The sequence below is a fragment of the Oceanobacillus polygoni genome, from assembly GCF_008304605.1.
Taxonomy (GTDB): Bacteria; Bacillota; Bacilli; order Bacillales; family Amphibacillaceae; genus Oceanobacillus; species Oceanobacillus polygoni.
The window spans coordinates 115,044-157,989 of the sequence record NZ_PIJY01000041.1; the positions used below are offsets into that span (position 1 = coordinate 115,044).

The window sequence follows — 42,946 nt, forward strand, 5'->3', positions numbered from 1 at the left end:
TATTTGACTAGTTAGGTTTAAGTTCCACTGGAATTTATAATCACTAATGTTTGTAATCACTTCGTTTAATATCTTTACCCAATTTATAGAGAGTTCTCTCAACAAATCAGCCAAGAAAAGTATATTTGTGAGATTAATTAAATGCGGGTTCTGGAAGTCTATGCGCTACGTACACAGCCTCACCATCACTCTCACCAGAGAAGTTAACAACTGTACCTGGATTGATTATTACAACGTCTCCTTCTGTTGCTACAAAACTGTTTCCATAATTATCACTTAAGACAAATTTCCCACGGACCACCGTTTTTAGTTCTAAAAAGTCATACTCAAATTCAAAACCTTTGGATGCTTTTTGCATGGAAAAGAATCCTAATGTCACCGCATCATTATTAGTAGTAAGTGGTGCCTCTATAATTTGACTTCTTACTTCAGGAATACCTAATTCTGCATTTAATTCTTTCTTTTCATAAGATCCATCTTTAATTAGTTGTAAACCTGGTTTTTGACTCAAGTAAGTGTAATTGTCCTTTGTTGCAGTACGGCTGCTCATTTTCTTCACTCCATTTATTTTTAATTGTTAAACGTACAACTTTCAATAAATACTTAATAAATAAGGTTTAGAGTGTAAATCACGTAATGATCTTTCTTTTTCTATTACAACATGGAATCTTCAGGTGCGCGATGCGCAGAATAAATAGCTTTTCCATCACTTTCCGCATCAAAGACGACTGTTGTATGAGGTGTGAAAATAAAAACGTCCCCCTCTGTTGCAACATACTTTTTACCTTGATCATCACGAACAACAATCTTTCCTTCAATAACTGTTTTAATTTCCAAAAACTCATAAACGAATTCAAATTCCTCTCCTGGTTGCATATTGAAATAACCAAGTTGAACTTGATTTTCATTTGAACTAACAGGGACATCTATAATCTGACTCTTATTCGTTAATCGTTTTGGCTCATAAGTTCCTGCTTTAATTAATTGTACACCTGGATTTTGGCTTAAATAATTGTATTTTGTTTGTGATGCTGTTTTTTCACTCATCTTATTCACTCCTATATTCTTTAATTTTGTTTACGCTTACATAATTAATATTAGAATTTGTTTATTTTTGGTAATAATCTGTTAATTCATTGCACAATTTACTACTGGTTAAAATAACAATAGAAAGGAGATTTTTATACGGTTGCTTCTTGTTTCATCAAACGCTGTATTGCAGCAGCTGCACCTTTTTTATCCTCTTTATTAGCAATACCTCCACCAACGATAACTAGGTCAGGTTGTGACTTCAATACTTCTGGTAGCGTTTCCAATTTAATGCCACCTGCAATAGCTGTTTTTGCATTCTTTACTACACGCTTAATTGTTTCTAGATCTTTAAAAGAGTTTTTACCTTCTGCCTGTAAGTCATAACCAGTGTGTACACAAATGTAGTCTACACCAAATGCATCCAGCTCTTTTGCTCTTTTCTTAATATCCTTTACCGCAATTAAATCTACAAGGATTTTCTTTCCTTGTTTTTTCGCTTCTTCAACAGCACCTTTGATTGATGCGTCTTCAGCTACCCCTAAAATAGTAACAATATCAGCACCAGCCTCAGATGCTTTCAATACCTCGTACCCTGCTGCATCCATCGTTTTTGTGTCTGCCAGTACTTGTAAATGAGGAAAAGCTTCTTTAATTTCTTTTACAGCTCTTAATCCTTCAATTTTAACAACTGGCGTACCAATTTCTACAATGTCAATATGATCCTGCACCTCTGCAACTATTGCCTTCGCTTCCTCCGTGTTAACTAAATCCAATGCTAATTGTAATTCCATGAATTCTCCTCCTCTTAGGATTATTACTAGATATGGTGTAATGCTTACTATGATTATAGGGTAGAACTTTTAGTAATAAAAGTACGCACTTTAAATTCATATAGTGTATATAAACATACTGTCCCTTTTTAAGACGATATAAGGAGGAGTAAAGCGTATATAAAAATGTACCTATCCTATCTGATGAGATTATTTGATTAGAGATTTATCTATTTTCATGACATTCTCCATATAGTCATTCCCCCACTTATACATAGATTCAAGAATCGGCATCAAGCTCTCTCCTTTTTCCGTTATTGAATATTCTACCTTTGGTGGAACAACTGGGTAAACTTTACGTTGAATAATAAGGTCTTCTTCTAGTTCTCTTAATTGACTAACAAGCATTCGTTGCGTAATTCCTGGGATTAAAGTTTTAAGTTCACCAAATCGCTTGGTTCCATCTTTTCCTAGGTGCCACATGATCAGCATTTTCCATTTACCACCGATAATTGCAAGTGTAAGCTCTTTTCCACAATTAAACGTCCTGTTATTCAGAAGCCTCATTACCTCATCTCCTATTCATTGTAATAGCATAAAAAATAACACTATTTTAAAAATGGTGTTATTTTTAATACTATATAACAAAAAAGTGCGTACTTACAAATGAAAGGTATTGGGATTATAATTATTATTGAAAGAATATATTTATAAATCACATAATTACAACACTAAGATAAAAAGTTAGGAGGAAATTAGATGGACGGTGTAGCTGTTAAACGTAATATTAACTTAGAAGATAATAACCCGAGTATATCAGAGTCATTAGAATTAGATTCTGTAACATTGGTTTTATTTGGATCAACAGGAGATTTAGCCAAAAGGAAAGTATTTCCTGCACTTTATAATTTATTCCTAGATGGGAAAATCCCTGACTCGTTCTCTGTTATAGGCCTGGGTAGAAGAGAGTGGTCGAATAATGTCTTTCAAACACATGTAAAGGAATCACTAACTACTTTTTCTAGACGTCTGCCTACGGATCATTCAAAAATGGAACGATTTATCCAAGCATTTCAATACAGTACTTTAGATGTAAATAATGATAAGGAATATGAAAAATTATTAGAGATGATTCGAAAAAACGAGGAAGAATTAAATATCCCGGAAAATCGTTTGTTTTATTTATCAGTTGCCCCACAACTTTTCGATGCCATTACAATGAACATCAAAAAAAGTGGGTTAAGTTCTACAAAAGGCTGGAAACGTCTAATTATTGAAAAACCGTTTGGAGAAGACTTAAAATCAGCTCAGCAGCTAAATAAGAAACTAAGTGTGGCTTTTGAAGAAGACGAAATTTATCGTATAGACCACTACCTCGGTAAATCTATGATACAAAACCTCGAAGCTCTGAAATTTGCCAATCCTGTTATTAAAGCATTATGGAACAATCAACATATTGCTAATGTACAAATCACCGCTAGTGAAACAGTTGGGATAGAAAACAGGGCGGATTTTTATGAACAATCTGGTGCGATTCGCGATATGGTTCAAAACCACATGTTACAAATGTTAATGATGACTGCTGTACATCTGCCGAAACACAATAGTGTAAAAAGTATCCGTAAAGAGAAAAGAAAGATCATGGAATCTCTTCAAGCATTTCAGATAGAAGAAATAAATTCACATGTAGTCCGTGGTCAATATGATTCTGGAGAAATACTCGGTGAATCCGTCGTCGGATATACGGAAGAGCAGGAGGTAGATGAAACCTCAAAAACGGATACATTTTTTGCCGCACGCGTTCAGATAGAAGACCCTTTTTGGAGTGGCGTTCCATTTTATATCCGTACAGGAAAAAGAATGAAAGAAAAATCTACACGTATTGTGATTGAATTTAAAAAACCATTGAAATGTGCCTATATTGCTCAACGTGAGGAGTTGTCTCCAAATATTTTAATTATAGAAGTCAGTCCTAACGAAGGAGTTTTCTTTCAATTAAATAGTAGAAACCCACTAAAAGGTGGAGAAATCGAACCAATCATTGTAGAATTTTCCACTAGCCAAAAAGAAATACCAGAGGCCTATGAACTGCTATTATTCGATGCTTTGCAAGGTGATCAAACTTTCTTTGCGCATTGGAGTGAACTCGAACTATCTTGGAAATGGATACAACCTATTTTGGAAGCGTTTAAGGAAGATATACTACCTCTACACCTATATCCTTCAGGTTCAACGGGACCGAAGGCTGCTGATCAACTTCTGGAAAAAGATGGATTTACATGGTGGTAGATAACTTACTTCTTTATGTTTTAAATCATAAAGTGAAACTTCATTTTAGACCTAAATAAATAAGACAAACAAATTGAAAGGATTGATCCATGATGAAATTCGGTGTTATCGGTTTAGCAGTAATGGGGAAAAACTTAGCTTTAAATATTGAAAGCAGAGGATACTCTGTAGCGGTATTTAACCGTTCTTATGAGAAAACAGAGGATTTCCTGGCAAATGAAGCACAAGGAAAGAACTTTGTTGGAGCGAAGGCCATTGAAGAGTTTGTAAATTCACTAGAAAGACCACGCCAAATTTTATTGATGGTAAAAGCTGGGGCGGCAACGGATGCGACAATCGAATCTTTACAACCCTACCTAGAAAAAGGCGATATTCTAATCGACGGTGGAAACACATTATTTGAAGATACGATGCGTCGTAATAAAATGCTTGATGAAACAGGTATCCATTTTATTGGAACAGGAGTATCTGGTGGAGAAGAAGGTGCCCTAAATGGCCCATCGATGATGCCTGGTGGACAGAAAGAAGCTTATGAGCTTGTTGCACCTATCTTTGAAGCTATTTCTGCAAAAGTGGATGGCGATCCATGTGTGACATATATCGGACCAAATGGTGCTGGACACTTCGTAAAAATGGTCCACAATGGCATTGAATACGGGGATATGCAGTTAATTGCTGAAGCATACGATATTTTAAAAAATGTGCTCGGCATGGATGCTAACGAGCTGCATGAAGTATTTACGGAGTGGAATAAAGGTGAGCTTGACAGCTATCTCATCGAGATTACTGCAGATATCTTTACGAAAACAGATGACGAAACAGGAAAACCTTTAGTAGATGTCATTATGGATAAAGCAGGCCAAAAAGGAACTGGTAAATGGACCAGTAAAAATGCATTGGATCTCGGCGTTCCACTGCCACTTATAACGGAATCAGTATTTGCCCGCTTCATTTCATCTTTGAAAGACGAGCGTGTGAAAGCAAGCGATGAACTATCTGGTCCAAGCGCGCAAAAACACGAAGGTAATCGTCAAGAATTAATTGAAGCGGTTCGAAAAGCATTGTATATGAGTAAGATTGTTTCTTACGCGCAAGGATTTGCACAAATGCGTGCAGCTTCAGAGGAGAACGGCTGGGATCTTCAATATGGTGAAATTGCGATGATCTGGCGCGGTGGCTGTATTATCCGTGCAAACTTCCTGCAAAAAATTAAAGATGCTTATGATCGTGAACCGCAATTAGCTAACTTAATGCTGGATCCTTATTTTAAAGAGGTTGTGGAGAACTATCAATCTGCATTACGTGAAGTTGTAGCGTTGGCAGTACAAAACGGAATTGCTGCACCAACATTCTCTAGTGCAATTGCTTACTATGACAGCTATCGTACAGCTGATCTGCCAGCAAACTTAATTCAAGCACAACGTGATTACTTTGGTGCACACACGTATGAACGCAAAGACAAAGAAGGTACGTTCCATACAGAGTGGTTTCAAAGAAGATAAATTCCTCTAAGAAGGCAACACACTGTTTTTTAAAATTCATATAAGCCTTTTTCTGTGTGATAATTCATTAAGTTTACAGTATCTATCGTAGAAATAATATGGTAACAGGAGTGAGATGATGAATTGCTTTTCAATCGATTTAGATGGGACCTTATTAAATTCTCAACATGAAATATCCGAGGGAAATAGTATAGCTTTAAGAGAATTACAAAAAAATGGATATGAAGTTATTGTTAATACAGGGCGAGCTTATAAGGATGTAATCAAATTTAAAAGCTTACGGGATATGAATATTCCAATATTTTGTATGAATGGTTCTATTTTATATTCCAAATCAAGAGAGGTTTTCTTTGAAGCTACTATACCCATTTCTGTTTATGAAGTGATATTTTCTGTACTAAAAAAAATTGGAGTAGGAATTCTTGTATACACGAATTACGGAAACTTCCCTTCTTCTTTACCAGATTTGCGTCAAAAAAGTAAAGAAGAACAGGATATTTTGTTTCGCGAATATAATTACGATTCTATTTTGAATAGGGAAAATCTAAAAGTTTATAAACTTATTGCTTTGGTAGACTATAGTCAATTAAAAAAGATCGAAGAGGTAAAAAAAGCCCTAATTTCTATGCTTGATATTTCAATAGCTTCTTCTTTTCCTAATAATTTGGAAATCACTTCAAATGAAGCGCAAAAAGGGAAGGCTCTATTGCGTTATCAGCAAAAAATGAATCTAACCTTTGATAAGATTTATGCTATTGGAGATGGAGATAACGATCTTTCTCAATTTGATGTAGCAACTACTTCAATAGCTATGGGGAATGCCCCTTCTCATATTCAACGAGTAGCAGATTTTGTAACAAAAAACAATGATGAAGATGGGTTTTCCTATGCTGTGGAATACCTTTTGCAATTATCCAGTATGAATTTAAATTATAATCCCTTATAGAAACTTGCTATAACTGAAAATTGAAAAGTTAATTTAAAACAATTGAGACTAACTTTTAAACTTGTACCCTATGGTTGGTATAACGATTGCAGATTAGATATTACTATAATGGAGGAAATGAAAATGAAGAAGATTGCTGTATTAACTAGTGGTGGCGATGCTCCAGGCATGAATACCGCCATTCGAGCGGTTGTTCGTAGAGTCCTTTTCAAAGGGCTGGATGTTTATGGTGTTCAAAATGGTATGAAGGGATTAATACGAGGAGATTTTATTCCCATGGATCTTGGAAGTGTCGGTGATATTATTCATCGAGGCGGAACTATGTTACAAAGTACACGCTGTGAGGAGTTCAAGACAGTTGAAGGACAACAGCAAGCTTTAAATCAATTAAAAGAAAATGATATTGATGGTCTAATCATTATTGGTGGAGACGGTTCCTTTAAGGCTGCCAAGATATTAAATGATCGAGGTTTACCGACAATTGGCATACCTGGAACCATTGATAATGATATTGCTGGAACGGAATATTCGATCGGATTTGATACTGCAGTAAACACAGCGGTTGAAGCCATTGATAAGATTCGTGATACAGCCGTTTCCCATGAACGTACTTACGTTATTGAAGTTATGGGACGCGACGCGGGAGATATTGCCCTGTGGGCCGGGATGTGTACGGGGGCAGAATCAATTATTATCCCTGAGGTTGGTTACGATCCGACGGATGTGATTGATCGAGTTAAACAAGGAGCCAAGCGTGGCAAGATGCATAGTATCATTGTCGTTGCTGAAGGTGTCGGCAAAGGAATCGAAATAGGAGAAATGATTAAACAAGAAACAGAGTATGACACAAAGGTTTCGATTCTCGGGCACCTTCAACGGGGTGGTGCTCCAAGTGCCTTTGACAGAATGATAAGCAGTCAGATGGGGGCAAAAGCTGTAGATTTATTAGTAGAGGGCAAAAAAGGTTTAATGGTAGGATTCAAAAACGGAAAACTCATTCATACGTCTTTTGAAGAGGCATCTGAGGAAAAACATAATATTGATTTATCTATCTACCATTTAGCAAGAAGTCTATCCATATAAAATGAAGAAGCTTGTATGAATGAGGCATATCCCGAGGAGCCGGTTTCCAAGATGAAAAGGAAGTCGGTTCTTTTCTACAAATGGTATTTCGATTTTTATTAATAGTATCCATTTCGACACTATATGTTATTAAAGTGCATACTTATAAGTTCGGATCGTACAGGTTATAATTAATATTGTACAGAAATGACGAAATAAAAAGCATAGGAGGATTCTAATGAGTGAATTAAAAACCAATGTAATTAGTAAACAAGATGTTAAAATGTTGGCCATGGATTTTCTCGATGTAGTGCAGCAAGCTGCTATTGCTTCTTTTCCGTGGAAAGGGAAAGGAGATAAAATCCAAGCAGATGACGCCGGAACAGAAGCGATGCGTAATCGATTAAACCTTATTAACATGAGAGCCTCAATTGTTATTGGTGAAGGTGAGATGGACGAAGCCCCGATGCTTTACATCGGCGAAAGACTCGGGACAGGATCAGGACCTGAAATAGATATTGCAGTTGACCCCGTAGACGGGACTACCGCTCTATCAAAGGGTAAAAATAATTCAATCGCCGTTATTGCCGCTGCTATTGGAGGAAGTTTGCTACACGCTCCAGACATGTATATGAAAAAGTTAGCTGTCGGACCAAATGCAAAAGGTGCGATAAATATTGAAGCATCCTTAACGGAAAATATGTATTCTGTCGCTCGCGCTCTCGGAAAAGACGTAAGGGAATTAACAGTAATGATACAGGATAGACCGCGTCACGATCATTTCATTAAAGAAGTACTCGACATAGGAGCTAGCGTTAAGTTGTTTACGGATGGAGATATTACCAGTGCAATAACTACAGCCATTGAAGGCATTGATGTAGATATCCTTATCGGTACAGGTGGAGCACCAGAGGGCGTAATCGCTGCGACTGCATTAAAATGTCTAGGCGGGGATTTTCAAGGGAAGCTAGCTCCTCAGAATCAAGCGGAAATTGATCGTTGTATAAAAATGGGATTACCTGATCCTGAAAAAGTTTTAACATTAGATGAAATTGTTAAATCAGATCAATGTCTTTTTGTCGCAACAGCAATTTCTGATGAACATATTTTAAAAGGTGTTCAAAAGCAAGAAAATGGTTTAATCAAGACCCAGTCTTTCCTAGCAACTGGAGAAGGAAATCGTAAACTGCAATTCATTGAGTCTTATCATAAACAGTAACTAGAATCTCTCACGTGTTATAAATCGATTCATTATTTTATCAACATAAAAGACCGAATATTATTTTTATAAAATCCATTTAGACTGGTCTGAATATTAGGTAAACAGAGTGTGTTTATTTGATTTACCAGATATCATAACTAATAATATACCGTTAAGATATTTCAATCGATGGTTGGATAGTTATGTTTATAGAGAACAGTCGGTTAGAAGTAAAAGGATGATAAAAATGATTTTTTCTACAATAGGAACTAGCTGGATTACACAAAAATTTATTGAAGCAGCGAATGCATCTGGTAAAGCGTATCTTCATTCTATCTATTCGAGATCGCCCCAAAAAGCACAACAGTTCGCAGAAAATAACGGGGCAATGAAGCGGTTCACAGATATTGATGAAATGCTGCAAGAACCAATTGATTTTATCTATATAGCATCCCCAAACACTTTACATTATGAGCATATACGGAAAAGCATTGCTCAAGGAAAGCATGTGTTTTGTGAGAAGCCATTAGTTTATACTGAACAACAATGGAAAACACTAAAAGAGGAAGCACATAAAAAAGGAGTCTTTCTTTTTGAAGGACTTCGTCATTTATTTACCCCAAATTACTATACACTAAAAGCGGCATTATCAAAAGCAGGGCAAATTAGAAGTGCGATATTACAGTATGTGCAATACTCTTCACGATACGATGAGTTCAAGAAGGGTACAATTCCAAATATCTTTTCAAAAGAGTTTGCCGGTGGAGCATTAATGGATTTGGGTATATATCCGTTAAGTATGGCAATTGATTTATTTGGAGAACCATTTGATATTGCTTACTTCCCAGTCAAGTTATCAAATGGAATAGATGGAAGCGGAACTTTAATTGCTATGTACCCTGATTTTAACGTTACCATTATGTGTTCAAAAATAGCACAGGCCACCATTCCATCAGAAATTCATGGAGAAGATGGTACGTTAACAATCGACCATCTTGCTCCAATCAATACAGTTCATTTTTATGACCGGAAAACAAAGAAAACAGAGATCCTTACAGATTCAAGCACTGAATTGGATATGGTATATGAAGTTGAAAGTTTCGTTAAAATCATTGAAGAAAACGATAAAAGATACCATGATGAATTATTGGAGCGAAGCGGACTTGTAGTTAAATTTTTAGAAATAGCCAGAAAAAAAGAGCGAATATTTTTCACCGATGAAAATTAGCGTAGTTTTAGGAGCCACAAGATAGTTATGAACCTAGATTGCGAGATTGCAAAAACAAGTGTTAATGAAGATTAAAACAGCCTCCTTCTTGATAAATTATAGGAAGGAGACTGTTTTAATTTTTATAATTACTTCAGTTGTATAAACCACACTCGAAAACCATTTGTTATTTTTTATAAAAGAATGATAATGTAATTCTATCAAGTTTATGAATCAAGTGTTCACTTCATATGCTTTTATTTTATTCACACGATTTTCATGTCTTCCATACTCAAAATCTGTGCTTAACCACACTTTCACAATATCGCGAGCTAGTCCTGGACCAATCACTCTTTCTCCCATTGCTAATATATTCGTATCATTATGCTCTCTGGTTACTCTAGCACTAAATGTATCATGTACGAGTGCACAACGGACTCCATTTACTTTATTTGCCGCAATGCTCATTCCAATACCTGTACCGCAAATTAAAATACCGCGGTCCACTTCCCCACTGGATACTTTCCTAGCTACTGGGAATGCGTAGTCTGGATAGTCAACAGAGTTCGTACATTCACACCCTAAATCCTCAAATTCAATATTCATTTCTTCCAATAATAAGATTATCTCTTTACGAATGTTAATACCACCATGATCAGATGCGATTGCAACTTTCATACTCATCCTCCTTCTAAGTCAATATAAATGTAGGTAGTTTCAATAGTTGAAATCTACCTACATTTTTTTGGTCTTAACGACCCCTTTGTTATTCGTTCCGTTTCTTAAAGCAGCTTTTTAAATTGGGAAACTACATTTTCAACAGTAAATCCATACTCTTCAAGTACTTTACCGCCCGGTGCAGATGCCCCAAATGTATCAACGCTCAGTACATCACCTTTTTCGTGAATGTATTTACCCCATCCTAGGGAAGAGCCCATTTCAATTCCAAGACGAACTTTTACCTTGCTAGGCAATACACTCTCTTTATAGGCATCCGATTGTTTTTCAAAACGGTCCCAACTTGGCATACTGACAACTGAAACAAAAACTCCCTCTTCTTCAAGTTTCTTTTGCGCTTCTACGGCTAAAGATACTTCGGATCCAGAAGCTAATAATAAACCAGTAATATCACCTTTTGCTTCCGAAATTACGTATGCCCCTTTACGAACACCCTCATATGCTCTGTTTGAATCAATAAGTGTTGGTAGACCTTGACGCGTCAATACAAGAGCAGTTGGTTCATCTTTACTTTCTAATGCCAATTTCCAGGCTGATAAAGTCTCATTTGCGTCAGCCGGACGGATGGTTGAAATCCCTGGCATTGCACGCAATGCTGCCAAATGCTCAACTGGTTCATGCGTTGGACCATCTTCACCGACAGCTATACTATCATGCGTAAACACATAAGTTACAGGTACTTGCATTAATGCTGATAAACGAATTGCTGGGCGTAAATAGTCAGAGAAAACAAAGAATGTAGCTCCAAATACTTTTAATCCACCATGAAGAGCCATTCCGTTGAGAGCAGTACCCATTCCAAATTCACGAACTCCAAACCAGATATTTCGTCCGGAATAATCTTCAGAACTAAAATCTGCCTCTCCAGCTAAAAATGTATTATTAGAAGAGGATAAATCAGCCGAGCCACCAATTAACTGTGGTACGTTTTTCGCCAAAGCATTTAATGCTTTCCCACTAGAGGCACGGGTAGCTAAAGTATCTTTACCTACTTCAAAAGGAGGTATATCTTTATCCCATCCTTCTGGAAGCTTGCCATCAATGGATTGAGCTAATTCTTTTGCCAATGTTGGATACGCTTTTTGGTATTGTTCAAATAATTCATTCCAGATTTGTTCTTTTTGTTCTCCTGCTTCTTTCAGCTCCGAAAAATGTGCTTTTACTTCATTTGGAATATAAAATGCGTCTTCATATTCCCATCCATAATTTTGTTTTACTAGTTTTATTTCGTCTTTCCCAAGTGGTGCACCATGTGAAGCAGATTTACCACCTTTGTTTGGAGAACCATAACCTATTACTGTCTTCACTTCAATTAATGTTGGTTGGTCTTTGTTTTCTCTCGCTTCTGCTAGCGCCTGTTCAACGGCTTTGATATCATTACCATCTTCCACACGTAAAACTTGCCATCCATACGATTCAAATCGACCAGCGGTATTATCACTAAATGACTTATCAAGATCCCCATCAAGTGAGATATCGTTTGAATCATATAATACAATTAAGCGACCTAGTTTAAGGTGTCCAGCAAATGAAGCGGCTTCTGCTGATACGCCTTCCATTAGATCCCCATCACCACAAAGACTATATGTGTAGTGATCAATAATATTAAAATCCTCTCGATTATAAGTGGAAGCTAAGTGCCTTTCAGCCATTGCCATTCCAACTGCCATACCGATTCCCTGTCCCAGTGGGCCCGTTGTAGCCTCAACACCTGGTGTATGTCCATACTCTGGATGCCCAGGTGTTTTACTCCCCCATTGCCGGAAGTTTTTTAGATCTTCTAATGATAGATCGTAGCCAGTTAAATGTAATAAGCTGTATAATAACATAGACCCATGACCTGCAGACAAAGTGAATCGATCCCGGTTAAACCAATTTGGATTACTTGGATTATGATTCATTAATTTTGTCCAAAGTGTATAAGCCATTGGGGCAGCCCCCATTGGAAGTCCTGGATGTCCAGACCCAACATTTTCAATAGCATCAATTGACAACGTTCTAATCGTATTAATGGAAAGCTGTTCAACGTTTACTTTCTGTTCAATCATAATACGCTCACCTTTTCTTTAATTTTACTAGCTTTATTGGATGATCCGAACTCACGCATTTTACCTTTAACTGTTTCTTTAATCGCTTCACGTGCAGGTCCAAGATATTTACGTGGATCATATAGGTTTGGTTTGCTTTCTAACACTTCACGAACAGCATTTGTCGTAGCTATTTGATTTTCTGTATTAACATTAATCTTTGCTGATCCAAATGAAATAGCCTTTTGAATGTCATCCGTTGGGATACCTGTACCACCATGAAGAACAAGAGGTACACCAGTTAGTTCTAATACTTGAGACATCCGATCAAAATCAAGATTCGGTTTTCCTTTATATGGTCCGTGAACAGATCCCAGTGCAGGAGCAAAACAATCTACACCTGTTTCTCTTACAAGCTGTTCACATTCAGCAGGGATTGCATAGGCTTCTTCCGGATTCGTAATGACACCACTATCTTGAGCGCCTACACGACCAAGTTCCGCTTCTACTGAAATACCGACAGCATGTGCTACTTCAACTACACGTTTGGTGAGCTCAATATTTTCTTCAAGTGGAAGATGAGAACCATCAATCATTACAGACGTAAATCCAGCATGAATTGCTTGCACACATTCTTCCAGGCTTGCCCCATGGTCAAGATGAATAGCAACCGGTACAGTGATGTCTAGTTCTTCGATTAATGCTCGAACCATTTTTCCTATAAATTTAAAACCACTCATATACTTACCTGCTCCTGCAGAAACGCCAAGAATTACAGGAGACTTTTCCTCTTCAGCAGCTTGTAAAATTGCCTGTGTAAATTCAAGATTATTAATATTAAATTGACCTACTGCATACCCATTTTCCTTCGCATCGATTAACATTTCTTTCATTGAAACTAATGCCATAATTATCTCTCCTTTTTATTTATAAAATATATTTAAAGACAATAAACATTTGACCTTTAACGCATAATTAAAAATATGTCATCTAGTTAAAATATTCAGAAATAGAAAGCTGTAAATAGTTACTAATTTATCATGCACTATTCCTAAACAAGACAATAAAAAATAAGTTTTAAGAATTTAAAGCGAGGCCAAGGAAAGCGTTTTTTCATTTACTGCTTGAGCTAAATCAGCAACTCTGCATGCATAGGCCCATTCATTATCATACCAAGCTAATATTTTAATCTGATTTGCCGCTGTCATTACCGAAAGTCCATCTACAACTGCTGATTTTTCAGAACCGATATAGTCGACAGATACTAATGGTTCTTCCGTATAGCCAACGTATTTCGATAATGCTCCTGACTGTATTCCTCTAAACAGCGATTTCACATCTTCCAGCGTTACTTCTTGTTGTACTTGAACGGTGAGATCAATTAACGAAACATCTTGTGTTGGTACACGGATTGATATCCCTTCGATACTAGAAGAGAGATGCGGGAGTACATCCGTAAGTGCCTTCCCTACCCCCGTTGTAGTCGGAACGATAGATTGTGTACAAGAACGAGCTCTTCGTAAATCTTTATGCGGATTATCTAGATGCTTTTGGTCTGAAGTATAAGCATGAATTGTTGTCATCCATCCTCTTTGAACTTGGAAAGCTTGATCCAGTACACTTAAGACGGGAGCAACACAATTCGTAGTACATGAAGCTGCTGATAAAATGGTGTGTTTTGAAATATCTAAAAGATGATCATTTACTCCCATAACTACTGTTAAATCCATCTCTTTTCCAGGCGCCGTAACAATAACATAGGATGCTCCAGCTGCTTTATGTTTTTCTGCACCTTCACGATTATTAAATTTTCCAGTAGCGTCTATCACAATACCAACATCCATCTGCTTCCAAGGGATATTTCCTGGGTCACGTTCATTTACTACCTGAATGTGATCTCCATTAATGATAAGTTCTTCTCCCTGTACTGATATATCGGCGTCCCATGTCCCATGAACAGTGTCATATTTTAATAAATGAGCTACTGTTTCTATAGGGTAAATAGAATTAATAGCTGTTAAATTGAGTTGATTATAGTTACTGGATACTATTTTTCGAATTAACAGCCGACCAATTCTTCCTGTACCACTTATCCCCAATCCTTTTGCCTCTTTGAAATCTTCCATTTACACAACCCCTTCCATATCCAAAATTAGTGATATACCCAAATTTGACTACCGATACTAATATTATTATCAATATATTAATTAATAACAAGTACGGTCTTTAATATTACATAGTACCTAAAAGTATACTAAAGAAGATTACTGTCATTATTGCAAACACAAATTAATAATCGCTTTCACTTCCAAATTAAAGTAAATTACATATTTTTAACGAGGGGCCTTCCCGTGAAACATATCAAATATAAAATCACCAGACTCTTCTATTGCTTGGTCTGAAACATCTACTACCGGACATCCGATACGCTTTACAACATCTTCAAAATAATGCAGTTCCTTTTCTATCCTTTCCAAACTTGCATAAGTTCCATCAGGGCTAAGACCCATTGATTTAAGTCTTTCCTTTCGAAACTTAATCAGGGTTTCAGGTCTGATAGCTAAACCGAAGCATTTTTTTGCTGCTACTAAAAAAAGTTCTTTTGGTGGGTCTACTTCTGGTAAGATAGGAACATTAACCACCTTGAGCCCCCGATAAGCCAAATATTGAGACAGAGGGGTTTTTGACGTTCTGGAAACTCCTATAAGAACGATATCCGCTTCCAAGATCCCCTTCGGATCTTTTCCATCATCATAATGAATAGTAAAGTTTATTGCTTTAATCTTACGGTAGTATTCATCACTCATTTGATTAGGACCAGGTGCTTGGCGTAATAGTTGTTGTATTTTTATAAATAATGGACCGATTAAATCTATAGCTATTACATTTTTCTCTGTGGCAATTTGTATTAAATGTTCTCTTATCTTTGAGGCAACAAGGGTAAATGCGATTATTCCCTGCTGCTGTTTCGCCTCAGAAATAACTTCTATAATTGTTTTGTGATTCCCCCTAAACGCCACCTTTCTTATTTCTACTGAGTTTATGTTTAACTGACTCGTTACCGATTTGACGATGTTTTCAGCCATATCTCCAAACATATCAGAGACTACATAAATCACAGGGTTCTTTGAAGTAAGGAAAGCGCTCTCTTCCAGGTTCGAAACATTCATATAATCCCTCCTACAATCAGTTTATAAATTAGTATACTGTGTAAAACTTTCTTTTGTAAGTATGCACTTTTTTTTCAGATAGTGTATTAAAAGATACTATTAAAACGAAAGGGCATGACGAATGTAAAACCAACCCGTCTAATCCATGGTAAAAAAGTTAAGTATTTCATTTCTGATTCTGACAATAGAAAAACTGCACTGTTTTATCCTCTCTACCAATTTTATTCTCGGTTCTTTTTTAAATTTTGTGATAGTTCCGTTTTATACAATAACAATAAAAATTATTAAGCTAATATTAATTTAAATTGTAATTGACTTAAGATTACTCAAAATTGCAATTATGTTTATTTTTAAACATTTAACTTTGCGCCTGTTAATATAACGGGAGCCGATCTTCAGGATTAACATATACGTTTTGGCAGACTTGCTGAAAATATGAAGATTACTTCCAAAACAAAGCTTAGTTGGTAATCAAAAACTATACGAGATAGAAAAAACATCCATAAAGTCATTGTTAGTCTACTATTATAGTTAAAATTATCAACTTAAAGAGTAACTCATCTAAAAGTGCAGGCGCATACTAAAGGGAGTGGTGAAAAGATATTTTAAACTCAACCATTTATATTATCGAACCGAAAATATTTAGTTTGACATTTTGGTAATGATTACATTATTTTCATAAGTTTCGCAGATTGTATCCATGTATTGTTAAGCAGGACAAGCTGATAAATGTTTTGATAATATTTTTGAATTTTATAATAAAAGGGGAGTATAAATATGGCGATGCAAGAATCAGTAATAACGAAAGTAGACCATCCACTTGAACCACTAAGAGAAGAAGAAATTTTGAAAGCGGTTGCGATTCTAAAAGAAAAAAAGAGTTTAACACCAGCTTCAAGATTCGAACAACTTGGCTTACATGAGCCTCCTAAAAAAGCTGTATTAAACTTTAAAAAAGGTGACCCAATTCAACGTGAAGCCTTTGCTATCGTCGTAGACACTACGGATAGTAAAACGTATGAAGCAGTGATCTCCATTACAAATGAAGAAGTTTTATCTTGGCAGCATATTCCAGGTGTTCAACCGTCATTCCTTTTTGAAGAATATACAGAACTTGAAGAAACGGTGAAAAAGAGCCCTGAATTTCATGCAGCCCTTAAAAAACGAGGTATCGATAATCCAGAATTAGTAATGGTTGATCCATGGTCTGTCGGTGACACCGGAATACCAGAGGACAAAGGAAAAAGACTTGCTAAAGCACTATGCTTTGTAAGAAAGTTCCCTGATGATAACGCTTACGCTTACCCACTTACAGGATTATTACCTGTAGTTGATTTAGCAAAGATGGAGATTGTACGAATTGAAGATCACGGAGTAAAGCCGATTGCACCTACAGCAGCAGCATATAAACCTGAACAAGATGAAAACATCGAAGTGCGAACAGATTTAAAGCCTTTAGTTATTACGCAACCAGAAGGACCTAGCTTTGAGATTAACGGTCACAACATTAAATGGCAAAAATGGGACATTCGGGTTGGTTATACAGCTAGAGAAGGATTAGTACTAAATACAGTCGATTATTATGACAAAGGTAAAAAGAGACCAGTACTCTATCGTGCTGCAATGTCAGAAATGACTGTTCCTTATGGGGATACAAATCCAGCTCATAACTGGCAATGTGCTTTTGATGCAGGTGAATATGGTATCGGACAATTAGCAAACTCGTTAACTCGAGGATGTGACTGCCTAGGTGAGATTCAATACTTAGATGCTGTAATGGCAACTAGTCAAGGCGGAATCCACAAAATACCAAACGCAATCTGTATTCATGAGGAAGATGTTGGAATCGCATGGAAACATACGGATTGGAGAACAGATGAAGTGGAAGTACGTCGTTCACGTCGACTTGTAGTTTCTTTCTTCACTACAGTAGCAAACTATGATTATGGTTTCTTCTGGTATTTCTATACAGATGGAAAGATTGAACACGAAGCTAAATTGACAGGTGTATTAAACGTTGGCGCTATTGAAGAAGGTCAAACAACGAGATATGCAGCAGAGGTCGCACCGCAAATTGCCGCACCAATTCATCAGCACATCTTTAACTATCGTATTGATATGAACGTAGATGGTCAAAAGAACTCTGTGGAAGAATGGAACACAGTTGCGTCGAAGCCTGATCCAGAAAACAATCCAAGATTAAATGCTTTCTATCATGAAACGACGACATTCCAGACAGAATTAGAAGCGAAACGAAACATGAACCTAGAAACAGGGAGATCTTGGAGAATTATTAATCCGAACTCTAAAAACTATGTTGGTCAGCCAGTAGGTTATTCCCTTATACCAGGGGAAAACGCTCTTCCATTCCTTAACGAGGAATCGAGTGTAATGAAACGTGTAGGTTATATTAAAAATCACTTGCATGTTACAAAATATGATCGGGATCAAATATATGCTTCTGGTAAGTATCCGAACCAAAGTACAGGTGAAGAAAAAGGTTCCCTAGAACATTGGGTGAAAGCTAACCGCAATATTGAAAATGAGGATATTGTCGTTTGGTATAATATGAGCGTGCATCATATTGTACGTCCAGAAGACTGGCCAGTAATGCCAGTACACCACATCGGGTTCCAATTAAAACCACATGGTTTCTTTGACGGTAACCCGGCATTGGATTTACCTCGTCCTACAGAGGAGACTGGTGCAAGCTGCCATCATAAGTAAATAACTAAAGGAATTGCTTGGGCTGCTACGAACTCTAGCAGCCCTTTCTAATTAGCTCTTCAATAGACTCTGAGCTTTTCAGTAACATACAATACTTTGACTTTGCACTATCTAATAAAAGAAAACAATATATTTTTAGCATACGTTTATGTTTAGGAGGGGTTTATTTTGAAACGTTTATTTATAGCAGCAGCCGGGTTTTTGTTAGCATTATCTATTTCTAGTAATGTATTGGCCCACTCTCATTTTGAAGGATCGAATCCTGCAGACGGTGACCTTGTAACAGAGCCTTTAAATGAAATTGTCCTTACATTTGATGGACAAATTGAACAAGGTAGCCTTATTGACATTACAACAACAGATAATGAGAAAGTCGAGCTACAAGACATCATTATTAATGAATCTACATTAACAGGTACGATCGCTGAACCACTCCCAAATAACGATTATCAGGCAAATTGGAGTATTGTTAGTGCGGACGGTCACCCATTAGAAGGAGAATTCTCATTTACAGTCAATGTGCCTGTTTCTGAATCCGAAGAGGAGGTAACAGAAGAACCGTCAGAAGCTGCAGATTCGCCTGAAGAATCAACAGTTGATGAAGAGGAAGTTGTATCAGAAGATAATGAATTAGAGACAGAATCATCCTCTATGTCAATTATTCTAATTGTTATTTTAGTTATTCTTGTGGCAGGCGGTTTCTTCTTACTTACAAAAAGGAAAAAGTAATATATGGCTGTTATCTTCATTGTTATTAGTCAAATATTGTTATATTTATGCTTTTCCATTTTAGCAGGGATTTTTATTCTTTTACTTGTCCCAAGTAAATATCGTCCTGATATAAAAATCCCTATGCATACCCTACCAATATTCATCATTATGATACCTGTATTGACATTTTTTCCTGTACTTGATATTGCGTTATTTCTTGCTCCCCGCATGGGAAAAGATATATTTGAATCATTACAAATTGTTTTAACAGCGTATACGATTGGGATTGCATGGAGCTTTACCCTTCTTGTATCTAGTTTGTTATTGCTTTTAATTACTTTAGAGAAATCTATCAGGAAAAATATTTCCGCTAGTTTAGGATTATTATTTACATTCGGGTTAATTTTAACTGTTGCTTGGACAAGCCACGCAAGCTCAATGGATCCTGTTAGAGGTATTATTGGCGATTTTATCCATTTGACAGCTGTTAGTGTCTGGGTAGGAATTATACTTATTGTTGGCTGGTGCTCATTAAATCATAAAAATTGGCTAGAATTTTTAAACTGGTTTTCAAAGCTTGCTATTGGCTGTTTAGTTGCCACAGCTCTTAGCGGTTTATTCTTAATGGATGTCATAGTGGATAGTTATATCGATTCCTGGATAGTTTCTTATGGACAGGGATTAATATTAAAACACTTATTCATACTGCCACTTCTATTTTACGCATTAGTGAACGGGTTAATTGTGAAATTTAACATAACAAAAGATCCTACATTTAATCCCACCTTTTGGATTCGTGTTGAAGGTGTTATTTTATTTGTGATTTTTACGATTACAGCACATTTTTCGCAACAACCACCACCTCATGGCAATTATTTAACAAGTGCTGAGGTGTCCCCTTTATTCCAGCTATTTCATAATAACAGCATTGATTCAGGCAGCACAATTACCTTTGCTATGAGCTTAAATACGCTATGCTTCTTTTTATTATCCATTTTATTTATAGTATTAATGGTATTATCATTTTTCAATAAAGCTTCAATCATGGTGTCCGTACTATTTAGTTGTTTATTTGTAACGAGCATATATCTAATGATAATGGTCACTACGGTATTACTGTAAAAATGGAACTTCAGTCAGAGGGGGGGCTCCCCTCCCCCGGCTAAACTTAACATCGCAATGGTGACTCACAGGTTCTTCGAGAGAATCACGAATTCACAAGCAGTTTATCTCTGCCCCCCTGTTTAGAAGCAAGTACTACACCAGCCCGTTAATGCGTAATGAAGCAAGGAACGGCTTTCATAATCGTCCCATACAACAAATTATAGTATAATAGTCTATGATACGATTTATGAAGGAGAAGAAAGAAATGAAGAAGATTTTAACAGCTTTGATTACCGCAACACTTCTATTTTCACCAATTGGGAACGTTATTTTTCAAGATCACACCATTACGGTTGAAGCAAAATCCTATAAATCTGGAAAGAAAGGCTTCAATTTCAATTCGAACACGAACAAAAGCAACACAAATAACAACAACTCCCTTTTCCAAAACAATAAGAACAATTCTAGTAAATCAACTGCCACGACAAATAAAAGCGGTGGGTTTATGTCAGGTGGTCTTATGAAAGGACTTATGCTAGGTGGACTTGCTGGGCTGCTATTCGGTGGTTTATTAGGCAACTTGGGCATGTTAGGTTCTTTATTAGGACTAGCTGTGAACATTCTAGCAATTGTAATTCTCTTTGCGATTGTCCGTAAGATTTTCACTTTCTTTACGAAGAAAAAAGATGAGGAAAGAAACCCATGGAGAAGCTAGTTCTTTCAGAGCAAGATATTATTAATGCAATTTGCGTGTACACCGCCCGCAAAAAGCAAGTCGACCCTGAGGAAGTGGAAGTTGAGCTTATGTATGACGATGATACAGGCTTCTCTGCTGAAGCATTTGTCGCAAGGCGGAAGCAAGTTTTAGTTACAGGAAATATCATCGAAGCATTACGTCTATGGCTTGATGAGTTTTTAAACGAAGATCCATTTGCTGGCATTAAGCTCGAACTTGATGATGAAGCTGGAATTATTGCAAGAATCCGATAGGAAGTAAGACGATGGGTTGCAACCATCGTCTTTTTGGTTGGTAAAACTTCTACCTCGGAGCTTGGTAGTAATTAAACTCGCTGACCGTTCCTAACCGAAATCCTAATACCCTATCCTCCCCCAATCAAATAAAGCCCCCGGGTCATTTTTTCTATCTGGAGCATATTCATCATGTCCGATAACGTGCTCCCTATCTCTTTTGACCTCTTGGTATCGTTCATGAATGGTATGTAATAAGCTATTTAACGACTCATATTGTGCATCTGTATATCCAATAAAAGAAGGGTCAAGCGTATTGTATGTATCTTCTGTAATAAAGGTGGACATTTCTTCCTTCGTTCCAATTGCTAGCAACTCAATTCCAATCGAATAAGCATTCAATTTATTTTCATATGCTGGAAAACGTGACAAGCTACCCGCACCTGCATGATAAGCCATTCGATCCTCTTGCACAAGCCTATATATGGTTCCTGATCGGTCAATTAAATAATGTGCCGAAACACCGTATTCCTTAAAAATCTTATAGATATCCTCTACATGGTATGGAGCGTGTGGCTTTTCGGTCACATTACTACTAAAATGAAGCATCACGTGACTAATTGGCGTTGTACGTATTTCTGAGTTTTCTAGAGGTAGCAAGTAATCACTTATTTCCACTTCCTCATGAGTAATATCTGACTTATCTCTTTGATCGTTTTCTGCAACTGCTTCTTCTCTGTTCTCCCGCAGATAAAGCACAGTTAAAATAAGGATTAGACTAACCCCAACGACTGTCATAGCTATTTTTAAATATGCATGAATCATTCCCACCCCCTCTGCCTTTTTATTCATCCCAGTTATTTGGACTCATTCTTGAATCTTTCATGGGTTTTTTTACCCATATAACAATATAGCATAATTTTACTAATTTCCGTTTATCGATAATATTTTTCTAACAAAAGTAGTTTTTTTCAAACTAAAAGACATATTTTAGTGGTATTTTTCTTTGTCAAAACACGATACGTCCGGAAATTTTGCTTTTCACTCCAAAAAATGTTATAATGTTCATTAGCTGCTTTTTTTATACAAGGCATTAATTTCACGAATACAACTTGTGAAATCATTCACAAAAGAATAGGAGATGATATGTATGAGATCTGTTACTACTACAGATCACAAAGTCGAGGATAATAAAAGTGATGATTACTCATTAGACCGAGTACCTCGTGAGAAAAGAAATATGGGATGGTTTAGTATTACAAATATCACCTTTGGGATTGCAACAGCAATCTTTTATTTCCAAATGGGAAGTGTCATGGCACTTCAATTTGGTGCAGTTAACGCAATTATATCCGCAATTTATGCAATCATTGTCGCTGGAATTTTGGGGACGTTCATTGCTTACTTATCCGCTAAATCGGGAATGAACGTGAATTTATTATCCAGAGGTGGTGGGTTTGGCTATATCGGTGCATCTTTAACCTCATTAATTTACGCCACTAATTTTATTATGTACTGTGCGCTAGAAGGCCTAATCTTAGTCGCTGCAGTCCACGAATTTTTACCCGCTATCCCAAAATGGGTATTAATCGTATTCTTCGGTTCCATTGTTATCCCCCTAAACTGGTTTGGAATCAAGCAATTAGATAAGCTGCAAAAATGGTCACTACCGCTCTTCTTTATTTTCCTAGCTGCAGCAATTGTGATGGCTGTACGCACACCTTCCTTGTACGAAGGAACTTTCTGGTCCTATATGCCAGAGGGCGTTCAAGTTGGTGGAACAGCATTATTACTTTGTATTGGGATGCAACACGGTATTATGGGATTAACACCGTTACTTGCTTCTGACTATGCACGTTTCTTAAAGCCAAAGGACTTGAAAATTGGAATATTTGCTATTGGATTTATCCCGCAGATTTTCTGTTTTGGCGTAATGGGTGGTCTTGGAATCTGGTTTGGTGTTCGCCTAGGTGAACCAAATCCAGGTGTCTATATCGTATTACTTCTCGGAATTTGGGGTGCGTTATTTACAATCCTAACCCAAGTGCGAATTAACATAACAAATATCTATAGCGGATCACTATCACTCTCGAACTTCTTTGAAAACATTTTCAAATTTACGCCAGGACGTCGTTTCTGGGTTGTCGTAACAGGAGTATCTGCAATGGTACTAATGCTTGGAGGAATTGTAAATCACCTGGAAACAGTAATGACCTTCCAAGGTGTCTTCCTCTTAACATGGGCTGCTATTTTAGTTACAGATGCAGTTATTGTAAAGCGCATCTTGAAAATTGGGCCAGGCTATTACGAGGCAAGACAAGAGAACTTGCATAAATGGAACCCAGTTGGTGTAGGCTCATTGATTATCGCTAGCGGATTAGGAACAATCGCTGCCTTAGGATTCTTAGGTACGTTCCTGCAAAGCACCGCTGCATTCTTTGCCGCAATTCTCGCTTCTATCCTAACCGTAGTAATCGCAATTGCTACAAAAGGTCGCTATTATGTTAAACAAGAAGACACAAATATTGAACGAGAAGATTATATTGCTTAACCTATTAAACCCTTCATTGCACACGCAGTGAAGGGTTTTTTCTTCTTATGATTTAAAGGCCATCACTCGTTTGGTAGCAACACGTGTTTCTAGTGGTGCAAATTTGCGAACTTCAGGATTTTTCGTATGAACTTCAGCAATTTCAAGTATAATTTCAGTATTTTTACTGTGGACTTCAGCATTTCTGGTTTACAAATGTTAGGGTGCATAAGTTGCTCCACAATTAATTTACTGAAAATTCACTTGTGTTTTTTCATTTCATGCTTTATTATATATATCTAAAAGATATATAACTTTTAGATAGGATGAACAAACTTGAAAAAATACAACCATACCACATACACAATTCTAGGCATCTTAACAACCGATTGCAGGTCTGGTTATGCGATTAAACAGTTCATTGACCGGAGTCTTCGTCATTTCTGGAAAATAAGCTATGGTCAAATTTACCCGACACTACGACTTATTGCCGACGAAGGATTAGCAACCGTTCAAACCACTTCACAGGATGGAAAGCCAGATCGAAATGAGTATTTCCTGACCCCAAAAGGAAAAAGTGTCTTAACAGATTGGCTGGAAAAGCCAATCGAAGAAATCCCAGTAGAACGCAATGAGGTTTTGCTGAAATTATTCTTTGGACGACATCAATCAAAGAAACATACATTACAGATACTGCAAAATTATCAACAGAAGTTAGAAGAACGTTACCTGCTTTATAGCAGTATTGAAAAAGGAATCTCTACGAATAGCTCAGAACAACAGGATGCCCAATATTGGCTGTTCACGTTAGACTATGGCAAACGAATCACACGCGCTTCTATTGATTGGTGCAAGTCCACCATCAATCAAATTTCATAGGAGGAGGCTTTACGAATGGCTCAACATATTTACGAAGGTAGTTATACGACGGAAAACAGCGATACGCTAGTTGTATTCTTAATCGGTATGCGAATTAATAAACGACTCGCTGTGAACAAATGGCTCCCAGTATTTAATGCCATGCCAGGAATGATAAAGGAACTCTATACAAATAAAGAAGAGCTTGGTTTTTTATCAATGGAAAGCTACTTCGGCCTCCGAACGACAGTTATGATTCAATACTGGCGTTCGACTGAAGACTTACTAGCATATGCAAAAGGTAAAAAACATTTGAAAGCATGGAAGAACTTCAATAATAAGGTTAAAAATAATCAAGCAGTTGGCATTTATCACGAAACCTATGAGGTAATGGAAACGAATTATGAATCGATCTACAGAAACATGCCAGTCTATGGACTTGGTAAAGCAATGAAGCACATTCCAATTACGCGTGAACACCTTTCAGCCAGGCAACGGATGAAAAGCGATTCAAAAGCATTTAATAGCTAAAAATAGTAAAAATCTGTTCCGCCAGAAATAGCAGAACAGATTTTTTTACCCATTACTCCAGAAATTCGTGTCCAGCAAGCATCGTTGCAATCTCATTCTCGATTGCCTGCATATTTCCACTTGAACCTAAGTAGTTGTTAATCAGGATAGAAAAAATCAGTTCCTCCCCATCCAGACTAGTTACATAGCCAGACAATGTGGACACACCTGTTATCGACCCTGTTTTTGCTGTTACATTTCCTTTCGTCGGTTCTGTCGTCATCCGATTACGTAACGTACCGCCAACGAGCCTTTCTGATATCCCTGCGACTGGAAGAGAATGATGAAATGCTGGAAACCAGCTTTTATTCTGAGCTTCAAATAAGAGTTCTGTTAGATCATTGGATGGGATGAGGTTTTTATGCGACATTCCCGAGCCGTCACGAAGCAGAATTGTATCTTGATTTACACCGAGTTCTGCCACCACATCCCCCATCACCTCAAGTCCCTTATCCCAGCTTCCTTCTCCATGGACAACCTTCCCCATCTCTTTCGTCAAAACCTCACCATGCCCATTATTACTTAATTTCATAAATGGGATAAGCAATTCAGATAGCGGCATCGAATCCTTTGTAACGAGGACTTGTGCATGCTCAGGGGCAGCTTCAAACTTTTCTTCCGATTTGCCAATAAATTTGATTCCTTGTTCATTTAAAGCTGAACGAAACACCTCTAACGCATACCCCGTTGGCTCCCAAACCGATGCCCAAGAACGTGACAGCGTTCCATCTACAGGCATATTGCCCTCCACAATAATTCGATTTGACCCATGCTCGCGTTCAATCGTAATCTGCTTCGTTTCCCCCGCTGACACCATCTTCGTTCGATTCACTATTTTTACATAGTCGGTTTTCGGGCTGACGCTCACCAATGCCTTCCCTTTCGCTTTCTTGGCAGGAGTAACCTCGACAATCACGGTACCTGCATCATAATCTTCATTCGGAGAAAGCGTTAATGCAGAGACTTGAGCTCCCGTATAAAAAGGTTCGTCCGACCAATTTAAATCCTGTGAAAGTCGAACATCATCATACCAGGTATCATCCCCAACCAGATTACCTTTAATATTACGAATTCCTTGCACTTTTAGATCCTTGGCAAATTGATCTAAATCCGCTTTCAGTAATGTTGGGTCTCCCTTCCCTTTCAAGTACAAATTTCCTTGCAGCACCGCTCCCGTCTTCCTGCCATCTGTTAACACTTCCGTTCGGAATCGGTAATCCGCTCCCAGCGTTTCCAGTGCCGCAGCGGCAGTAAGTAGCTTCATGTTGGATGCTGGGTGGAGGCGAGTATCTCCATTCTCGGCAAATAAGATCTCTCCCGTTTCAGCATGTCTCACCGTAACCCCCGTAACCGCTCCATCCAGGCGTTCGTTTGCTAAAATCACTTCCATTTTTTCCGCCAATGACATGTCTCCAACATATGCCGTTTCTGTTCGCTCATCGGATGCTTGTATAAACAAAGGCTCTTCTTGATTTACAAATGGAATCATAGCAACAATAGCAATCAAAAAGAAAAGCAACGACCTTCTCAAAAAGGCTTTTGACTTCATCAATTCATCCACATCCTTTTATTTTGAATATTTTAATTATACAGTAAGAAATAAAATAGAATAGCTTTCTTCTCTAAAAAGCTACTTTATCCCTAACAGATTCGTAAAACAGGTCTGTAAGCCTAGTCAATCATTTTCATTCTAGCCTTTAACTAGTATCTCTAAGAACAGAATGATAAATAACAGTTCTTTAAACACTTTATTTCTCATAAAGATAATGATGAGATGGTATGAACGTTTAGCGAAGAAAATGATTTAGCGTTTTTGTGAATTTGGATGGTTCGAAAATGGTCCGAGCGGGTGTGAGTTAGCGGGACAAGCCCTCCTTACTCTCCAAAACAAAGAAGACGCAAAGGGGGAATTATTCTTTGGAACTATTGGAGCCAATGTTAAAAATCCTACTCATTAATATTCTACTAAGCGGTGATAATGCGATCGTTATTGCGATGGCAAGCAGGAATCTGCCAGAGCATTTGCAAAAAAGGGCTATTAGATGGGGAACATTCGGTGCGATTGCCTTACGGATTTTATTTGTTTTTCTCATGATTAGCCTTCTGCAATTGCCCTTCATCCAGTTAATTGGTGGTATTTTACTTCTAATCGTGGCTTACAAATTGCTAGTAGACAAGCATGAAAATGATAAGATTAAGAGTGGCGAGTCATTAAGAGAAGCCGTGACAATCATTATCTTCGCAGACGTTATTATGAGCTTGGATAATGTACTAGCTGTTGCAGCGGTTGCCGAAAGTGACCTAATTCTTGTTATCGCTGGTATTATTCTTAGTATCCCCATTATCCTAACTGCCAGTGAATTTATCCTAAAGCTGATACAGAAATATCCGATTATCATTTATATCGGTGCTGCACTCTTAGCCTGGACTGCAGGGGAAATGATGCTAAAGGAAAAACGTGTCAGCACTTTCGTTGAATTACATGATCAGTCAGAATTGCTTCTCTTAACCGGGATCACGGCACTTACCCTTATTATCGGCGGACTTAAACGAAGGCAGAATTTAAGCACTTAATGATGGCAAATCAAAAAACACAGGACCTCATTCATAGATCCTGTGTTTTATATTTCCTTGAAGAAGCGTGAATGCTTCCTAATGATTGTTCCCGCTATCGTTTTCAATGCGGTTCATGAAATCCTCTGCAGCACTATAGCCTTGCTGTTTCAAATACCAATTATTTGCCGCAGCCTCGATTAATCCTGCCACATCTCTTCCTGGCTGAAGCTGAATTTGAATATGTGGAATTGGAACACCCATATAATCCGTAAATTTCGTTTCCAACTCCAACTCATTATTGAGCGTATTTTCCTTCCATTTGGTTAGTTCGATATCTAAAGCAATCCTTGTTTCCTCTTGAAAGGATTTTCTCCCGTACACACGAACAACATTTAATAAGCCCACACTTCTTAACGCAAGGAACTCTTTGTTTTTCTGGTCATGCGTCCCAAGGATCGTCTTATGACTAAGCTTCTTCAATACGACAATATCATCTGCGACCAGTCGATGCCCTCTGCCAATCAGCGTATGTGCTGTTTCGCTTTTTCCAACACCTGATTCGCCGCGAAGTAAAATTCCAATCCCAAATACGTTCAAACAAACACCGTGCAAGGCAATTTCTGGTGCCAAGGCCTTCGTTAAATAGGCATCCATCTTTGCAATGAAATCAGTAGTGGACTCTTGCGTTCGTAATAAAGGAATCTTTTCTTTCGCGCAATATTGTTTTAAATAGGTCAGCCCATCCTGCCCAGCAGTAACGATAAAGCATGGCGGATGATAATTAACCACATTCCCGATCCGCAATTGTCGCTCTGAATCAGTTAATTGGTGTAAATATGTAATCTCTTTTTGACCTAGTATTTGAACACGTTCCATTGGAAAAAAATCAAAATAACCAATGAATTCCAGCCCAGGCCTGTGGGTTCTCAACCTTGTTATCGACCTATCCAATTCATTTTCCCCAGCCAGTACCTCCAATGAAAATTCACGCACTAGTTGCTCAACCATAATTGATTTCATTTGCTTACACCCCCATCCTCGAAAGTATTCTTTTTCAATTATACTGTAAAATGGAAAGGGCTGCGAAAGAATACACTTCATTCTTTGTGTATTTTTGTTAGATTCGTGTGTTAACTCTATTTCCTAAGCTGATAAAAGCCCCTCTAAAGAAACATAGAGAGGCAAACAGCTATTTTTCCTCCGATTAAGACAGTGCTTTTAACCCCGTAACACCAATCACAATAGCAATTAAGCTCATAATTCGTGGTATGCTTTTTGATTCTCCAAAAAACAGCATATTTAATATAACAGCTCCAGCAGTTCCAATTCCTATAAAAACAGAGTAGGCTACACTCACAAGTAAATACTCAAAAGATGCATATAATAGGAAAAAACTCATTCCTAATCCACCTAAATACATCAAACCATTTCGGAATCGCTTCTTTTCACTGTATAATCGCAATCCCAACACACCAATCATCTCAAATACAGATGCTCCTGCTATCAATAACCAGCCCATTCGTTAGCCGCTCCCTTCTCTTCTGTAGTTGACGGATTATCAAACAATTTTAATCCAATGACACCAGCAACAAGTAATGCCATAAATGCGACTTTCCCAAAGCTTAAACTTCCATCAAATAGATAGACGTCCATCAGCGCAGTTCCTACTGTTCCAGCAGCAGCAAAAATCGCATATACAGTTCCAGTTGGTAGTCCTTCGCATGCTTTGGATAAGAAATGCAAATCTAATAAAATAGCTGTGATTATTAGCATCCAATGCCACCATACTGTAGCTGTATTAAAGCCATAAATCCAAATCAGTTCAAACAAGCTTGTTAGCACGACATAAATCCATGCTTTATTCATCGTAAAACCTCCAAATTGATTATGAATGACTGTCAGTCATTATTGACCATAAAAACCTCTGAAGTTGAGGTTTTTATGTTTTTTTGTACAGTGCATGCCTCATAAACTCCAATACTTCTTGTTTCTTCGTAACAGCCTCTTCTTTACTTAGCTGATCGTATAAATAAACTTGCTCTGCAGCAGATTCAATTAAACCAATTACTAGCTTTACACTTGGCTCAATAGATAAATCCTCTCGCAGGACTTCTTTTGCCTTTGGCTGTTTAAAGAAGGTACCCATCCACTCATAGTATGGTTGATAAATCTTTTCCCACTGTTGCAAGTACTCACTAGAAGCGAGACCCGCATATACCATGGCGAATATGGAACGATAGGAATTCGTAATATCAAAAACAACATCAACAACCTGCTCAAGCTGTTTATCAAATGGGCGTTTTTCATTTACATGCTCCTTCATTTCCTCCATCATTTTTTCTACCATAACTTGCGCTATTGCAGGCATGACCGAAAGCTTTGAGGAAAAGTACAAATAAAACGTCCCTTGCGCAATTCCAGCACCTTTTACAATATCGGATACTTTTGTTTTCTCAATTCCCTTTTCTTGAAAAACATCAATTGCAGCATGTATAATCTTTTCTTTTTTATTATCCACGTAACAACCTCCTTACAAGCTACATAACAAATTCACCCATGACTGACTATCAGTCATTTTATCTTAGGTAAGTATTTTTGTCAATATGGACGGGAGATTTATTGCTTTTGAGTCGCTGCAATTATTTAAAAAAAGAACGACCAAGCTCAGCCGTTCTTTTCTCATTTAACAAAGTTCCTTTCATGCTCAAGCAGCCATTCTTTTCTCCATAACCCACCTGCATAGCCGGTTAACTTTCCATTTGAGCCGATAATTCGGTGGCAAGGAATAACGATACTCAGCTTATTCTTCCCGTTTGCGCTTCCGACAGCTCGAATTGCCTTTTCATTCCCAATAGAGACGGCAATATCCTTATAAGAGCCTGTTTTAGCGTATGGAATGCTTGTTAATGCGCTCCAAACGGATTTTTGAAATGCTGTACCTTCTACAAAGTAAGGGAATGTAAATTCATGACCTACCCCTTTAAAATACGCATCGAGTTGGTCGAAACAGTCAAGTAACACCTTAGGAACATCATCATGCTTCTTATTTTCTATTTTTTCTCGTTCAACAAACAAGATGGAATAAATAGCATCCGCTGTTCCTGCAATTTCGATAATCCCAATTGGTGATTCATAATCTAATTGATAGTGCTTACTCATATAAAGACCTCCATAAATAAAAAGTAGCATATGCTTGCCATCCTTGCCAATTCAACGCGATTTCTTCCATTTCCTCGACAGTTGGCTTTCGCTCCAGCCTTAATTGTTCCTTTAACGCATTTTGAAGACCAACATCAGCAATTGGAAATGCCGCTAAATCATGTAAACATTTCATCATCACATAATCTGCAGTCCACGCTCCAACACCTTTTAGAGCTAGCAAAGATTTCCGGATTTGCTCTCTATCTCGTTTCTGTAGCAAAGCTTCCTTCGTTAATTCACCAGCCGCCATAGCTCTTGCAATTCCAATAATATATTCAGCTTTTCGAGTTGAAAACTGCAGCTTTCTTAAATCATCAATAGCAATGGCTGCGATTTTTTCAAAAGTAGGGAACAACCAGTAGGTTTGTCCTTCGAAAGTAAGCGACTCGCCAAATTGCTCCACAAAACGTTTCTTTAATGTGTAGGCAAAACTTAAATTTATTTGTTGTCCGATAATTGCCCACGTTAACGCCTCAAACAAATCAGGAATACGTATGATTCGTAAGCCATCATATTTCTGCGTAATTTCCTGTAAAACCTTGTCCTGATTCGCCATTTCATAAAACCCAGCCAAATCTTGATCCAAGTCAAACCAGTACCTCACATAGGCTGCAGCCTTTTCAAAGGAGTTTATCGACAGGTTATTTGTCGGGCATTCGACTTGAATGCAATGCTCATTGCTTCCTATCTTTAATAATATTAGCTCTCCATTCCATTTTACCAGTTTATATACAAAGCCATCTCTTATTTGATGTAGTATTTCTTGATCAGAACGCTCTAAGAAGGCTAGACATTCCTTAAAACAAAAGGGGGTGGGAGGATAGATCTCAGTCGTTGATCCTTTAACATTCCACTTCATTGTTATAGCTCCTTACTGAATCATCATTCGATATTCGCTTGGTGAACAATTTTTCAATCGACGAAACACTTTATAAAAATTGGAAGGGCTTCGGAATCCAACTGCATAACAAATTTCAAGGTTCGAGCGTGATGAATTCATTAAAAGATGTACCGCTTTATCAATTCGGATTTTTTCTAAATAGGTGCGCGGGGTTTCTGAAGTTTCTTGTTTAAATATCCGCTCAAGGTAATAAGAACTGACACCAACATGTTTTGCAATATCGTTTAATTCTAGCTTTTCATTAAAATGATTTACTAAGAAAGTAATCGTATTTCGGGCAAGCTCCATGTGTGGGGAAAGATCCGATTCTGGCTGACATCTTTTGCAAGCACGGAAACCCGCCCGTTTAACTTCATCGATGTCATGATAGAATTCGACATTCATTTTTTTGGGCTTTCTAGATCGACAAGATGGGCGACAGAATATCTTAGTTGTTTTCACAGCCGTAAAAAATAACCCATCGTATTTACTATCACAAGCAATAATTTTTTCCCACATTTCTTCAAATGATAGATTAATTTTGGCTCCCACGAGACTCCCTCCTATCTAGATTACTCTACCTTAATTGACGAAAATAATATTTTTTAATGCCAAAACAGGATTTGGCCTTTCTGTCATCACTCATTATATCAAAGCGAAGTACTGTATTTCATCCTCATTCTTGCTCTTATGGTCTTGAATTAGAGAGGGGAAAAGATGAGTTATCCTAACCGATCACATGCCAAATATTCCATGATGTCGTATAATAGTGTTATCAGTAGAAGAATGGAGAATCAACATTGTATAAATTAATCGCGATCGATATGGACGGAACTCTTTTAAATGACCGTCATGAAGTACCAGAAGATGTAAAATTTGCATTAGATGAAGCAAAAAAGCAAGGGATTAAAATCGTCCTCTGTTCTGGCCGACCGATTGGTGGCATGCGAAGCTATATTAAAGAACTGAACTTAGATCAAGATGGTGACTTTGCCATCGCGTATAATGGTGCATTTGTGCAAGATACGCACACAAACGAGGTAGTAGCTCAAATTTCACTTGGACATGATGATTTAGTGCGGTTGTACGACCTCAGTACCGAATTGGAAACGCCAATGCATTTCTTTGATGTAAAAGGCGTTTATACGCCAAACACCGATATTAGTGAATATACGGTTTTAGAATCGTATCTAAATAAAATTCCATTAGGTTATCGCCAGGTGAGCGATGTACCAACAGATTTATCGATACCGAAAATCATGTTTATTGATAAACCGGCTAACCTAACACAAACCATTCAAAAGCTTCCAGCGAACCTAAATGAACAATATACGATTGTTCAAAGTGCACCGTACTTCCTTGAGTTTGTTCATCCTAGCGCAAGCAAAGGAAACGCAGTGAAAAAGCTTGCAGAACAACTTGGTATCAAACAAGAGGAAGTCATGAGTATCGGTGATAATGGAAATGATTTATCCATGATTACGTACGCAGGGTGTGGCGTGGCAATGGATAACGCTATTCCGGAAGTCAAAGCTGCAGCTGATTTCCAAACGAGGAGCAATAATGAAGGCGGAGTAGCGTATGCAATTGAAAAACTTGTTTTAGAGCCTTTACGTGAAAGTGTCAACTAGTACACCTGTTATTTTGATTGGAAACTACCCTTTACCATACGGCGGTGAAGGGTAGTTTTCTTTGGTTTAAGGAGATTTTTTGGAAATGATATGTAAAGTAGATTCTAAACGAAAGTAAAAAACAAGCAGGTGGATCACCTTATTTACCAAACCCAACCTACTTCTTTTCACTCTCCTTCCTGCAACATCAAAATCTCCCGAATATCTTCCTCCGTAAGAGATATCACTGCTCTATTCTGCGGATCAATCATTTCTTCAATAAGGTGTTTCTTTTGCTCCTGCAGTTCATTCATTTTCTCTTCAATCGTTCCACGTGCAACAATCTTGATGACTTGCACCTCATGCTCCTGCCCTATCCGATGGGCTCGGTCTGCCGCTTGCTCCTCGACTGCTGGATTCCACCATAAATCGTATAAGATTACAGTATCTGCACCTGTAAGATTGAGCCCTGTGCCACCTGCTTTTAGGGAAATCAGGAATAAATTTCGTTCACCTTGGTTAAATCGTTCCACTCGTTTTACTCGTTCAGCGGATGGGGTTTGTCCATCGAGATAAAAATAATCAACACGTTGCTCCGTCAACTCCCGCCCAATTAGCTCAAGCATTTTTGTGAATTGGGAAAAAATGAGCACCCTTCTGCCCGCAAGCCGGGACTCTTCTAGTAGCTGTTTTAACTTTTCAAATTTAGCTGATTTCCCTTCATAGCCTTCTACAAACAAGGCGGGATGACAACAAATCTGGCGCAATCGCGTTAAGCCTGCTAAAATACGAATCCGGTTCTTTCGTATTGTATCTTTGTCCAGATGCTTCAATGTTTCATGACGCAGTTTCGCCAGATAAGCACCATATAGCTTCTTTTGCTCAGGAAGCAATTCTACCGTTTCGAGCCATTCCACTTTTGCTGGCAGCTCTGAGAGAACATCCTCTTTTACTCGGCGAAGAAGAAATGGCCGGATTCGACGTGCGATTTGTTTTCGATTCAGATTGCTATATTCCTTTAGACCTCGGAATAATTCTGGAAAAACAACATGAAAAATCGACCACAGCTCCTCTAATGCATTTTCAATTGGCGTACCAGTGAGTGCAAAACGATAATCTGCCTGTAGTTTCTTCACTGCTCTAGCTGTTTGCGTCATCGGGTTCTTAAATGCTTGGGCTTCATCAAAGAATACGGTATGGAAGGCTTGTTTCTCAAACCACTGAATTTCACTCCGTAATAGCGGGTACGAAGCAATGACAACATCACAACCCATTACCCATTTTTTTATTTTCTGACGTTCTTTCTTCGCTCCATCTAGAATCGTTGCTTGGATGTTTGGTGTAAATTTTTCTAGCTCATTCAGCCAGTTATACGTTAACGATGCAGGACACACAATTAAAACAGGGACCTTCCTCTTACGGATAACAGCAAGCTCAGACTGGATAAACGTGATGCTTTGCAATGTTTTTCCAAGTCCCATATCATCGGCAAGAATCCCGCCGAATCCGAAGCTTGCGAGTGTCTTCATCCATTGAAAACCTAAACGTTGATAATCTCGTAGTACATGCCGAACATTTTCTGGAACCTGGAATTTGTCTAGTTCTGGATTTCCGATTTGCCGTAAAAACTCTCGGAATGATTCCTCAAGCGAGAATACAGCATCCGAAGTGGCATCAAGCAAGCGAAGTCCTTGAATAACTGGAACCTGAATCCCTCGTTCCAAGTCGTCCTCCTGTTGCATTGGTGCCGCCTGCAAGAAACGCTGAATCTCTTCAAACTCCCTTGTCTCAAGCGATAAAAGCGCCCCATCTCGCAAGCGATAATATTTTCGCTTTTCCTCCAACGCAACTAAAATCGCTCGAATATCTTTCTCCGGAAATCCTTCCATTTCAAACTTAAATTCCAGCCAGTTGACCCGATCCTTTTTAGCCTTCACTTTTATCCTTGGTGGAACTGGTGCCTTCATCACCCGAAGTCGAATGGCCGTTGTTGCATACACCTTTACAAGCTTTTGTAACTTAGGGAGAATATAATGTAAAAATTCATATTCAAGATCCTCATTATGTAGAAAGTAACCACCATCTGTCGTCGCAAACTGACCTGCATCTATCAGTTCCAGAATTTCATTTTCCTTCTCCACGTCTCGGACAATAAAGGAGCTATTGCGGAGCGCATCTTGATCCAATGGATTGATCACATGATGCTCATACTCAAACTCAAGACTGGCAAGCAAACGGTTTTTCAACCGGTCTAAATACAATTTTGCGGTTAATGGTGTTTTTACTAAATGATTCGTAATATCTCCAGACAAATGGACTGTTCCGATTTTCTTCAGTCCTGGAGCCACCTTCTCAATAATAAAACCTGCTTGATGCTCTGGAATGGGGATTTGATTTGTTCCAGCTGCATCCAGCATACGCTTTAAGTTTGCAAGCGATTGATAAGCTTCCCTTCCCAACTGAATCATTTTTCCAGAAACCAAAACGGACCGATATGCATGGAGTAGTGTTAAATACTCCATCCCTTTCACCGTTAACGTGTAATCCCGTTGCGTTGCTGGTGCAAAATCAAACTGCAATGGAAGCATGGCTTTCGATAGTTGAATTCCCTTGAAGCTCTTACCATCATAGTTTAACGTCACATTCGGCACACCTTGCAGTAAGGTTACAACCCGTTCCCAGGAAGAAGGCGGAAGTAGCAAAACCTCCTTGCCAATCGGCTGATCTTCCTCTAGCTCCGCCTTTTCATCACGAATCACTTGGTAAAGCTCCTGCAAAACAGCATCCGTATCAGGCATAAAGCATTGCATTTCCGGGTCAAACGTGAAGATTGGTGATAGAACGAAAGGCTTCCCTTCCCTCATTTGCTGCAAAAACGCCCGAATATCATGCACCAATTTCGAACCAATACGAACTTCCATGCCAAACAGCTGCCAGTCTCCATTGGACTCAAGAAGCTTACACGTAAAATGCAACGCGAGCACTTCTCGGTTCTCAAAATGCCGTTGGTGGACGCTTGAGCGGATGGATTTCCCTTCGAAGATCTTCACCAGATCGTCTGCCAGTCCTTGATCCATTCGACTTTCAACCAACTGTCCCGGTACGGTTCCTTTTCGTTGCTCCTGTTGAATAGCAAGTAAGACAGCAGCAACATGCTGACAATCTTTCGTATAGGAAGCTAAAGACGGACAGCTGCACATAGCTTTCAATGTTTGATGATCCGCTTGTTCAACCGTTACATAGAAATTTTCTGTACCCGCAACAATCGCCTCGCAGCGCTTTCGAGTATAGCTTTTCAACGTCACTTTATTTGCATGATAAAAAGAGTCCCCTTTTTTATAGGAGACCATACCGCACATGTCTTCAATTTTTTTATTGGTCACGTTTATATTCAACCGTCTCGCCCGCTTCTTTTCATTGTTAAGTTGATTGTAACACAAGTACACAATGGGAATGTATTAAAAAAGAAGACCCACTATAAGGTAATTTTTATTAAACCTATCCATATTGTTTATACTATAATTGGAGGTACTCCCATGCATTTGTGAATAATTTCGCAAATTACCTGGTTAAGCATTGACAATAGGTATATTCTATACAATAATAAGTGTTGCATTAGAATTATTATAGTTATCCGACAACACCAATTTTCGTCGTTATGAAAGGTAACTATAGGATGCTAAATTTGATAAAAACAGGAGGAACATATACATGTCTCTAATCGGAAAAGAAATACAACCATTCAAAGCTTCAGCATATAATAGCGGTAACGGTGAATTTATCGAAATTACCGATGAAAATATCAAAGGTCAGTGGAGTGTTGTTTGCTTCTACCCAGCAGACTTTACTTTCGTTTGCCCAACTGAACTTGAAGACCTTCAAAACCACTACGCAGAATTGAAAAAATTAGGCGTTGAAGTATATTCTGTATCAACAGACACACATTTCACGCATAAAGCATGGCACGATCATTCAGATGCAATCAGCAAACTTGAATACATTATGATCGGTGACCCTTCACAAAAAATCTCCCGCGGCTTTGATGTACTAGATGAAGAAGCAGGACTTGCACAACGTGGTACATTCATCATTGATCCGGACGGTGTTGTACAAGCAGCAGAAATTAACGCTGACGGTATCGGCCGTGACGCCAGCACACTTGTTGGAAAAATTAAAGCAGCACAATACGTACGTAACAACCCTGGTGAAGTTTGCCCAGCTAAATGGGAAGAAGGCTCTGAAACACTTAAACCAAGCCTCGATCTTGTAGGAAAAATATAATAGGTTGCAATATAAGGAGTAGAGTCAATGTTACTAGATGCGGATATTAAAGCACAATTAGCGCAGTACCTCCAAATGATGGAGGGCGACGTCCTTCTCAAAGTTAGCACTGGATCGGATAATATCTCTCGTGACATGCTGACATTGGTAGAAGAGTTAGCTGCGATGTCATCGAAAATTAAAATCGAACACACCTTGTTAGAAAGAACACCGAGCTTTAGTGTCAACCGTATCGGTGAAGATACTGGCATTACATTTGCTGGTATCCCGCTCGGACATGAGTTCACTTCTTTAGTGCTCGCACTACTTCAAGTAAGTGGAAGAGCTCCAAAGATCGATGAAAAAGCAATCGAACAAATCAAAAATATAAATGAAGATTATCACTTTGAATCTTACATTAGCCTAACCTGTCAAAACTGTCCAGAAGTTGTCCAAGCATTGAACGTGATGAGCGTCTTAAACCCACGCATCTCCCATACAATGATTGATGGTGCAGCTTATAAAGAAGAAGCTGAATCGAAAAACATTATGGCAGTACCTACTGTTTTCTTAAACGGAGAGGAATTTGGCGGTGGCCGGATGACTGTGGAAGAAATCCTTGCTAAGCTAGGAAATGGTCCAGACGCATCTGAATTCGCTGATAAAGACCCATATGATGTACTTGTTGTTGGTGGCGGACCAGGTGGAGCAAGTGCCGCAATCTATGCAGCACGTAAAGGAATTCGCACAGGTGTTGTTGCAGAGCGCTTCGGTGGACAAATTTTGGACACAGCAAGCATTGAAAACTTTATCAGTGTCAACCGTACAGAAGGACCTAGACTTGCAGCAAACCTGGAAGAGCATGTCAAAGATTACAATATTGATGTCATGAACTTACAGCGTGCGGCTCGTTTAGAAAAGAAAGACATGATTGAAATTGAGCTGGAAAACGGTGCTGTTCTGAAGAGTAAATCCGTTATCATTGCTACAGGAGCTCGCTGGCGCAATATTGGCGTTCCTGGAGAAGCAGAATTCAAGAATAAAGGGGTAGCATACTGCCCGCATTGTGATGGTCCATTATTTGAAGGAAAAGATGTTGCTGTAATCGGTGGCGGTAACTCCGGTATTGAAGCAGCCATTGACCTTGCTGGAATCGTTAATCACGTAACGGTGCTTGAATTTGCAGCAGAGCTAAAAGCTGATTCGGTACTTCAAGACCGCCTTAACAGTTTACCGAATGTCACAGTGATTAAAAATGCTCAAACAAAAGAAATCACTGGAACAGATAACGTAAACGGTATTACGTATGTTGAACGTGAATCAGGTGAAGAGAAACATATTGAATTATCCGGTGTATTCGTTCAAATCGGTCTTGTACCAAACACAGACTGGCTAGGGGATTCCGTTGAACGCAATAAATTCGGAGAAATCGTAATCAATGACCGCGGCGCTACAAACGTCCCGGGCGTATTTGCTGCTGGTGACTGTACAACAGAACCATTTAAGCAAATTATTATTTCCATGGGATCAGCTGCAACAGCGGCATTGAGTGCTTTTGACTATCTTGTGAGAAATTAATCGAGAAATTGTTAAGGATCGTTGTAAAATATTTTTACAACGATCCTTTTCTTGTACTGATTTTGCCCTATTTCCAATAGTTATTCGCAGCAGCCACCGTTTGAAAATGAATCGCAATAACTTCTGATACCATGATGAGACTATCCGCATCCTTCGCATACTTTTTTCGCAATTTCGTTCTAATTTCTGCTGAAGGCTGTGTATACACAACACCCTCCCTAGCTAATGTGATCGCTAACTCAAATCCTTTTTGCGGTGTTGGGGTTTTTAAGCTTTTGAGCCAGTCACTCATTCATAAGCCTCCCTTAGGTCTATACCATAATTTATAAAAGGGAAAGCGGATATATTCGAGAAATAGGTGGGGTTTTGAAAAAATGAAAAAAGGACAGGTTTCCCCATCCCTTGTCTTACAAATATCTTATAATGCTTCACCATTTGAAGCAATCACGTTTTTATACCAATCAAAGCTTTTCTTTTTCGGACGCTTTAACATTCCATTTCCTTCATTATCTCGGTCAACGTAAATATAGCCGTAACGCTTTTTCATTTCTCCGGTGGACGCACTAACGATATCAATTGATCCCCAGTTCGTATAGCCGATAATGTCAACTCCATCCTTTATCGCTTCGCCCATTTCGGCAATATGCTGTTTCAAATAATCAATTCGGTAGTCATCATTGATTGTACCATCAGCATTTATTTCATCATTCGCACCGAGACCATTTTCTACAACAAATAGTGGCTTTTGATAACGATCATATAACTGGTTTGCCTTAATTCGGAACCCTTTGGGATCAATTGTCCAACTCCATTCAGATGTTTCTAAGTATGGGTTTATAACAGAGCCAAATACGTTTCCACATGTTTTATCCTTTGGATTACATGTATACGGATACGTTTGACCAGCTGCTAGCATACAGCCGATTTTTGCATCTGGAAAGGAAAAGGAATAACGTGTACTACTATCTTATAATCCCAGCAAGAAAGGATTGAACGGATTCTGGCAATAAGCGAAAGAATAATCCTCGATATTTAATATCTGCTAGACCTGCAATAAAAAGCACGCTTACTGCAAGTATAATTAAAGGTGATTTTTTCTTTTTAGAAGTTTGATTCATAGGCTCTCCTCCATTCGTACGTCTAGTTCTAGTTTACTATAAAAATCAGTACAACGAGAAAAGCAACGTAGTAAGGTTATCACTCGAATGTCTGAAATTCTTACTTCTAACTCAAAATGAAAACTTTTTACCAGCTAAGTATTTACGAATCAAATAAGGTTTGAACTCCAAAATACACCGACAACGGCTCTTTCCTGCCATTCGTATGCCACTCTTGATACGCTTTAAAAACTTGTTTCACATCATGATTAGCTTTTTCTTCCACTAAATACTTTACAGCCAAAAAACTGCGCCAATAATCCAACATGATACTCGTCAAACTACCTTGATAGCTAGCCTCTCCAAACGCATCAATAGAGTGATCTCCATATGTATCCTTAAACATCTCTACCAGTTCTGACTCTACATTTGTTATTTCGTTGAAAGCTATCTCATCTAATATTAATTTCCTTGGTAAGTATTCGCACATGCCTTCTTCAAACCAAATGCTATCTTCTCGGTCATCATCGAACTCATCAACAAATAAATCGGAGTGATGCATTAATTCGTGTCCAACTATCGCAAAAATATGTTCTTCAGAAAGGTTTTCATAGAATGCCTTGATACGTGGATGTTCACGCCCTTCTAACTGTTGAACAAATAAATTCCTCCAATATCTTATATCGGGAGAAATATAAATGACATCCTTATTCGTAAAAGCAGGAATCGGAATTTCTGAGAAAGTGCTTGTTGCTAATTCACCCGTTGTCCATACAATCGCCTTTGGTAAATCGTTTAAGGCATAGTTTCTCTCTAATACTTGTTGATACGCTACTAATTTGTTTTGGAACCGTTCTATAATATCCTGGTATTTTTCATAATCTGCTTTCGACTCAAAGGCGTAGATTTGTTTCATTTTGGTCTCTCCCTAACCTATCAAAAATTCTAGTCATATATCGTACTTCCACGTCTGAAGCGTATAAAAGGACCTCTCCCACTACTAGAAGAGATCCTTTCAAAAACAATCTTATAATTTATTTAAAATTTCTTTAATAAATGCTGGCTCATCCTTTGGTGTACGAGAAGTGATAATATTTCCATCAACCACTACCTCTTGATCTAAAAAGTTAGAGCCAGCGTTTTTTAAATCATCTCGGATTCCAATGTAAGAGGTTGTATTTACACCTTTTAGGATATCCGCACTAATCATTACTTGTGGGCCATGACAAATACCAGCAATCACTTTTCCTTGTTCATTCGCTTGTTTTACAAACTCTACTACTTCGTCATTCACACGAAGCGCCTCTGGAGCCGATCCACCAGGAATTATAACCGCATCATAATCGTCAACCTTCACTTCACTTATGGAAAAATCAGAAGTATAAGCTACCGTCCCTTTCTTTCCTTTCAGTTCCGCTCCTTTTTCAAGTCCTACAACAACGGTTTGGTGACCCGCTTCATTCATCGCATCATAAGGGTTCTTCATTTCCGAGTCTTCATAACCATCTGCAAGTAAAAAACATACATTTGCCATCTTATATCCACTCCTCCACAATTAAATTCAAACCTATATTATATGATTTATTAAGACAATTCAATTAAATTGATACAACCATCCCTTTCTACTAAGGGTAAATCCAATTTGGGTCTTGAATTCAATAGATAATTGATTGGAATGTCGATTACTCGGATAAACACGTAAAATCTTGTATACTGGCAGTTAAGAAGAGAACAACAATAATTCAGAATTCAACTGCATATCCCTTAAAGAGAATTTATTCGGAAAGAAAGGTGAATCGCATCGTGTTTGAAGTAAAGGTTACAAAAGAAGAAGAACATATCGTATTTAAATGGCAGTTACAGAAAGTTAAAATTCCAATTCCAGAGATCATTGATGTTACCAATGATGAAACTTATGCTGGTGAAGACAAAACAGCTATCAGGATAGGTTATCCATACGGGACAACAGAACGAATCTATATTAAGACACATCAATCGAACTATATTATCTATACAAGTATCGGCACTATGAAAGAAAAGACTTTATCTTTGATGGATAAATAACACTAGACTATATATAGGAATTTCCTGCTTTAAAACACATCTATTCATGTCCATCGCTAAGACAACGAAATATAGTTATAATAGTATATATACAACATATAATAAAACAACCGTAAGTGCGGTAACACCTACGGTTGAATGTACAAATAGCTGCTACTCAGAAGAGGAGCTGGCTCAGTTGAGTTAAAAAATAGACCATCCCCCAAGGGTGCTTACCCCTATAAGTTAGAGTTTTTATTATGCAGCTGATTGGGTGGATTGAGTTCGGTAATCGACTGGACTTAATC

42 protein-coding genes and 1 pseudogene are annotated in these 42,946 nt (G+C 38.1%); 19 read left to right on the forward strand and 24 right to left on the reverse strand.

The annotated features are described in order from the left end of the window. Positions 1–133 precede the first annotated feature (133 nt). From F1560_RS18605 to hxlR, 4 genes are all read right to left on the reverse strand, one after another. Positions 134–550, reverse strand: a complete 417-nt coding sequence (locus F1560_RS18605) for a cupin domain-containing protein (protein WP_149476138.1) — start codon at positions 548–550, stop codon at positions 134–136. 104 nt (positions 551–654) lie between these two features. After that, positions 655–1,047: a cupin domain-containing protein gene (locus F1560_RS18610; protein ID WP_149476139.1), complete on the reverse strand. Its 393-nt coding sequence runs from the start codon at positions 1,045–1,047 to the stop codon at positions 655–657. 134 nt (positions 1,048–1,181) lie between these two features. After that, positions 1,182–1,823, reverse strand: a complete 642-nt coding sequence (hxlA, locus tag F1560_RS18615; protein WP_149476140.1) for a 3-hexulose-6-phosphate synthase — start codon at positions 1,821–1,823, stop codon at positions 1,182–1,184. 189 nt (positions 1,824–2,012) lie between these two features. Then, a complete protein-coding gene (hxlR, locus tag F1560_RS18620; protein ID WP_149476141.1) occupies positions 2,013–2,369 on the reverse strand; it encodes a transcriptional activator HxlR in 357 nt (118 codons plus the stop codon). 192 nt (positions 2,370–2,561) lie between these two features. Between hxlR and zwf the strand changes: the two genes are divergently transcribed. The 6 genes from zwf (at position 2,562) to F1560_RS18650 (ending at position 10,030) form a co-directional block, all read left to right on the forward strand. Further along, the gene (zwf, locus tag F1560_RS18625; protein ID WP_149476142.1) at positions 2,562–4,091 is read left to right on the forward strand and encodes a glucose-6-phosphate dehydrogenase; all 1,530 of its coding nucleotides are present in this window, start codon (positions 2,562–2,564) and stop codon (positions 4,089–4,091) included. A gap of 92 nt (positions 4,092–4,183) precedes the next feature. Continuing rightward, on the forward strand, positions 4,184–5,593 hold the full coding sequence (gene gndA / locus F1560_RS18630; protein ID WP_425466048.1) for an NADP-dependent phosphogluconate dehydrogenase: 1,410 nt from the start codon (positions 4,184–4,186) through the stop codon (positions 5,591–5,593). 118 nt (positions 5,594–5,711) lie between these two features. Next, on the forward strand, positions 5,712–6,539 hold the full coding sequence (locus tag F1560_RS18635; RefSeq protein ID WP_149476144.1) for an HAD family hydrolase: 828 nt from the start codon (positions 5,712–5,714) through the stop codon (positions 6,537–6,539). Between the two features lie 123 nt (positions 6,540–6,662). After that, positions 6,663–7,622 carry a 6-phosphofructokinase gene (gene pfkA / locus F1560_RS18640; protein ID WP_149476145.1) on the forward strand — a complete coding sequence of 320 codons (960 nt, stop codon included), beginning with the start codon at positions 6,663–6,665 and terminating at the stop codon, positions 7,620–7,622. Between the two features lie 217 nt (positions 7,623–7,839). Beyond that, complete coding sequence (glpX, locus tag F1560_RS18645) at positions 7,840–8,820, forward strand: class II fructose-bisphosphatase (protein WP_149476146.1); 981 nt, start codon at positions 7,840–7,842, stop codon at positions 8,818–8,820. A 229-nt stretch (positions 8,821–9,049) separates the two neighbouring features. Beyond that, entirely contained in the window at positions 9,050–10,030 is a 981-nt protein-coding gene (locus F1560_RS18650; protein WP_187773775.1) for a Gfo/Idh/MocA family protein, read from the forward strand. 213 nt (positions 10,031–10,243) lie between these two features. Here the strand turns inward: F1560_RS18650 and rpiB are convergent, their stop codons facing one another. From rpiB to F1560_RS18675, 5 genes are all read right to left on the reverse strand, one after another. Beyond that, positions 10,244–10,687 carry a ribose 5-phosphate isomerase B gene (rpiB, locus tag F1560_RS18655; protein ID WP_149476148.1) on the reverse strand — a complete coding sequence of 148 codons (444 nt, stop codon included), beginning with the start codon at positions 10,685–10,687 and terminating at the stop codon, positions 10,244–10,246. Positions 10,688–10,791: 104 nt separating this feature from the next. Then, positions 10,792–12,795, reverse strand: a complete 2,004-nt coding sequence (gene tkt / locus F1560_RS18660) for a transketolase (protein ID WP_149476149.1) — start codon at positions 12,793–12,795, stop codon at positions 10,792–10,794. Beyond that, positions 12,792–13,682: a class II fructose-1,6-bisphosphate aldolase gene (fba, locus tag F1560_RS18665; protein ID WP_149476150.1), complete on the reverse strand. Its 891-nt coding sequence runs from the start codon at positions 13,680–13,682 to the stop codon at positions 12,792–12,794. Before fba ends, tkt begins: the two co-directional genes overlap by 4 nt. Positions 13,683–13,859: 177 nt before the next feature. Next, positions 13,860–14,900 carry a type I glyceraldehyde-3-phosphate dehydrogenase gene (gene gap / locus F1560_RS18670; RefSeq protein ID WP_149476151.1) on the reverse strand — a complete coding sequence of 347 codons (1,041 nt, stop codon included), beginning with the start codon at positions 14,898–14,900 and terminating at the stop codon, positions 13,860–13,862. Between the two features lie 207 nt (positions 14,901–15,107). Continuing rightward, positions 15,108–15,944: a pyruvate, water dikinase regulatory protein gene (locus tag F1560_RS18675; protein ID WP_149476152.1), complete on the reverse strand. Its 837-nt coding sequence runs from the start codon at positions 15,942–15,944 to the stop codon at positions 15,108–15,110. Positions 15,945–16,721: 777 nt separating this feature from the next. On the opposite strand from F1560_RS18675, the gene F1560_RS18680 reads away from it, so the two are divergent. From F1560_RS18680 to F1560_RS18700, 5 genes are all read left to right on the forward strand, one after another. Then, positions 16,722–18,671: a primary-amine oxidase gene (locus F1560_RS18680; protein ID WP_338112810.1), complete on the forward strand. Its 1,950-nt coding sequence runs from the start codon at positions 16,722–16,724 to the stop codon at positions 18,669–18,671. A gap of 168 nt (positions 18,672–18,839) precedes the next feature. After that, positions 18,840–19,400 carry a copper resistance CopC family protein gene (locus F1560_RS18685; RefSeq protein WP_187773776.1) on the forward strand — a complete coding sequence of 187 codons (561 nt, stop codon included), beginning with the start codon at positions 18,840–18,842 and terminating at the stop codon, positions 19,398–19,400. Between the two features lie 3 nt (positions 19,401–19,403). Further along, positions 19,404–20,504, forward strand: a complete 1,101-nt coding sequence (locus F1560_RS18690; RefSeq protein ID WP_149476154.1) for a copper resistance D family protein — start codon at positions 19,404–19,406, stop codon at positions 20,502–20,504. A gap of 247 nt (positions 20,505–20,751) precedes the next feature. Continuing rightward, positions 20,752–21,201: a hypothetical protein gene (locus F1560_RS18695; RefSeq protein ID WP_149476155.1), complete on the forward strand. Its 450-nt coding sequence runs from the start codon at positions 20,752–20,754 to the stop codon at positions 21,199–21,201. Beyond that, complete coding sequence (locus F1560_RS18700) at positions 21,189–21,476, forward strand: YxcD family protein (protein ID WP_149476156.1); 288 nt, start codon at positions 21,189–21,191, stop codon at positions 21,474–21,476. The genes F1560_RS18695 and F1560_RS18700 overlap by 13 nt, the downstream gene beginning before the upstream one ends. Before the next feature lie 102 nt (positions 21,477–21,578). Here the strand turns inward: F1560_RS18700 and F1560_RS18705 are convergent, their stop codons facing one another. Next, the gene (locus F1560_RS18705; protein ID WP_245347766.1) at positions 21,579–22,280 is read right to left on the reverse strand and encodes an N-acetylmuramoyl-L-alanine amidase; all 702 of its coding nucleotides are present in this window, start codon (positions 22,278–22,280) and stop codon (positions 21,579–21,581) included. 325 nt (positions 22,281–22,605) lie between these two features. On the opposite strand from F1560_RS18705, the gene F1560_RS18710 reads away from it, so the two are divergent. From F1560_RS18710 to F1560_RS18720, 3 genes are all read left to right on the forward strand, one after another. Then, positions 22,606–24,006, forward strand: coding sequence for a purine-cytosine permease family protein (locus F1560_RS18710; RefSeq protein WP_149476157.1), 1,401 nt, complete (start codon positions 22,606–22,608; stop codon positions 24,004–24,006). Positions 24,007–24,321: 315 nt separating this feature from the next. Then, the gene (locus F1560_RS18715) at positions 24,322–24,864 is read left to right on the forward strand and encodes a PadR family transcriptional regulator (protein ID WP_149476158.1); all 543 of its coding nucleotides are present in this window, start codon (positions 24,322–24,324) and stop codon (positions 24,862–24,864) included. A 15-nt stretch (positions 24,865–24,879) separates the two neighbouring features. Further along, positions 24,880–25,374 carry a DUF4188 domain-containing protein gene (locus tag F1560_RS18720; protein WP_149476159.1) on the forward strand — a complete coding sequence of 165 codons (495 nt, stop codon included), beginning with the start codon at positions 24,880–24,882 and terminating at the stop codon, positions 25,372–25,374. 52 nt (positions 25,375–25,426) lie between these two features. Here the strand turns inward: F1560_RS18720 and dacB are convergent, their stop codons facing one another. Next, positions 25,427–26,962, reverse strand: coding sequence for a D-alanyl-D-alanine carboxypeptidase/D-alanyl-D-alanine endopeptidase (gene dacB, locus F1560_RS18725; protein WP_149476185.1), 1,536 nt, complete (start codon positions 26,960–26,962; stop codon positions 25,427–25,429). Positions 26,963–27,330: 368 nt separating this feature from the next. Between dacB and F1560_RS18730 the strand changes: the two genes are divergently transcribed. Continuing rightward, positions 27,331–27,987: a TerC family protein gene (locus F1560_RS18730; RefSeq protein WP_149476160.1), complete on the forward strand. Its 657-nt coding sequence runs from the start codon at positions 27,331–27,333 to the stop codon at positions 27,985–27,987. 78 nt (positions 27,988–28,065) lie between these two features. On the opposite strand, the gene hprK is transcribed toward F1560_RS18730, so the two are convergent. The 7 genes from hprK to F1560_RS18765 all read right to left on the reverse strand — a co-directional run bounded on the left by hprK (position 28,066) and on the right by F1560_RS18765 (position 32,569). After that, positions 28,066–28,989 carry an HPr(Ser) kinase/phosphatase gene (gene hprK, locus F1560_RS18735; protein ID WP_149476161.1) on the reverse strand — a complete coding sequence of 308 codons (924 nt, stop codon included), beginning with the start codon at positions 28,987–28,989 and terminating at the stop codon, positions 28,066–28,068. Positions 28,990–29,173: 184 nt separating this feature from the next. Further along, positions 29,174–29,488: a DMT family transporter gene (locus F1560_RS18740; RefSeq protein ID WP_149476162.1), complete on the reverse strand. Its 315-nt coding sequence runs from the start codon at positions 29,486–29,488 to the stop codon at positions 29,174–29,176. After that, positions 29,473–29,835, reverse strand: coding sequence for a DMT family transporter (locus F1560_RS18745; protein ID WP_149476163.1), 363 nt, complete (start codon positions 29,833–29,835; stop codon positions 29,473–29,475). Before F1560_RS18745 ends, F1560_RS18740 begins: the two co-directional genes overlap by 16 nt. Positions 29,836–29,908: 73 nt before the next feature. Continuing rightward, a complete protein-coding gene (locus tag F1560_RS18750; protein WP_149476164.1) occupies positions 29,909–30,487 on the reverse strand; it encodes a TetR/AcrR family transcriptional regulator in 579 nt (192 codons plus the stop codon). A 161-nt stretch (positions 30,488–30,648) separates the two neighbouring features. After that, complete coding sequence (locus F1560_RS18755) at positions 30,649–31,128, reverse strand: methylated-DNA--[protein]-cysteine S-methyltransferase (RefSeq protein WP_149476165.1); 480 nt, start codon at positions 31,126–31,128, stop codon at positions 30,649–30,651. Further along, complete coding sequence (locus tag F1560_RS18760; RefSeq protein ID WP_149476166.1) at positions 31,121–32,029, reverse strand: DNA-3-methyladenine glycosylase family protein; 909 nt, start codon at positions 32,027–32,029, stop codon at positions 31,121–31,123. Before F1560_RS18760 ends, F1560_RS18755 begins: the two co-directional genes overlap by 8 nt. A gap of 12 nt (positions 32,030–32,041) precedes the next feature. Continuing rightward, complete coding sequence (locus F1560_RS18765) at positions 32,042–32,569, reverse strand: bifunctional transcriptional activator/DNA repair enzyme AdaA (RefSeq protein WP_210095930.1); 528 nt, start codon at positions 32,567–32,569, stop codon at positions 32,042–32,044. 281 nt (positions 32,570–32,850) lie between these two features. Here F1560_RS18765 and yidA point away from each other — a divergent pair, with 281 nt between their 5' ends. Further along, a complete protein-coding gene (gene yidA, locus F1560_RS18770; RefSeq protein ID WP_149476168.1) occupies positions 32,851–33,681 on the forward strand; it encodes a sugar-phosphatase in 831 nt (276 codons plus the stop codon). Positions 33,682–33,848: 167 nt separating this feature from the next. Here yidA and F1560_RS18775 read toward each other — a convergent pair whose 3' ends face one another. Next, entirely contained in the window at positions 33,849–37,055 is a 3,207-nt protein-coding gene (locus F1560_RS18775) for a DEAD/DEAH box helicase (RefSeq protein ID WP_149476169.1), read from the reverse strand. Positions 37,056–37,371: 316 nt separating this feature from the next. Here F1560_RS18775 and ahpC point away from each other — a divergent pair, with 316 nt between their 5' ends. Next, positions 37,372–37,941, forward strand: a complete 570-nt coding sequence (gene ahpC, locus F1560_RS18780) for an alkyl hydroperoxide reductase subunit C (RefSeq protein WP_149476170.1) — start codon at positions 37,372–37,374, stop codon at positions 37,939–37,941. Between the two features lie 27 nt (positions 37,942–37,968). Continuing rightward, the gene (gene ahpF / locus F1560_RS18785) at positions 37,969–39,498 is read left to right on the forward strand and encodes an alkyl hydroperoxide reductase subunit F (RefSeq protein WP_149476171.1); all 1,530 of its coding nucleotides are present in this window, start codon (positions 37,969–37,971) and stop codon (positions 39,496–39,498) included. Between the two features lie 67 nt (positions 39,499–39,565). On the opposite strand, the gene F1560_RS18790 is transcribed toward ahpF, so the two are convergent. The 5 genes and pseudogenes from F1560_RS18790 to F1560_RS18805 form a co-directional block, all read right to left on the reverse strand. Continuing rightward, positions 39,566–39,790, reverse strand: a complete 225-nt coding sequence (locus F1560_RS18790) for a hexameric tyrosine-coordinated heme protein (RefSeq protein ID WP_149476172.1) — start codon at positions 39,788–39,790, stop codon at positions 39,566–39,568. A gap of 126 nt (positions 39,791–39,916) precedes the next feature. After that, a pseudogene (locus F1560_RS18795) lies at positions 39,917–40,435 on the reverse strand (family 1 glycosylhydrolase); the annotation flags it as partial. A 25-nt stretch (positions 40,436–40,460) separates the two neighbouring features. Beyond that, on the reverse strand, positions 40,461–40,616 hold the full coding sequence (locus F1560_RS22225) for a hypothetical protein (protein WP_187773777.1): 156 nt from the start codon (positions 40,614–40,616) through the stop codon (positions 40,461–40,463). Between the two features lie 142 nt (positions 40,617–40,758). Then, the gene (locus F1560_RS18800) at positions 40,759–41,511 is read right to left on the reverse strand and encodes a hypothetical protein (RefSeq protein WP_149476173.1); all 753 of its coding nucleotides are present in this window, start codon (positions 41,509–41,511) and stop codon (positions 40,759–40,761) included. Positions 41,512–41,622: 111 nt separating this feature from the next. Continuing rightward, on the reverse strand, positions 41,623–42,129 hold the full coding sequence (locus tag F1560_RS18805) for a type 1 glutamine amidotransferase domain-containing protein (RefSeq protein ID WP_149476174.1): 507 nt from the start codon (positions 42,127–42,129) through the stop codon (positions 41,623–41,625). A 269-nt stretch (positions 42,130–42,398) separates the two neighbouring features. Between F1560_RS18805 and F1560_RS18810 the strand changes: the two genes are divergently transcribed. After that, the gene (locus tag F1560_RS18810; RefSeq protein ID WP_149476175.1) at positions 42,399–42,659 is read left to right on the forward strand and encodes a SunI/YnzG family protein; all 261 of its coding nucleotides are present in this window, start codon (positions 42,399–42,401) and stop codon (positions 42,657–42,659) included. Positions 42,660–42,946 lie beyond the last annotated feature (287 nt).

Coding starts and splice junctions, on each gene's coding strand:
- gap (WP_149476151.1), bottom strand. CDS start 14,900: ATGGAAGATTTCAAAGAGGCAAAAGGATTGGGGATAAGTGGTACAGGA.
- F1560_RS18610 (WP_149476139.1), bottom strand. CDS start 1,047: ATGAGTGAAAAAACAGCATCACAAACAAAATACAATTATTTAAGCCAA.
- gndA (WP_425466048.1), top strand. CDS start 4,184: ATGAAATTCGGTGTTATCGGTTTAGCAGTAATGGGGAAAAACTTAGCT.
- hxlA (WP_149476140.1), bottom strand. CDS start 1,823: ATGGAATTACAATTAGCATTGGATTTAGTTAACACGGAGGAAGCGAAG.
- F1560_RS18605 (WP_149476138.1), bottom strand. CDS start 550: ATGAGCAGCCGTACTGCAACAAAGGACAATTACACTTACTTGAGTCAA.
- F1560_RS18720 (WP_149476159.1), top strand. CDS start 24,880: ATGGCTCAACATATTTACGAAGGTAGTTATACGACGGAAAACAGCGAT.
- F1560_RS18675 (WP_149476152.1), bottom strand. CDS start 15,944: ATGAATGTTTCGAACCTGGAAGAGAGCGCTTTCCTTACTTCAAAGAAC.
- F1560_RS18755 (WP_149476165.1), bottom strand. CDS start 31,128: ATGAGTAAGCACTATCAATTAGATTATGAATCACCAATTGGGATTATC.
- F1560_RS18745 (WP_149476163.1), bottom strand. CDS start 29,835: ATGAATAAAGCATGGATTTATGTCGTGCTAACAAGCTTGTTTGAACTG.
- F1560_RS18705 (WP_245347766.1), bottom strand. CDS start 22,280: ATGATTCATGCATATTTAAAAATAGCTATGACAGTCGTTGGGGTTAGT.
- F1560_RS18805 (WP_149476174.1), bottom strand. CDS start 42,129: ATGGCAAATGTATGTTTTTTACTTGCAGATGGTTATGAAGACTCGGAA.
- zwf (WP_149476142.1), top strand. CDS start 2,562: ATGGACGGTGTAGCTGTTAAACGTAATATTAACTTAGAAGATAATAAC.
- hxlR (WP_149476141.1), bottom strand. CDS start 2,369: ATGAGGCTTCTGAATAACAGGACGTTTAATTGTGGAAAAGAGCTTACA.
- rpiB (WP_149476148.1), bottom strand. CDS start 10,687: ATGAAAGTTGCAATCGCATCTGATCATGGTGGTATTAACATTCGTAAA.
- F1560_RS22225 (WP_187773777.1), bottom strand. CDS start 40,616: ATGAATCAAACTTCTAAAAAGAAAAAATCACCTTTAATTATACTTGCA.
- F1560_RS18765 (WP_210095930.1), bottom strand. CDS start 32,569: ATGTGGGAAAAAATTATTGCTTGTGATAGTAAATACGATGGGTTATTT.
- F1560_RS18800 (WP_149476173.1), bottom strand. CDS start 41,511: ATGAAACAAATCTACGCCTTTGAGTCGAAAGCAGATTATGAAAAATAC.
- F1560_RS18760 (WP_149476166.1), bottom strand. CDS start 32,029: ATGAAGTGGAATGTTAAAGGATCAACGACTGAGATCTATCCTCCCACC.
- ahpF (WP_149476171.1), top strand. CDS start 37,969: ATGTTACTAGATGCGGATATTAAAGCACAATTAGCGCAGTACCTCCAA.
- dacB (WP_149476185.1), bottom strand. CDS start 26,962: ATGAAGTCAAAAGCCTTTTTGAGAAGGTCGTTGCTTTTCTTTTTGATT.
- F1560_RS18635 (WP_149476144.1), top strand. CDS start 5,712: ATGAATTGCTTTTCAATCGATTTAGATGGGACCTTATTAAATTCTCAA.
- F1560_RS18650 (WP_187773775.1), top strand. CDS start 9,050: ATGATTTTTTCTACAATAGGAACTAGCTGGATTACACAAAAATTTATT.
- F1560_RS18700 (WP_149476156.1), top strand. CDS start 21,189: ATGGAGAAGCTAGTTCTTTCAGAGCAAGATATTATTAATGCAATTTGC.
- F1560_RS18740 (WP_149476162.1), bottom strand. CDS start 29,488: ATGGGCTGGTTATTGATAGCAGGAGCATCTGTATTTGAGATGATTGGT.
- F1560_RS18695 (WP_149476155.1), top strand. CDS start 20,752: ATGAAGAAGATTTTAACAGCTTTGATTACCGCAACACTTCTATTTTCA.
- pfkA (WP_149476145.1), top strand. CDS start 6,663: ATGAAGAAGATTGCTGTATTAACTAGTGGTGGCGATGCTCCAGGCATG.
- fba (WP_149476150.1), bottom strand. CDS start 13,682: ATGGCATTAGTTTCAATGAAAGAAATGTTAATCGATGCGAAGGAAAAT.
- glpX (WP_149476146.1), top strand. CDS start 7,840: ATGAGTGAATTAAAAACCAATGTAATTAGTAAACAAGATGTTAAAATG.
- tkt (WP_149476149.1), bottom strand. CDS start 12,795: ATGATTGAACAGAAAGTAAACGTTGAACAGCTTTCCATTAATACGATT.
- F1560_RS18710 (WP_149476157.1), top strand. CDS start 22,606: ATGAGATCTGTTACTACTACAGATCACAAAGTCGAGGATAATAAAAGT.
- F1560_RS18680 (WP_338112810.1), top strand. CDS start 16,722: ATGGCGATGCAAGAATCAGTAATAACGAAAGTAGACCATCCACTTGAA.
- F1560_RS18790 (WP_149476172.1), bottom strand. CDS start 39,790: ATGAGTGACTGGCTCAAAAGCTTAAAAACCCCAACACCGCAAAAAGGA.
- hprK (WP_149476161.1), bottom strand. CDS start 28,989: ATGAAATCAATTATGGTTGAGCAACTAGTGCGTGAATTTTCATTGGAG.
- F1560_RS18690 (WP_149476154.1), top strand. CDS start 19,404: ATGGCTGTTATCTTCATTGTTATTAGTCAAATATTGTTATATTTATGC.
- ahpC (WP_149476170.1), top strand. CDS start 37,372: ATGTCTCTAATCGGAAAAGAAATACAACCATTCAAAGCTTCAGCATAT.